Origin of the sequence: Paraburkholderia caledonica NBRC 102488, assembly GCF_000685095.1 — a bacterium.
In the GTDB taxonomy this organism is placed as follows: Bacteria; Pseudomonadota; Gammaproteobacteria; order Burkholderiales; family Burkholderiaceae; genus Paraburkholderia; species Paraburkholderia caledonica.
Map to the genome: position 1 here is coordinate 1 of NZ_BAYE01000033.1, position 57,671 is coordinate 57,671.

Below are 57,671 nucleotides of genomic sequence, written 5' to 3' on the forward strand. Positions count from 1 at the left end.
CAACAGTTCTTGATAAAACCTGAATCGTGATCCTGAGTCGAATACGGACGTGCGGATTGGGGCTGACTGCCGAAGTCCGCTCCGGCAAGTGCTGCCGACACCCGGTCGCCGACTGAACCGGCCGCTGCCTGCTGCGCGGCTGCCTGTTGTGCTGCGACCTGGGCCGGCGTCAGTATTCCCGCGATCTGGTTCGGCGGCGTTGGCGCTGTGTCCTTGACCTTCAGGCCCGGCTTGAAAATCGGCGATGCGAAGATAGCGTCTGTATCCGACTCAGCCTTAATTTGCCGCGACTGCTGATCGTTAATGAAGCCGTCGGCTGTGAGGGCCGGCGCAGCGTTCGTCGCATTCGGTGTTGCTCCCGTGGACGGCGCGCGCGCGGCGGCTGCCGCACGTGCCTCGGACGCAGCGGCCTTACGCGCCGATTGCATCTGGTCTTCAATTGTCTTGTCGAGATCCTGCGGATTGTTCGACTTGTCGACGACCTCGGCGGCCTTGGCTTTCTTCCGGAGCGCCGCTTCTTCGTCGACCTTCGCGCTCTCCTTGACCTGGTAGTAGAAGCCGAGCCCCGCAATCACAATAGCCGCGACCCCGCCCACCGCAAATAGCGCATTGCGAGGCGATTTACCCTCGAAGAGGCTTGCGCGCTGACTGTTCGGTTGGCCGTTCCGTTGGTTCATGGTCGTCCTCAGAATCCAAAGAGGCCCGGACGGCGACGCGTGATGGTCACTTCCTCGTTCGGTGCACGCAACACGATCTCGTTGGCAATCTCCTGCACAACGATGTACTGGCCACGGCGGATGAAGTTGGGGCTGACGTAGTCGCCATGGTCTTTCACGACGGGGACGGCAAAAGGCGCGTCGGCGGGCAAACGCAGCCATACCGCCTTGCCATCATCGAAGACGGTTTCAGGCTTGAAGGAAGCAGAGCCAGATACCTTGTAGTCAAAGTTCAGCTTGTCCGGCGAGACGCCGATTGGGCCGGAGTCCGTCTGCGTACCGGTGTCATCCCCTTGCCCGCCACGAGCGCCGCCGCTCGCCTGCTCCCGCGCCCGAACCTTAGCCATGACGGAGCCGGGATAGTTGAAACGCACCGTCTGATAAAACAGCCCACCCATCGGCGACGACACCAGCGTCATGTCGTATTCGCGCAGATTTGTCGTTAGATGCAACGTGTTGACGAGGCCCGGCTTAACCGGCTTGACGAAAACGTGGTTTTCGCCGTCCGTGTCGATAACCCACTGCACCGAATCGCCCATCGCAGGGTCGGTCGACAGGTGTTCTCCCCTCGCCAGCTCGATCGTCGTGTTCTTGAGCGGCGCAGTCATGACCCGGTAGATCTGGTCGCGGCTATAGGGAAACACGACCATCCGGGCATCGCCCGGCATGGTGATCGGGTCGGAACCGGCGTTATATGGATTCACCGGGCTCATCGGATCGCTCATTGCAGTGGCGATATCGAATGATGCGGCCGAACTGGGAGCGGCTTTCTTCGCGGCATACACAGACGGTGATACAGCTGCCGCGCATGCCAGAGCCACGCACCACGAAGCGAGCGAGCGGGAGACGATCATCATTGGGTCTTCTGGATCGAGAACAACGGATAGAACATTCCGAACGGGTTAGGCCCAAGAGCGTCTTCGGAGGTCGGCGGGATGATCTGGTAGCGGACCGTCAGGGCGTATTTCTGGACCACAGGTCGATCAGTGGGCGACTGCGTCGTACTGGTCGTGAACTCGACCACGCCCGTGGAGTCTTCAAGCAGCGCGACGTTGGTGACGCGCACTTCACGGACCAGCTTCGGGTTCAACGTAATGGCCTGAAAAGGCGCGTCGCTCTTGATCCAGTCGCCAAACTGATTGCGCGCGTTGCCGACCATCATGGCCTTGACGCCATTGATGTTCTTGGCCATCCGCGAAGTCTGGATGTTGTCGGTGAGAACCGGCTCAATCGTCCACCAGCGCTCCACGGATTCTCGCAGCGAAGTGCGTATTGCCTGGTCGTCCGGCTTATAGGCAGCCAACTGCGTGACAACCGCGTGGCCGTTGGCGTCGGACGAGACGCCGTATGCCTTGACGACGGAGGGGGGCGGATTGCGCGAATACACCGCTCCCGCTGCGATAACAGCGAGGATGAAGCAGAACGTCTTCCAATGATTTGCTTCAGTGCGCAGACGCGCGCCCATATCGAAGATGATCTTTTCAGGGTCGTCTTCTGAGTAACCGCCGGGCGCGGTTGAGAGAGCTATCTGCTTTTTGCTGCGGAATAAACGCATGACGGTCGATCCATTTGGGCCGACTCAATTGAATCAGCCTTGAGGAGAAGCGAGTCATGCAAAAGAGAGGCGATTTGCGACCGCTTTTCAGCGAGAGCATCGCCGCTTAGCCGGCTCAAGGTCCTAACCCGAAATGAAGCGCAAAAGCAGGTAGCTTTCGGTGTATTCGCCTTCCCAAAAACCGGTAGAGTCGTCCTACGCGCGTTTCACGCGTTCCACAGTAGCGACCGCAGCTTGCGGGGCTTCTTTGACCGCCCTCTTCCGAGTTTTCCTCTTTATCGTCCGGGACTTAGCTGCCCCTCGCAAGGCTGTGCGTACGGGAGCTCAAAAGAAAAGAGACCTGATCCGGCTCAAGGTCCTTTTACTGAAGTCGCAAGAAAAAAGCGGTTGCCGCGGAAACCACGTCCGATTATTACAGGATTCCAATCGATGTTTACGCTCGAAGAAACTCGTATCGATGACCGTGAAGCTGCAGCGAGACTTCATGAGAAACTACGCGAACAAAGAGCGCCGCTCCTCGCAATGGGTAAGTTCTATTTGTCGGTACTATCGCGAGGTCTCTGGCCGAGCCAACGAGCCATAGCAGCCGATCTTGATGTCTCGTTATCACAAATGTCTCGGATGGTTGCTGCAGCCAGACTGCCCGAAGCGGTGCTTCGTCTTTTTATTGGCCGGCCTCTCTCATTCCGGCACGCAGACACCCTTCGAAGGTTATCTGCACAGCTAGGGGAGACTGAGATGGTCCGTCGAAGCCGGTATGTCTCTGATGACTGTTCGTTGGAAGACGTTTTCTGCGTGCTGACCACGGGCCATCAAAAAGAGCAGAAGGGCGTGAGGTTGAGCCTCGTGCACGGACAAAAATATCTTCGTCTTGACGTGCCGGACTTCGACCAAGTGGCACCCCGCATAGCTCAACTGGAGCAGATCCTCAACCTTTTGCTCGCGACGCGTAATGGCAAGGGCTGGATCGGAGGCTTTGAAAGAACAAGGAAAAGCCGTGGTTGATTATTGGCTTCATCGTTGCGGGCACCGCGCACGCTAATCGGCCGCCATCTTGGCCCGAAGCCAAGCGGTGTACGCGGTTCTCTCCAATGCATTTTTGAACGTCCCGATGTCCTGCTGATACGTGTTGCCCTTTCCTCCTTGGGCCATGTATTCGGCAGCGAACTGCTGCTTTTCAGCCAAAGACAGAGCTTTGATCTTCTCCGACGTGCGTCGTGCTCTTTCGTCTGCCGATGTCTGATCGCCAGTGCCAGGTGCCGGTGCGAGAACCTCTTTCAGATGGTTTCGGAGAGGTTGAATATTCGAGCCCGGGGGTACGGCTAAAATCTTGGACTGGTTTACGCCGCAATTCCAAGACTCTGCCGGTATACCATGGGGCTGAGAGAGCCGAGCCAGACCTTGATCCGCGTTGCGTTGTACCACCGGATGTAAGATTCAAGGACCTCGACGAATTGATCAACGGTTGTAGCCCGCCAGTCACGAGGATAGAACATTTCCGTCTTGAGTCGCCCGAAGAAGCCTTCACAGGCTGCGTTATCGGGCGAGCATCCTTTGCGTGACATTGAGCGCACGAGCCTGGCATCGCGCATCGCGGAGGCACAGATGGGCATACCGCAATCCCGGCTTCGCGAGGCTCTTACCATTGATAAGGTGTTGCCCGCGGAGGTGAAACTGCTTTTCCCGGGTGACAGCCTGACTTTCGCGACCGCGAAAGAAATAATGAGGCTGATCGCGTTGCGAGGCCCAGAAAATGTTTGCGCGCTCGCCTCCGAGATCCGCCGTTCGGCGAGTAGGCCATTATCCCAAATGATACTGAACCGCCTTGCGGGTTTAGAGATGCCCGGCGCCGACGTTAGGGTCAGGAAAGCACCGAGAAGGAATTCAAAACGTCGCGTGATCGTTGAATTGCATCTTCTAAAGTCGGACGCTAAGAGCGTACCGGCGCTCGAGTTCATGATTGCGAGCTGAAGACAAGGCTTGGTGCTGAGCCAAGGCCAACCCTTTGACCTTTGTCGCCACGGTTAGAACGCCTCGAATATGTACTGGCGTACGCGGGGCCGTCACTTCATGGGAGCGCCGCGGCATGCCGCTTGAGCACCGCGTTGCAGTTGAAGCCGCGATGGGCATCGGGATCGCTGAAAAAGGATGCGAGGGGGATGCGGCGTGAACTGCGTGAAGCCGCTGCGCCACTCCCTCCCAAGTCCGAGGAATTTTTCCAGCAGAAACAGTCGGAGAGCCGACCTACCGACAGAAGCCGTCGGTGCCCAACTTCGTTAGGTCAATCTCCCGACGCCGCGATTTTGCGCGTAGCCATGACGTTTATGCTGTCCGCTCCAATACGTTCTTGAAGATTCCCATCTTGGGCTGGTAAGTGTTTCCCTTTCCTTCTTCGGCCATGTATTGGCCGACAAACTGTTGCTTCTCGGCCAGCGTCAACGATTTCATTTTCGCGGTCGTTTGACGTGAACGCTCTTCTCTTCTGCAGAGGTATCGTCATCGAGAGCCGTGGGACGGACTTGGTTTCCGAAATCGCCAGGAGATTGGGCTGACCGCTAATAAGCGCTTCCACGAGTAGGATCGTGCTATCTGTCACGACCAGACACCACGTCAACGGCGAATGGGGTTCGCATCAGCAAGCTAAAGGGCTGTTAACTCTCAGGCTATGCACCCCCGAAAATTGCGAATTCGAGCACTGCGGTGCACGCATAACAGCCGCAATTTTGCTCTTGCCGTGCAGCACGTACATGGAAAGTTAGGCAAGCGACGTATGACCTCTAAGTCGGCGTCAAACAAAGCGGTGAAACCAGCCGCAGGTTTTGCAGTATCAGCCGTCGTCGGAACGACTGTCCTACGCTGACAAGCCGTTCCCCTGAGAGCAGATCCACGCTCGGGTTAGCGCCCCTTGCCGTTCCGCGATCTATTGAATACATAGCCGGCGAATCCGTCCTTGAGATCCGGGTATTTCGCTATCATTGCATCCGACAAGTCCACACTGGGATCGAGGCCTAACCGCCGCAACGTCAGTTTTCCCGCCGGCGTCCCTTTATAGGTTCGTCGCCAGTCTTCCTGCTGCTTAATCGTCGCCCCTTCGTATGCTGCCCAACCGAGGCGGACTTCCTCGACCATTCGGTCTTGTGCGTGCACTTCTTGCGCAGCGATCCGCAAAGCCATACGTGTTTGGACCTGCTGCTTCTCTTGCAACTCGCGTTTCTCTGTCTGTGCAAGATTCTCTTGGATGTGCACCATCTGGCGTTCAGCGTCGGAAACAATCCACTGCTCTTTCAGAGCCTTCATGAAGAACCCGGCAGGGCTCTTCGAGATGTTGCCCAGCTTTAGGCTAAAACGCGTGCGCTCAATTGCCTGCTCCAGGCGTTCGTCGGTGTATTTGTCTCGATCTGCCGCGATCTGATTCAGCTGCGCGCTCGACAGTCCGAGTTCCTGCTTCAACGTCCTATATAGGGCTTGCGCCTGTTCATGCGTGTGCAAGACCCGCTCTGCCAACTCCTTGCGCTCAATGCGAAAGCGCAGGCGTCCGATCTTTCGGGAGCCGGGCTCATTGCGCGTCTCATAGGAAATGTTCAGGTCCGAAACTTCGTTGATTTGCTCCACGGCCGGCGCCAACCAGTCCCGCTTGAAATATTTGAACTCGTACGCCTTGGCGCCCATTGCTCCTTGCCACGAGCGAAGCTCCTCTAACTCGAGCCAATCGGTTATCCCATCATCCGCGTACGGCAACAGGTGATCGTACATCACTCGCGCGTAGCTGAGCGTGAACAGCGATGTTATACGCAGGCTTAGCCAGTGCGACTTCCCTGGCCCGCGTATTATCCCTATGAGGTCAGGCGGGACTCTGAACTGGAAGCGTCCGCCCTGATAAGAGATTCGACCGATTAACTGCACTGAGCCAAATGGCTTGCTTCCGTCGGCCTCTGGTGCAGTGGTGGCTTGTATCAACGCTCTTTGCGCTTCAGTGATAACTTGCTCAAGGTGCGCGTTGTTACGGCTTGAGTACCGCATGAGCCACTTAAAGTAGTCCAATTCAACGTCATACAGATCCCGGGGCTGCTCTTCCTGTGCGACGATGAAGTAGGCCGCGTCAATTAAGCGCCGAGCCGCCACCCCAAGATCGATGATGCGTATGAGAACGTTCTTTCGAGCAAATCCAACGTCTGAGCGGGCGGCGTCGAGCGGCAAGTCCTCAGCGCTTGCATCGTCGAATAAGGCCAGTGCTAGTTGCCTAGACGTGGCCACTTGCCCTGCAATCGCCATTCGGCCTCCCGGTCGTTGTTCTCTTGTTGCCACGGAACGGTACGGTACCGACACCAAGGTGCGGTGTCAACACAGATGACCTCACCTTGCGGCATCTGAAATCACAGTAAGCCTCACCTTAAATAAATCTGCGCTCAAAGTACCTCACCTTGCTGCGCTGGCGAACCTCACCTTCGCGCCCAAGCCGTCTCACCTTTCCCGCCAATTGACCTCACCTGTCGGCTCAATCCACAGCACCTTCGGCACAGAACACCTCACCTCAGAAAGATAAGCTGTTGAATCTTAAGCCTTTGGTGTACCTGTTGGTGGTCGGTTGGTTTTCTTTTTTTCTAAAAATACAAACAACCGAGTGTGGAGGACCAAGACGTCGGACAGAATCACGAGGTGGCGGCCGAGATCACTTGCTGTCAAGCCGGGACCCCGTTCGACGATTGAAAGGCGACAGAGGCCCCTTTAAGAACAGCGAGACGTCAATAGCGCCTGTCCGAGCAGCTCGGGAAAGGTGAGGTGATTTGTGCAGCGGGGTGAAAAGACGCGCGCTCGGGGCCGTTTTGGCGTCAGTAAGGTGAGGTTTTTTGTGGTAGCTGATGGACTGAAATGCAATGCACCGAGCGGCTATGGTCGGAATTTTCGCGCCTAAATGAGCTAAGTGTCTGAAACTTATGGCCTTGCGGGTGCCGATTGCGTCCGCCTCGGCAAGGCGTTGGTGTAGCTATTCTTCGGTGTCGCAGGTATTCTACGGTTCGGCGCTATTTGATTATCAAACCGTATAAACATCCGGTGAGCGTGCAGAAAACACCTCACCGTCAAATTTAAAAAAGGAAACGCTAATGAACCTCAGCGAGTTGCCTGGCATTGACCGAAGCGTCAAGCTCTCTCACCTTGGAGAGTTCGCTGAACGCCTGTCGGTCATGACGAATGAACTGCGCGATCAGATACTAGCGCCGCGTCCGCGAAAGACACCTCCCTCATTTACTATCGGCGAGCTGTCGGAGCTGTGCGGGATCGATCGCCAGAAGATTAACTATCTGGCGACGAAAGAAGGTGGCGATCTACCGCCCGGCGAAACGCCTGGGACCGGTCGAGCACGAATATTTTCGCTGAAGGACGTACGCAAATGGGTTCAGCAGGTATCTGACATCTACCAAACTCCTTTGGTTACCGGCACGCGCGAGCACCAGGGACGTGTTTTGATAACGGCCAACTTCAAGGGCGGTTCCTGTAAGACAACAACGACCATGTGTATCGGACAGGGCCTCAGTCTACGTGGTCGGAAAGTACTGGTGATCGACCTCGACCCGCAGGCGTCACTCTCAGAACTGTGTGGTCTATACGCGGAAAAAGATGTGACTTGGGAAGACACTGTGCTGCCATACATCTATGACCCAAATATCGAAGGCGGGCTGGGTGCCAAGGTGCAAAGCACGTATTGGGACGGACTCGACGTTATCCCGGCACATAACTATTTGCACGACGCGGAGTTCCATCTTCCCACGGCACAAAAGACTAGCCCGGGTTTCGAATTCTGGTCTGTTCTTCGGAAGGGTATCGAGCCTCTGCGATCCCACTACGACTACATCATCTTGGACACGGCACCCTCTCTTTCGTACATGACGCTCAATGGCTTAATGGCGGCGGATTCGATGGTGATGCCTTTGGTGCCAGAAAGCTTGGACTTTATTTCGTCAGTATCTTTTTGGTCGCTGTTTGCCGAGGTCGCCAACGGCTTTGTTGAGCATGAGGTCGACAAGACCTATGACTTCATTTCGGTGCTTCTATCGCGTGTGGATTATGGCACGACGTCCTCCGCGCCGGTGGTGCGTTCGTGGGCGCAACGTGCATACGGGGATTGGCTACACACTACGGAGGTTCCGGCTAGTTCGGTGATGAGTAACGGTGCGCTGGCGTTTTCCACCGTGTTCGACTTGTCGCGAGCCGATTCCGTTGCCAAGACCTTGGCGCGTGTTAAGTCACCGCTCATGGAGTACTGCAAATGGATCGACGACCAATACGTTGCGCAATGGAGGGCCGGGCAATGAGCAACTTACGTGACCGCATGATGAGCAAGACAGCAGAGGTCCGAGCAGCGAAAGACATTAAGATTGAGCAACAGGACAAGCCGTCTAGCCCGCGCACGGCGCCCGGAATGGCCGGCGCGTTAGCTGCCGCACAGCAGCGCATCGTCGAACTAGAGAAATCAGGTGCGTCTTCTGAACTCCCAGTTGGCGATATTGTGCCGAACCCTTGGCAGCCTAGACAGGTCTTCAACGAAGCAAAGCTTACGCAGCTTGCGGAATCAATACGAGAGGCAGGGCTTGTCCAGCCCATTGTGGTTCGACGTGCTACGAACGGCTACCAGATCGTGGCTGGCGAGCGACGTTGGCGAGCGCACAAGATGATCGGCAAGCAGTCGATCAAGGTTGTCATCATCGACCTCTCCGACGAAGAGATGGCGATGCTGGCTCTGGTCGAAAATGTCGCGCGGGAGGATCTGTCCGACTATGAAGTGGCGCGTTCCATTCGGCGGGCGGAAACCGAGTTTCCGAACCGGAAGCGTATGGCGGAGGCGCTGGGGATGTCTCGGTCCGAGTTGTATCGGTTCCTTGCTTTCGGCGAGTTGCCGGATTTCATCACCCAGGATCTAGACGTTCAGCCACGACTGATGGGGGCGCACGCAGCCGAAGGCGTCGTATCGGCACTGCGTAACAAAAACGGTCGTGCGTTCGAGATCGCGCGGACCCTTTGGAAGAAAGTTGTGAGCGGCGAGCTCGACCAGACCAAGCTTGCACGGTCGATCAAAGCACAGATAGACGGGGACGGTAGACCGTCCGTCGGAGTGACTGATAGAACCATCGAGAAGATTTTTTCAGGGAAGAATCAAGCGGGGTCCATTACCAAAGATGCGGTTGGGTTTACCGTCAAAATCAAGGCGGGCATGATGTCGACTGATAAGGAGCGGAAGATTCGGGCGCTTATCTCGGAACTTTTCTCGAATGCTCAAGGCGGTCTTGAGTGACTGCCGCTGCGTCCGCTGGAGGTACCGAGCGCGCGAAGGCTCCGTCCATCGCGCCGCGCGCGGCCCAATGCTTACAGACGTGTCCCCAGTGGGGACACGTCGGCCGTACGTGAGGCAGCTAACTAGCGACCAGAAAAAAAGCTTGCCCCGGCTGTCGCAATCGTTGGCACTTTTTGCAGGGCTATGGCAGTCGAGCCGTCGTGCGGCGCCGGATTTGCAGTGCATGCGACGCAGGCCGGCGTTGTCGCCAAAAAGGCGCTCGTGTCCCCAGTGGGGACACGGCCTCGCCGGCAATTGGCTGGAAGCTCTCGGTGGGATTGCGTCAGAGGCGGCTCGTTCCCGTCGGTGCACGCGCACATCCTCCTCACAGCTGCGGTGTCCGACGTATCGCAGGCAGGCCGCCTATTTCGTAACAGATGCGAAGTCCGCGCGCGCTCGATAAGATGAGCCGACTAGATGAGGGACAGAAAACCTCCAGATCGTTTTATCCCCGCAAACAGAAAGTGCGGACGACCTGTCGCCGACTGCAGTCTATCCCTATTCTCCGCACCAAGCTCGGCGTTCATCGAGAGCCGGGCCGACGCTACGTGCAAGCGTTGGCACCGCCAGCTGCGGCCGCGCGCCGTTTAGCGAAGGAAACTTACCCCCGGCGCCGGATCCGCCTTTCGATTCGCGCGCCCCTAGTTGCCGTGTATTGCCTATCCAGACCGGTCCGAAGTCACCGCAAGTTCGGCTCCTCCCTCTCCGCTTCCTTCCTCCGCCTCTGTCTATCGCGCTATTGGTCAGCCCGTTTGGCAGCGGAGTGCGGCGCGCAACGAGGTTTCATTCGCGCGGCTTTCCGGTCGCGGATCCGTGCCTTCACCGAAACAAGGTCCGCGCGTGCTGGCGGCGTTCGCGCCACGTTAAAGTTGAGTTGAACGGTCTTGGCCTTGAGGCAAAGCTCTCGCTATTACCGCCACCCACTGCGCCGGGAAGCGCGTCAGTGGTATGCGCACCCGTAATTGCCGCAGCATCGACACGGATAACGGTACGGGGCTTTGTTAAGGCGGCCGTCTCTGGCCGACGGCGAGCGTCACCAGCGCTTCTGCGCGTCAGTTCGGTCTTGGTCGGTTTTGCGGCGTGGGCAACAATTACGATGGTTCTGAGCAAGAACGGACGCCGATCTGGGTACTGCTCGACGACACCGCCCGTATAAGCGGCGATGTTCAAGTAGATACTTGCCAGCCGCAGTGCCTTCGCGCGAGCGGGGCACTGCGTTCGTCGCCCTTGGGGTGCAGCGGTCGGATGCCGTAACGTTCTGCCTGAGTGCAACGATAGCGCTGACTTCCTAAATGTTCAGTAACAGTCCCGCGCGGTGCAGTGCGGCCCACGCAACGGCCACTGCAACTGCTATACGCGTTGGCGCCGGAAAGGCTGGAGGCTGGAAACGACGTCGCGACGACCGACACATTGCGAGTAACCTGTGCTGGACGTGCAGGAGCGTTTGGGTGCGACGCTTGACTCTTCCTGACCCGCTAGGTGGGCGCGCCAGCTAACGGCCCAGTGTCACCCCCGCAGACGATCGAAATTCACATATCCCGGGAGCTAGTACCGCGGTGCCGATCTCCCCGGGCAGAACAGGAGGGTGGACTGTACCGGCCTGCAAGCTGGCGGCTTGGGCACAAAGCTTCGCAGCGAAGATATGACTGAGGTCTCCTCCGCAAAGCGATCCGCCTGGCTAGCGCCAGTCGGCGGGGCGTCGGGCACGTTAGCTGACGCCATAGCAGACAGCGACCAGTGGTGCCGTCGCGAGGCCCGCCGGGCAGTGGCGAACGACGGGCCGCCAACCTACCGCTCTCGCACGGCAGTGTTGCGAATGTCGCCCGGCCTCAAGCTTGCCGCCGCAGCGTCTACCAGACGTACTCATTCGACGCGACAGCGGAACATCGGAGACGCGGATTAGGCTGCCGTGCGCGTTCGCGAGTTTGTTACGCCCGCAGATTTGGCCGCACGGCGACTGCCGCGCTGTGAGGTCGCACACAGTCATCCCGACTGGCACCCACGACGCGTCGTCCCACTCACCGATGACGCATCGAAGGCTTCGGCGCGGGGGATCCGCCCGGAGCCGATAAAAATGCATCAAATCCCGTTGCTCGTTGCGTCCGGAGGTTGTCTGTCACATCGCTGCAGTCAGAAAGGGGAGCCGATGGCGCCCCAGCCACCACAATGATCGCGTGCTGGCGCCGAAGCTGACCCATGCCAAGAAGAAATGATGGCATGTTCGAGCGCCCGTCAAGCCGAGGGGCGACGGATGCGTCCGAAGTTATCTAGGACGACTAATGAATGCGTCATGAAGGGAATCGCAGTGGAATCGCCCGTGAAACAACGCGGCAGTGCTTGGGCTTTTTGCCAAGTCCTTGTTCGGGCAGAACTATTTACCTTCGCTCGTACAATGTTTCACGGCAAATTGATCGGTCTGGGAGCTGGTGACGTGCAATTTGAGCGCAGATACGGGGCGCTGCAGCGATTCCAGCTCATCGGCCGCTCCGTTTGTAATGTTTGATACGTTTTTAGTGTATCTTTTACGTAAAACGCGGCAACATTCGCGCTTGGGCACTGCGCGACCGCCTTATCAAACATTTGGCGCTGCAGCGCCGGTTCTTAGAGCTAACTAGCGCTGTACTCATTCGGCAACCGGACGGCGGCTTGGATGATGCCCAAGGTGCCCGGACGGTTCACAGCTTCAGCGAGAGACCAACTTGGGACTCAGCGCACAGAGAACCGGAGGAGGCTGCCGACAATAATAAAAACGTGTCGCTTACCGTGCCGGAGGAGCAGGGCAAATTTTTGGTGAAGCCTTTTACCAAACGCAACTAACGGTCAGTTCGCTTCGAGTCCCCGCAGCCAATCAACCGCATGCTTGCAACGGTGGGGACATGTGAGAGATGTTCTTCGATGAACCGGTATGGAGCCGAACACGTATTAAATCTGTCCCTATTGCGTCATTAAATCTGTCACCTCGCGTCAGCGCCCTAGAAGTGCAACTAACCGTCATTCGCGCCAAACCCCTTCCACTGGCTTCGCCATAAACCGTTCGTCAAAAGAGAGGGCGGTCTGCACCCCGCGGACGGCACCGAAACGCGGCGATTACCCGTTCGACCCACCCGAGGCATCCCTGCCGAGTCGCAGACGCATCCGATCCTGGATCGCGAGACGGTCCTGCCGTCGCATCGCCGGCGTCGTCGAACGGACCGGAGGAGCCCATAGCAGAAGTGGGAACGACACCAGACGCAGCGGAATGGCGCTTCGATCACGCTGCTGTTGATAATGAACGGACTCTGCCGTCGGCACTGCAGACATGCGTCCGAAGTTCTTGCCGATGGGCCGCACAGCGATGTTCCTCTGCAAGCTGATGCAGCACGCTATGGTAGCCGTGAGCCGCGCATTGCCGGCAATACCTGAAAGCCGCGTGGTACCGATCGCCCGACGTCCTGCCGAGCAACGATGTGCGCAACATGTTCACAGGTAGTCCCAGCAGTCGGCGAAGTTGATTGGGGTCGAGCGCGCTTCGCAGCGGGATCATCCCTTCACGGGGATCAGCGTCGGGACACATCGTGCGCATCAGCACATCGCCAGGCAGTGCGTTGGCGCAGGCGAATTTCCACAGAATCGAGACGAGGGATTCGCCTGGCAAGAGCCAATGAGGGTTGAACCCGCGGCCCGGCGTCCGCCCGTGCTGCCATTCGTCAAATGTCAGAATAGGGAAGCGCACTGCCTCGAGCACTTCGCAGCTAGGCTGTTGCGAGCACGCGTCCGGTTGCATGGCGGGACTGGATATAGCCGCAATGATGAACAGCGTGGGTCCACAAAGCTGGCTCGGGGCTGTAACCCGGCGCATCCTTGATCTCGCTTTCCTTGAGGACGATCTCGACGGCGCGGACGAACGACTCCATCGGCAAATCGAGGTTGCCGGGCAAGCTCGCTTTATGATGTGCAGCCTCGAACGTCTGCCATAACTGGCGGGCGTCACTCACCAGGCGATAGCCGGCGTCAAACGCCTCCGGTACGTAAAAGCGTGTGAAGCTCCAGGGTGTGCCCTCCGGGTAGGCCGTCTGATCGTAACCATTCAGGCACGTGGCGACATCCTGGGCATTCCGGATACCGTAAAACGCGAGTTCGTCGACCATGAGGCGCGCAACGATCTGCGTCTTGCCTGCAAGCTGCAATGCGGTCTTCTGCGCAAGCAGTTCCTCCTGGCCGACGAGAAACGTGAAGAGCTTGATCTGTTGGCGATCAAGGACGTCATGCACGTCTCGCAGCCACTCGTATTCGTTTTCGTTGAACCGCTGGGCTTCGTCACAGAACAGGATCACAGCGTTACTTCCTGAGCGCGCGGCCGCCTCGCGAATTCGCAATGACAGGCGCGAGCGTTTGGCCGAACTGGTGCCGGCGTTCGGTGCATGATCGCCCACCGCCTCCAGCAAGTTTGCGAAGAAGGGCCCTTCTGCATGCCATGGTTTGTGCTCGCACTGGGCATGGTAGGTGGTGATCTTCGGGTACTCGCGGGCGAGGAGCAGCCGCACGTACTCGATGGCGCGGGTTTTACCAACCCGCGGTGGCCCATAGATGAGCGCGCCCATGATGCGGTAGCGCAGGCAGCGCGTGGCGAGTTCATAGAACACCTCGATCGCTGGTGTGGCAAGACGATAGTTGCCGGTAACGAGAGGGTGCAGGGATGGATCGACCGGACGCGGAATCTTAAGCGACATGACTCACCTCGCAAGTTGAACATCAGAGTTAAAACACCTGGCCGGTGCCGATCGAGAGCTTGCGCGGTCGTACCGCCACGCGCGATGACAGCTCGACGATCGTGGCCATTTGAGCTTCCATCGTTGGCGCCGTGTCCGGTGTGGCGGAATCTGTCCCGGACGGGCGGGGCGGACCGACCGGCGTGCGTACGGTCGGCGCCGATGCGAGCAATTGCTTCGCGTGGGCCAGCTCTGTCGCCGCCTTGCGGGTCTTCTTTGCCTGCCTCATCTTCTCGTCGACGTAGGCTTCAATCGGATTGGGAGCGAGGTTGGCGTTGCGTCGCCGCCGGCCCGGTTGCCGGAGAATCTGTTGTCGCAGCTTGAGGTTGTGAGGCACAACCCGCCACGCGCCTTGCGCCTCGAGTACGCCGAGTTCCATGCCGTCGGCCAGGAACGCGCGCACGGAGCACAGATCGTCGGCGTTCATGTAGATCAGTAGATGCTGCCCGATCAGGTGAGTACTGGTCGCGAGCACACGGTTGGGGTAGCGCACGCCAAAAAGGTTGATGTGCGGACGCACCCCCTGATTGAGGTAGACACGCACGCGACACTGCCGTGCCGATTGCATCAGGCAGAGCGTCCTGCGCTTATCCTCTGCTAACCAGACCAGCATGGCTTGCCTGCCGCGCACGAAGTACTCCATAGCTTCCAGTGGCGTGGCGTTGTTGAGCCCGCGGTGCGGTGTGCCGTTGTAGCCTGAGATGGCGAACTCGACCAGTTCCACCAGTTCATCAAGTGACACATAGAGACGCAAATCTCCCTTGGGATCCGCGAGCGACCGGCGAAGGTCGCGAATGTGCGAACCGGTGTATCCCGGCAAACGTGAAGACAGTCGACTGGCGATCGTGCCGAAGAATCGCTCGATGTAGGGGCGTTCGTCGGGGCTGTGTTTCGGACCGGCGTCAGCCCAGGCAGCCGACGAATTCGCACAATGCCGTCAACGTCTCGTTAGCGAGATTCGCTTTTGCGTTGTCGAGCTTGATCCACTCCCAGGTCACATAGGCCAGTTCGGGCATCTGGCCTGAGGGGAAACCGTCGTGCGGTCCGTACGCCAGGCCTGGTATCGTGAACGTGCGCGGGCAATGGGGCGTGAGGGCGTTCTCGATGGTCTTGATGACGTCGTAGCGGCTGAATTCTTTGGCTAAAGCGATGTGGTATCCGATCACGGCACGCGTGCAAACGTCGATGATCACCAGCAGCCATACTCTTTCCATCTCGAATTCATGCGCGAAGCCGAGTGGATCGTGCACGACCACCTTGAGACGGACGTCCAGCCGGTGGCCATCGAACTCGACGACCTGATATGGCCGGACCGCCGCGGGTGGACCGGAGTCGTCAACACGCGGCAGGCCTTTGAGATGCGTGGCGCCCGCAGAACGGGCAGCCGAGCCGAAGCTTCGCAGCATCTCCGCCTTCACCCGTCGCGAAAGTGAGCGGATCGCATGGTCTGCCGTGTTCAGCGGGTAGTCGGCCGCCGTCAACCCGACCGACCGGCATTGACGCAGAAAATTGTCGTGCAGCGATTCCAGACCGCGCAGCCGCGTGCGCAGGTGCCCATCAGTATGGATCTGTTCAAGCCATACCTTGCGTTGCTTCACCTGAAGCAACAGCCAGCCTGTCAGCGTCGGATAGCGTTCGAGCAATTGCGCGAACGCACCGGCCGCCCCACGCCCTACCGCGCTCGCCCCGGACCCGCACATCTTGTACTCGTCCATACTCGGCGACGCGCACGTAGTGGATGAGTGCCCGGAAGCCGAAAGGGCGGCCGTCAGGATGAACTGTCTGGGCACGTTCAAGCCAGCGGTACAACTGGCGACGATTGAAGTGTGTCGATTTCTCAATGGCCCTGATGGGCTCACCAGCGATATAGCGCAATATGGCCTGCCGGCGCGCCTCGAACTTGCAGCGGGCTGGTTCGTCGAATCCGGTATAGGCGACAGTGGGCCATGCGTTCAGATCAATCGCCTGTAACTCCGGCTTGCGGCGGCTCATTATGTCGCCTCCGCAGCGGTGAAAGTAGTAAGTAGCGACAAAGGTTGCGTGTGAAGCTCCGGAGCGTTGACGCGGCCCATGTGCAGAAGGCCGAACGGGGAAGCGCGAACGATCACCGGGTCGCCGGTCAGGAACTCGCGCTCGATATCGAGCAGTCGCCGGGGTTCGTCCAGGAACTGCATGATGGCTGGTGGTAACGTCGCCGGCACGAGGCCCCGGTTCCCAACAAGGTAGGGCAGGATGCGCTGCCAGTTATCCGTCCACGCACGTGCCGCGGCGAGCTCAGCAGATGTGACAAACCGGATATCTGCGGTGCAAGTGTCAAGCTCCGCCCGTGACGCGTCTACGAATGCCCCAAGCAATCCGCTTAGTACAACCAACTCATCGCGATCAACGTAGCGCACCCAGAAATCGGCAAGGTGACGGTCTTCGTTGATCAGCACATAGGCCGGCCGCTCGCAGAAGGTGATCACCTTCGGGTTCGCTTCGAGCAGTAACCATTGCTCAAGCAACGCACGACGGTAGAACATGACGCGGCGCGCGAGCTTGGGGCTGAAGGCTTCGAACCGGTGTGCACCGCGTGGACGGGCAAGTGCGATCGGCCAGGTTACGTGAAGGGTATCGGCCATGAGCTCAGCCTCCTACAGTCGGGATTCGAAGTGTAGGAGGCGAGTTGGCAAATTTAATACGGACATATGCGAGTTGACACTTTCATGCCGATTCGAAGGGAAATAAAAATGTCAACTCGCGGACGTTCTGGCCCGCGGTTACTGGCGAGGGCCGGTGACAGATTTATTACGTCCTACGCCAGTCACTATGCGTCGGTTTGCCACCGCGACCGCGGCGGCGCAGTCCGGGGGGCGCGGGACGCATTGCCAACCGAAAATGCGCCGGAGCTCCTGGCGTCCCAGGTAAAAACCGGCGACGAAATATTGACGGATGCCGTCGCGTGTTACAAGGCGATCAAACGATATGTCATGCATCGCATCGGAAACAGACATCGCGCCTGCCTCGTCACAGCGGCCCGTCATCTAGTGTGGCGGCTCGATGCACGCACAACGACACCTTCCTGTCCGGTAGCACAGGCAGTGCTCCGGTGGCGGTCCAAATGGGAGGGCGTAACTGTACCTTCTCATCTGCAGGTCAAAGGCGAGCATGGATTCCTCGGCGTCCTTGTCTGGCTCTCGCTATTCGCGCCGGTTGGCTTGGCCAAGTGGAGCAGGGCGACCGACCTCTGGGTGATTCTGCACATTTTGGCTCAGGCGTGTCTTGACAGCTTTGCCTGCTATCTGAACGAGGCCGCAGACGCGGTATCCATGTCGGGACCAGTATGGATGCCGTTTCCCGTGTTGGACTTTCCGGAGTGTGAATGGGTGGTGCTAGGCGGAGATCCCGAGGGGAACCGGCTCCGGCTTGTGATTGCCCCGGCTCCCGTCAGTCTGACTACAAAAACAGGAGAACTACAGGTCGGTGAGAGACATTACCAGCAACATTCGACTATTCTGAACCAGGATTCAGCTCCGAACGAATGGCCGGCCGTGCCAGGGGGGCGCATGCGCGCAGCGAATTTCAACAGCGCCCGTAAATCGACTGACCCGTTGTCCGTGGATCGCAAAGGGAGCATCGGTGCGACGGCGATGGCCCTTGCGGTCTTCGCAGCATCGGATGAGGAATAGTGATCCTTGCCATGCAAGGCTGATTGCGACACCATCGCCACGGCGTACATAGCGGACTATGGATGCCACGCGAAGTGCGGCGCAACAGCTCCGGCATCAGGCGAGGAGGGCGATTAGGTCTGATGGGTGAGACTGCAGGGAAACGCTGACCAGCTTTTTAGGGCGACGCGTGGAAGAAGTCGTCATCGACTTAGCTGAGTCCATCGAATAGTTTCCGACGTGCGTGCAAGTCGCTACTCGGGGCTTTTTAACGCCCATCGACCCGGCAATGTCAAGATGAACCCAGATACGCCCTCATGAAGTCGGACCGCCTGCGCTGTTCACGCAAAAAGGCCGGTACTTCGATATGCCTGGACCGTAGCGTCGAAGACCGATACGTCGCCGCGTCCGCGAGCGACCAGTTGAGCGCCTTCAATAGCCGCGAAAATTGCAAGTGCGTGGCGCTTAATAGACTCGGGATCCCTTCCGTCTTCCCTGAAAGACAAAACCTTACAAAGCCAGTCGACGTTTACCTCGGTGAAGCGATCGACTTCTACCCGAACTTCGGCGGGAAGGTCATGGTGCTCTGCCGCCATGATGCCGCAAAGACACATTCGATTGTCTTCCACGAGTGCTGAACGGAAGACGCTCGCATAGCGCTTCAGCGTTTGCTGCTCGTTATCAAAGCTTTCCAGTAGGTCATGCAGCAATGTGACCGCTGCCTCGGTGTACTGGCGCGCTAAAGCCGCGCCTAGATCACCCTTTGTAGGATAGTGGTGATGGACGCCTGCGCTCTTTATTCCCACCTCTTTGGCGATATCCCGGAAACTCAGTGCGTTGTATCCACGCGCCTGAACCATGCGTCGAGCGGCGGCAAGGATGCGCTGTTTGGTGTCCGTTGTCATTTGAAAACTATAACACGCTACCTATCGATACGTAAGTGTTGACACCGCCATCACGCTTAGATAAAGTGCGTTCACTTACCTATCGATAGGTAATGACTCCTTTTGAGACCGACCATGAAAATTTTCGACATTCCCGGCTTTCCTAACCCGCTTCGCATTCGGATCGTGCTGGCGGAGAAAGGTCTCGCGTCCCAGGTTGAGTTCATCAAAGTCGATCTGCCGGCTGCGGAACACAAGCAAGTCGCCTTCCTCGGGATCAACCCCACCGGGACCGTGCCTGTTTTGCAGTTGGATGACGGAACGTACATTGCGGAGTGCACCGCCATTACTGAATATCTTGACAATCTCGACGGCAAGCCGGTGCTGACGGGCAAGTCGCCCAAAGAAAAGGCGTTGGTTCATATGATGCAGAAGCGCGCAGAGTCAGAACTGGTCGATGCGGTAGGGATCTACTTTCACCATGCGACACCCGGTCTTGGACCGGCGCTTCAAGCGTACAAGAGCCCTGAGTGGGAGGGCCGCCGAGAATGGGGTGAACGCTCCCGCGACAAGGCTGTTGCGGGGATGCGCTACTTTGACAAGGTCCTCGCGGCGCAACCGTACGTTGCGGGCGAATCCTTCTCAATGGCGGATATCACCGTTTGGGCGGGGCTTCTCTTCGCTGGCTTTGCAAACATTCCGATCCCCGAGGATTGCACCGCGCTACTCAATTGGCGGCAAAGGGTTGACGAGCGGTCTTCCGTCAAGAATCCCGCGTAAGGAGCGTTCGTCCCAAAACCATGCCAGCTTTGGGAGCGCAGTACGGAACATTTTTAATTTGTTGAATTCAGGAGTACTGAAGTGCAAAAAACGATGCATATCTCGACAGTCAAAGCGGGGATGCTAGCACTTGCTATAGCCGCCGCTTTCACGACTACGCCATCTAATGCAGCAGGGGAAGGACAGAACCTGCGCGCCGTCTACGCGCATCAGACAGCGCCGACGAGCTTTATTGATGCAAATGGTACGAAGCTCGCCTATCGTCGTTTCGGAAAACCCGGCGGTGTGCCGCTGGTCTTGTTCCAGCATTTTGTGGGCAACATGGACAATTGGGACCCGGCGGTCGTTGACGGTTTTGCTAAAAACCGAGAGGTGATTCTGTTCGACAACGCTGGCGTCGCCAGTTCGGAGGGGGAAGTTCCCAAGACCGTTGAGGGGATGGCAGGGCACGCCATCGACTTGCTCAATGCACTTAACATCAAAAGGGCTGATCTTCTCGGATTCTCTCTAGGAAGTCTGGTCGCACAGGAAGTTGCCGTTGAGCGCCCTGAAGTTGTTCGACATCTGGTATTGGTTGGGAGTGGACCCCGCGGCGGGGCTGGAATGGCCACGCTTACGCCAGAGTTCCAGGAAATGATCAAGAAGGACAGCGGAAACAACGATCAACTGCTGCTGGACGTGTTCTTCACGCAATCAGACGCGAGCCGCGCTGCGGGACATGAATTCCTCAATCGCCTTCATGCTCGCTCGAGAGATCGTGACCCGGACGTGAATGATAAGGTCGCACCGGCCCAGGTAGCGGCGTTCGCGGCATGGGGCGCGCCTCGCGCTGATGCGGATACATACCTGAAAAACATCAAGCAGCCCGTGCTCATCGTTGGCGGCAATCACGACATCGTTCACTATCCGGTAAATTCGTTTACCTTGGAGGAGAAGCTGCCGAACGCTCAGTTGATTCTGTACCCTGACTCGAGCCATGGGGCGCAGTATCAGTACCCGAAGCGCTTTGTGGCCGACGTCACGGCCTTTCTCAATCGCGAAGACTAAATCTTTATGCAACAGCCGATGCGGGCCTCTGTTCATCGTCTCATAGCTGGTAGCAACGGAGAAGCCTCGCCGCGATGAGAGAGGAGTTTGTCATCTCTCATGCGCGCGGGATCCGTGGTCGTAGGCGGTACGTAAATGCCCTCTGCTGCGACTCCGAAAGCCGGTTGGCTACGCAACGAGCCAGCGCAGCCGCACTTAACTTCAACTGTCGATCATTTTTGGGAGGAAACCAGATGCGCAGCGTGGGAACCATGGTCAGCTTTTGCCGTCCGGACGGTCAAGCCATTGAGGGCTATCTTGCTAATCCGGCGAAGTTGGAAGGCGCACCGGCAATCGTTGTGATCCAGGAGTGGTGGGGGCTGAACTCTCAGATCCGGGGCGTGGCGGACCGTCTGTCTCACGCGGGCTACATCGCGCTGGTGCCCGACCTGTATAGAGGAAAGTCTACAGTCGAGGAGGAAGAGGCTCACCACTACATGGGTAGTCTCGACTTTGCCGATGCGATCTCTCAGGACGTTCGCGGCGCGGTTCAATACCTGAGTACGTACACGCGAAATATCGGTGTAACCGGGTTTTGCATGGGTGGCGCATTGACGGTTCTTGCCCTCAGCGCTGTCCCCGAATTTACGGCTGGCGTTATTTGGTACGGATTCCCGCCACTGAATCGTTTGGACGCCTCTAGCATCAAAGCGCCGATTCAGGCGCACTGGGCCACTCAGGACGCATTCTTTCCTGCCGCGAGTGTCGATGTGCTCGAGGGGAAGTTTACCCGCGGTGGGGTCTCGGCGGAATTCCATCGCTATCTTGCACATCATGCCTTTGCCAATGAAACCGCCGTAGGCGATGGGCGCATACCAGGTACGCAATACGATCCGGTCTGGGCGCAACTCGCGTGGGACCGCACACTGACCTTTTTTGGCCGCACGCTTTGGAAGGAGCCAGTCGCGGTGAGACGTACGTCATGAGCAATTGCGGTATTTCATGGCGCGATGCGGCACAGCGGCGAAAGGGCGCAACGCCGAGGCCATCGCCGAATACCGGCTGGCTGTGCTGCACGCCGTGGACGACGTGGAGAACGCGTTCATGGTGCTGTCGCAATCACAACTGAGGGCGTCGGAACTCGAAGCACTGGCGGGGTGCCTCCAGCGTGCCCGTGATCTGTCGGAAAATGCATATGAATCGGGCGCGATCACGCTCACCGACGTGCTCGACGCGGATCATTCCCCGCTCCATCGGTGCAGTTTGTGTCGCAAAGCTAGCGACGCGTTCTCGGGCCAGCACTCGGGCTGGTATACCAGAAGATCTGGTGACGCGCTTTGACTTGACACACGAAGCGCACGACCGATGGGCCGAGCATTCGCAACAGCGCTTTACCGCGGCGCAGGCCAATCGCCTCTTCGACAAAGAGGTCGTTGCGTTGCAGATTCCTTCGCGTTCGGGTGCGACGGAACGATCACCGCTGGCAACGCGCTAGGACTCATAGCAGTGGCGCGGCAATGATCGTGGCCTCACGGTCGTTCGCCGACGAACGCTGGCTGGATGCGCTGGTGCGTATTGCTGCCTTCGTCGTGGCCGCTGTAGCGCCTGAGATGTTCGGCATCGGACGGTACCGGCCGTCAGGCAGGCTGTCGAACGCGCGGGCTGGTCGTTGCACGAATTGGACAGGGTCGAAATCAACGGGGCCCTCGCGGCCGAGCCTCTTGCAGTGATGAAAGAGCTCGACTTGCCCGCAGATATCGTCAACGTCGATGGCGGTGCGATCGCGCACGGTCACCCTGTCGGTGCAACAGGCGCCGTATTGGTTACGAGGCTCGCGCACTCGATGCGCCGCGATGCATTGCGGCGTGGTCTCGTCACGTTATGCATAGGCGGCGGTCAAGGCATTGCGCTCGCGCTTGAGGCCGTTTGACGACGTGCTTCATTCGTTGCGCCGTTCTGCCGGCAGCGACCATCGAGACGTGGTGATCGTCTACCGGTTCGAGAGGCGCGACTGCCGTGACCGAACTTACGGCGCGTTTTTTCACCCGGCCCGGGGTCGCCGACCGCCTCAATATGAGCATCGCCCTCCAATTCCGTCTCCGCTGCGCCGCAATCATTGCTGGAAGCGCCGCTGACCGACGACCGGCCGCATGAACAAGATCGAGCTGGGGCAAGCGAAGCTCACAACGGTGATTGACTTCGAGGATGTCTGCGATGACGCGAGGACGGGCGCCAGCATACTTGTCAGCGATGAGCAGACGTGCACGGTGATAGATGTGGGAGCTGTGAGCTCGCCCCAAGACGCTAACAGCTCTGGCAACGCGTAGATTTGTGTCGGGCCATCAACCGGCATCGTCTTATCCCGGTTGCTCAGGAGTTGCAGGTCGACGTCCGTTTCTTTTTTATCAGTTCGTTCGCCTTCCTCAGGATGTCGTGCCGCAACTGCCGGATGCCGCGTCGAAGCGATTCGACGTGCTGTTCCAGTTCCGCACCCTCATGGTCTGGTGCTGGCTTCTTTTGGCGATTCGTGGGTGCTGCGACTTCACGACTGAGTAGCTGGTTATCTGTCGCGCGAATATCATATGCCTGAGCCGAAAGTGAGTAGCACGGACTGCGCTCAAGCAATGCACCTGTTTGGTAAGTGGCTCGTCGCAACCGTCGTAGGCGGTGACCGCAATACGGAGCAAAGTGATGCCTACCATTCTGGGTTTGATGGAAAAGGCTCCGAGACTATCGCCATTGCCAGTTCCGGGCGGTGGCCGTCAGCCACGCAGTTCAGGGGCGGTCCTGGCTCCCATTCTGACCTTGAGACACGTATTCGCCAGGGCAAACGCCCGCGTGAACAATCGCGCCGAAAGCAGTGAGCAACGCACGCGTGAGCGCATGCCGCTTCCGGTCTGGCTCTGGCTTGAATCAGCAGCACCTAACGCTCAAGCGCCACATTCTACGGACCTCGCTTACCGCAGGCGGCTCGCCGCACGTTCAGCAAGTGGCGCCGATGCGGTGACTACCACCCGCCTCTCCGCCTGGTCACGTCGCCACCTACGCAAGGTGACAGCGCCCTCAAGAGCAGCCTTTCGCCTATTCGGTTTGGCGGGCATTCTTCCAGTATGCCGAAGCTACATCCTCGCCCGCCTTCAGAAACCGATCAATCGCTGACTTGTGCATGCCTCCGTTTGGGTCTTGGGTGTAGGAATGCATCAGTGTATTGAACAACTCGTTCCCCGCACGGATGCTGTCGTTGACGCCGTCCACGTATTCCGAAACGGTCAGTTGACTATCGCCGGATGAGTCAAACGCTTTGAAAAGCTTGTCGGCGGCGTCTATCGCGAGACCAGCGCGTTTCATTTGCGTTTCAAACTCGCTTTTGGAAAGCTGTCTATCACCGCTTGAGTCGCCTTGCACGAACATCTGAGGGGCCCAGGCGACAGCCAGAGGTGTCGCAGTCAAAGAATCCGGCTTTTTCGTCCCATCGCTAAGAGTGACGACAACTGATTGACGTGTGCTCTTGTCGGCAAGTTCAGCCGCATCGGGCGACTCCATCGGAGCGCGTGGGCTTCGCTTGGCCTCCGAGTTCGTCTGCAAGAGGATTGTTAGTGAGCTTCTGACGGAATCGATTGACATACCTAAAGTCCCTATAAGCGTTTATCCGGAATGGCCGAGACGTTCATCGACCGCGCGCAATACACCATTGCTTAAAGAGCAAGTGTCGTAGTGCCTGAACAGCCGTCTGCCGAGCGCGGACGACACCTACAATTTGGATTACGGTAAAACTCCAAAAAGATTTAGCCTTTTCGGTCCTTGATCTATTGTTTTTCTCGGCCATACCTTTAGCTTCAAGGTTTGGCAAAATCGACAGTGTCGCGTCTCGAATAGAAAATCGCTAAACCGATAAAATGAAGAGTGGAGGGGAACTGATGCCACCGTTGCTGCGGCCGCCAAACCCCCGCCGCGACAGCTGTTTCAGACGCAAGCCAGCAGGCGATGACGCTCTGCTGACTGGCATCGCGTTGGTGCTGCAGTTCGGTATCCGGTGGGAAATGCTCGCGCAGGAAACTGGCTGCGGCTCCGGCGTGGGCCGCCGCAGCCGGTTGCGCGGCTGGCAGAGAAGACGTCGTTGAATCTTCCTGAATTTTTGCTGGAGGATCAGATCAAAAAGCAGGGCAACTCTCACCCAGAGGGCTTGACTCGCCTCAAAGCATCACCTCCTCACCAAAAGAGCAAAGCATCAGGCTCGTGCTGACCGCCATTCCTCTCTTGCTAGAAACCCCGCACAAAGCGAAGAATCTCGAGGTTATGCTTTTCCCTGTTGTCGGCATGTTCATCCTGCTGGTCATCTACGTCGCTGCTGCTCGTGCCATTTTTTTTAGGGGAAGCGCTGATCGATGAGGTTTGTTGCGTCGCTGGTTGGCTGGATGTGGTTGCCATGCAAGCGGAAAGTAGCAATGACGACAGAAGCATCGTACCTACCGCGATTATTTTGCGTGTGATCATTTTTCAGGTTGTCAGGGAAATGATATCTCTGCTCGCACTGCGTGAGCCTCTTGCGCAAGAGGGCGGGCGCGGCGAGCGTCACTCCGCCGCGCTGATGCTTTCTCGACCGGTCAGAGCACGCCAGTGGCTCGTGCCGCGTCGAGAATTACCGCGGCTACCGCGGCAGGTTGAGACATCAGTGCTATATGGCTCGCGCCAGCAATCGACGTAATCTTCGCGCCGATCTGTTTTGCCTCGGCCTGCTGGAGCGCTGATGGAATGATCTGGTCCTGGTCGCCATAAACCCACCACGACGGTTTGGACTTCCAGGCGGCCTGAGACACCTTATCGGTAAGGCAGCGCGCATTGAGCGGTCCCTGAGCGGTGGCGAGCACACTGGATGTGTCTTTCGGAAGATCCGGTGCGAAACTGCTCAGGTAGGTGTCAGTGTTCAGCGTAAGGAATCCAGCTTCGTCGGGTACCAGACCTGCCTGCCAGGCGGGCTTCGGGAATGGGCTCGTCAGATCGGAGATCGACTGGTTGTCTCCGGGCGCGAATGCTGACACATAAACGAGACCTGCAACCTTGTTAATGCTGCCGGCTTGCGTAATGACGGCGCCTCCGTAGGAATGTCCGACCAGAAGGACGGGCCCCTGCTGGGCATCGATGGCACGGGTGACGGTTGCGGCATCGTCGGCTAACGATGTTCGAGGAAGCTGAACAGTGACTACTTTCAGACCACGCGCCTGCAATACGCGCGTGACTGATGACCAGCTAGACCCGTCGGCCCACGCCCCGTGTACCAGTACGACCGTGCCGGTGGTGCTCGCTGAAGAGCTGCCGCATGCCGCAACGGATGCAAGGGTGACGAGACCGAGCGATACGACAAGAGCGGCAAAGAGCCGCGGAATGTAAGACTTCATGATGGGAACGTTAGGACGCGAAGTGAGATTTGAATATCGCGCCCGTCTAGCGACAGAAAGTATCAGGGCGAGCGCGACGCCAACGCGAACGTTAACCGGCCTCAGGGTCGCTGCCTATTGCATGTCGTCCGGTTTCAATGACATTGCGTCCGAAAGATAAGAGAGAAGATTTCCATGGTCGATACGACTGTATGCACCGGCCTGTTGCAATGTCGGCCGGCGAGGCGTGGGGTGCGGAAAAGTTGGCCGATGTCTGGAGGCGGCCCCGCACAAAAGCACGCATCTGGCAGCATCGTGTGCCGCTATACGAAGCATTGACAAATGTGTAATAGCACATCAGAATAAGAGACATGAAATCCCTCACTGGTCCCGATCTGTGTCACTGTCTGGCTGCGCGTCGCGCTGCGAGGTATATGTCGCGTATTTACGATAGCCACCTGTCAGGCGTGGGCATCTCGATCTCGCAATTTTCGATACTTGCGCTCGTTGAAGAGCATCCAGGAATCGCGGTTGCCGATCTGGCGGACCTGATGGTCATGGAGCGGACGACGTTAGTACGTGCACTCAGACCCCTGAGGGACGCAAGGTGGTTGACGAGCGATGCGGAAGGTCCGAAAGGGGCACTGACGTTCACGCTGTCCGCTGCGGGCAAGGCGAAGCTGGCGGAAGCTGAGCCGTGCTGGCGCGCAGCGCAGGCGGAGTTCGAAGCCGGCGTCGGTCGCAAAGAAGCGACTGCACTGCGAGCAGGTCTGTTGACCGTCGTTTTTGCGACCTGAAAATTTTTTGGATGTAGATGTGCAATTGCACATATTGAATTGCCTCATTTCGATAGACATTCTCTTTCAAGGATCTTGCATGTCAGCCTTTCCTTCCGTCCCACATACGAGCACGGTCAGCGCCGAAGACCGTGCCAGCGCCGTCGATTTCGTCAATCGCGTCAACTGGTTCTTCGAGACATGGGACGTCGAAGCCATGATCGAGGCGTTCCTGCCCGACGCCGTGGCGTACCACTTTCACGGAACGATTAGTGGACACACCGAAATCCGACGCTTCTTCGAGCATGATTATCCGTATCTGATACCTGGCGTGGGCCGTCATGCCACAAACCATATCGTCGATGAGGACGAAGACGGCGTGGTTGTGCGATATCAAAATCTGCTGATCCGCTATGCCTCGCCCGAGGATGCGTCGAAACTGGGTGCGGGTCAGGTGATGCACAGCGATGCCGGACTGCCCGCGATCTGGCTGTATTCGCCGATGCGTGACCGTCTGCGCAAGACGGCGACGGGGTGGAGGATCTATGAGCGTTATATCGGTGGTTCGACCACCAGTCGTGTCCTCACGCCAGCCGACACGTCGGCAGTTTCGGTGGCGCCGTATCTCCCGAAACTTCAAGGAGTGTAATCGTGCGATATCGTCTCTTCGGCAAGCATACGGGCCTGCGCGTGTCTGAGCTGGTTCTTGGTACAGCCAATTTCGGCGGCAGGTGGGGGTACGGATCAGATCTCGACGCCGCGCGCGAGATCGTCGACCGATATGCGGACGCGGGTGGTAACTTTCTGGATTGCGCCGACGTGTATCAGTTCGGCGAATCCGAGGAGTTTCTCGGTAAGCTCCTCTCGGGCCGTCGCGATAACTTCGTGATTGCCACCAAGTACACTCAGGCTGCGGCGCCCAACGCGGGCGCTTTGGCGACGGGCAATAGCCGCCTCGCGATGCGCCTGTCTGTTGAGGCGAGCCTCAAGCGTCTCAAGACCGATCGCATCGACCTCTACTGGGTGCACTTTGACGATGGCATCACGCCAACGGACGAGATCATGCGAGGCCTCGACGACCTGGTGCGCAGCGGCAAGGTGCTCTATATCGGACTGTCTGACTTCCCTGCGTGGCGCGTCGCGCGGGCGGCAACCATCGCCGAATTGCGTGGCTGGGCGCGAGTCGCCGGCTTGCAGTTCGAGCACAGCCTGGTCGAGCGTACAGCCGAGCACGAACTGATGCCGGCAGGCAAGGCCCTTGGACTGGGGATGGTGGCATGGTCGCCGCTCGGTGGTGGACTGCTTTCGGGCAAGTACCGTCGGGGCGAGAAAGGCCGCCTTGAAGCACTGGGCGGTGCGGTATTCCAGCAGGAAAATTCCGGCCAGCGTACGGCGATCGTCGATGCCACCCTTGCGGTTGCGACCGAGCTTGGGGTCACGCCATCCGAGGTGGCAGTAGCGTGGGTCTTGCTAAAGGGTTCGCTGCCGATCATTGGACCTCGGACGAGCGAACAGTTATCGGCATACCTTGGCGCTGCAAAGCTCACGCTTGCGCAGCATCACGTCGAGCGGCTGGATGATGCCAGTGCATTGGCTCCGATCTTTCCGCAGTCGATGATTGACGCGCCTGCGTACCGGCAAGCTGCGGCCGGCGGCCAGTACGAGCGCATCGTCATGCCCGAAACTCCGGCTCCCTGACAATGTCCGCCGACGTTACCCTGTATGGCGCGAAGACGGGTAACTGTCTTCGTGTGGCGATTGCGCTGCAGGAACTCGCGATCGCCCACCAGGTCGTGAAGCTCGACCTTCGGGCGGGCGAGCAGCGCACACCAGATTTTCTTTCACTGAATCCGAGTGGAAAAGTGCCGGTGCTGCGAGTTCGCTCGTCGGCGGCGCCTCCGCTTGTCCTCGCGCAGTCCAATGCGATTCTTCTTTACCTTGCGCGACGAGCGGGAGGCAGGTTGTTACCGCCCGAAACGGATGCATCGGCGCCGCTTGCACTCGAGCGATTCTTCTTTTTCGTGACTGACGTGATTGCGCCCAGCCACGCGGCCTTCTTTCTGAAGAACAAAGGGTGCAAGGAGGGACAAGGGTTGATGGAACGGCGCAGCCTTGAGATGCTCCTTGCAAGCGAGAGGTTTCTGCAAAACGCACCGTTCATGGCAGGGCAGTCATTCACGCTCGCAGACATCGCTGCTGTCAGCATAGTGGCCGCGCAGTCGCCGTCGATCGACTGGGCGCGGTATCCGCAACTTCAGCGATGGTTCGCTGCCGTGATGGCGAGGTCCAGCGTAGAGCGTGGCATGATCGCTTTCGACTGAAGCTCAGCGTGACGGCATGCCCTGATCCGGATCTGCACCATGACGTATGGCACCGGGCGAATATCCGAAATGTGCCTTGAAGGCCCGCGAGAACGAGGAGTCCGACTGGTAACCGGCGACAGACGCTGCCTCGCTGATTCGCACACGACCGTTGCGCAGTAGGTCGGCGGCAAGGCTCAGGCGCCACCGTGCGAGATACCTGAGCGGCGGCTCGCCGACAATCTCCGTGAAACGGTCCGCAAAGTGCGACCGGGACATGGTCGCAATCTTCGCAAGCGCACCCAGTTTCCATTCACGCGCGGGATCCTCATGCATGGCCGCCAGTGCACGCCCAAGTCGTGCGTCGCCAAGGCCTCTGAGCCACCCGCTATGTGTGGGACTCTTCGCCACCCACTCGCGCAAGCTCCGTATCACCAGCAGATCGATCAGGCGCGAGATCATGAGCGCAGCGCCTGGCGACGGCTCGCTCGCTTCCAGCCGCACGAACCGCAGGATCGCGTGTTGCCATTCCGGTGTACCCGATGCGTCGGCCCGGAGATGAATGACATCCGGGAGACCCGCGATCAATGAGCCGGCGGATGCGGATTCGAATACGAACGAGCCCGTCAGGACGCGAAAGGGCTTTTCGGCGAAGCTGCGACATTCATCGGGTCGCGAGGGTGATCCGGGCAGAGAGTCACGCGCATGGATTGCGGAGAGAACATGCGCACATCCCTTAGGTAGCAAAACAAGATCACCGGCGACTAACGTGGTCGTATCGATAGCGATCGCGTCGAGCCGGAAGGCGCCGTCCTGAATAAAGTGAAAGCGGGCGCGTCCAGCATCAAAGGGCTTGCGTTGCGCCTCGACCGTCTCGTATATCTCGATTGATTCGCCTCGTAGCCGTATCAGATCCAGAACGTCGGAAAGCACATCTTGCCGGGACAGCCTGTGTGCACGCGATTCGCGCTCATGAATGGATCGCCTCATCGCGTCGTCGCCGATCATGTCTTGCGCCTCAAAAAAAAGCGCACTTCAGGGAACGTGCGCCGCGACAAAAGAAGGACCGGTATGGAGGAGCGCTCCTTCATGCCGCAAAAAGAACAAACGCAATCACCTGCCATGGCACGCGAAAGCGATTCCACGCGCACAGTAGTTAAAAGCGTGCACAGCATAGCGGATCCAGTTGTTCGCATAAATCCGTCGATGATGAATACACATGCTGCCAGGCGCGAACAATCGGGCGAAGCGTTGCTGGTTCTGAGATGCATCGGTTGAGGGCCGGTAGAGCTACTGGTTAGCGCCTTGAAAAGTCTTGACGTATTAGATTTCACATGTAATCTAACGCCAGTTAGAAGTTGTGCGAAAGCTAAATAGCCGCGTTGCCCAGTCCGCGCAATCAGTTGGTGCGCCGATTGGTCGAGACGCCGTTTCGCGACGAGGCGAACGACAACACTTTTCGAGGTGATCGAAGTTGGATACGAAAACAAGGCTGGAAGACGGCAGAACAGTTCGTCGTGCGCGATATGGCACTGTGGGCCGACGCGCCAGAACCTGGGCTGCCGCAGCCGCTGTGATCATGGCAAGCGGGGGCGCGTGTTTTCTCTACTCGCATGATGGCGGTGATAGCGTCGCCAATGCCCGACCCGTGCCGCCCCATGAGGTAACGATCAGCCGGCCGCTGGTACGCGATCTTGACACCCGACTTGGATTTCTTGGCCAGTTCTCGGCCGTCGATCAGGTAGAACTGCGCGCACAGGTAGGCGGTACGCTCACAGGTGTTCACTTCAGGGACGGCGACATCGTTCACAAGGGCGATCTGCTGTTCACCATCGATCCCGTGCCGTATGAGATTCGGCTCGCGCAGGCGACTGCCTTGCGACGGACCGCTGAGGCGCGCCTCGTTCTGGCAAAGCAGGAGTTGGCGCGCGCACGGGAGCTTGAGCGCAATGATGCTGGCACGACGCAGAACGTCGAGCAGCGCACGTCCGAACTGAATGCTGCGCAAGCCGCACTCGACGACGCTGCGGCGCAGATCCGCGACGCCCGCTTCGATCTGGATCGCTGCCGCATCACGGCGCCGTTTACGGGCCGCATTGGCAGGCATCTTGTTTCCACCGGTAACCTTATTGCAGGCAGCCGTGGTGCAACGAGTCCGACGACATTGCTCGCGACGCTCGTCTCGCTCGATCCGGTCTACCTCGACTTCGATATGAGCGAGGCGGACTTCCAGTCGTTTTCGCAGTATCGCGGCGACGCCAAAGGGCCGATTGCAAATCGCGTCGAACTGGCGGCGGGCAATTCGACGACCTACACACGGCAAGGCACGCTTGATTTCATCGACAACGTACTGGACCGTTCCAGCGGCACGATCCACGCCCGAGCGACGGTGTCCAATGCCGACCTGCGCTTTACACCTGGCGAGTTCTCGCGCGTGCGTCTCGCGGTGGCGCATCCCGCACCGACGCTGCTCGTGCCGGACGCATCCGTTTTACCCGACCAGTCCGAGTACCTCGTGATGACGGTTAGCACCGACGGAACGGTTGTGGCAAAGCATGTCGAGGTCGGCGAGATACGCGGGGGATTGCGCGTGATCCGCTCGGGCCTGTCTCGGGACGATCGCGTGATCGTCGACGGTTTGCCCTTTGCGGCGCCCGGAACGAAAGTGGCGACGCGCGATGGTGCGATCCGCTATGAGCCTAAACAGAACTAGCGGACAGTGAAGCCATGCGTATTGCCCATTTCTTTATCGACAGGCCGCGCTTCGCGACGGTGGTCAGTGCCTTTCTGACGCTAATTGGCCTGGGCGCGATGTTCGTGCTTCCCGTCGCACAGTACCCGGAGATCGTTCCACCGACTGTGCAGGTGACGACATCCTATCCGGGTGCGTCGGCCGAAACGATTGCGCGAACAGTGGCCACGCCGCTGGAGCAGCAGATCAACGGCGTCGAGAACATGCTCTACATGAGCAGCCAGTCCACGGGAGACGGCCGGTTGACGGTCACGGTTACGTTTCGTATCGGCACCGACCTGAACGTCGCGCAGATGCTCACACAGAATCGGGTTCAGGATGCACTACCGCGCCTGCCGGAAGACGTCCGGCGCCTTGGCGTTCAGGTGAGGAAGTCCACACCTAGCATTTTGCTGGCTGTTCACCTGTACTCACCTGACAGAACGCGCGACACACTTTATCTCTCGAACTACGCGACGTTGCACGTGAAGGACACGCTAGCGCGTCTGCAAGGCGTCGGCGACGTGCAGTTCCAGGGTGCCCGTGAGTACGCAATGCGTATCTGGATCGACCCCGACAAGGTCGCAGCCAACAATCTGAACGCGAGTGAAGTGCTCACAGCACTACGCGCACAGAACCTGCAGGTATCGGCTGGTGTCCTGAACCAGCCGCCCACGGCGGGCAGCGACGCGTACCAGATAAACGTAGAAGCGCTCGGCCGGCTGTCCACGCCACAGCAATTTTCCGACGTCGTCGTCAAGTCCGACGCACAGGGTCGCGTGACGCGGATACGCGATATTGGCCGGGTCGAAGTCGGCGCCGCAGACTACGGCTCAACCGCCTTCATGGACCGTGACAACGCTTCGACGTTGCTCATCTACGCGGAGCCCGGTGCGAACTCGCTTGCAGTCGAGCAGCAGGTTTTGTCCGCGATGCGCGGGCTAAAGAATGAGTTCCCCGCAGGAATGGACTACAAGATCATCTACGACCCGACCATCTTTATCGGCAAATCGGTCGACGAGGTGATTGTCACCATATTCGTCGCAATCCTGCTGGTTGTTGGCGTCGTCTTTCTTTTCCTGCAGAACTGGAGGGCCACGATTATCCCCGTCGTTGCAATTCCGGTCTCCCTGCTTGGGTCGTTCATCGTACTCGCCACGTTCGGAATATCGCTAAACAACCTGTCTTTGTTTGGCCTCGTGCTGGCGGTCGGCATTGTCGTTGATGATGCAATCGTTGTAGTCGAGAACGTCGAGCGCAACATGCGCTCTGGCATGTCGCCGGTCGAGGCGGCCCACCGGACGATGGACGAGGTGGGCGGGGCACTGCTGTCGATTGCGTTAACGCTATGTGCGGTCTTCATCCCGTCCGCCTTCCTTAGCGGGATTTCGGGGCTGTTCTTTCGCCAGTTTGCGGTGACGATCGCAGCATCGACTGTCATATCCTGCTTTGTGTCGCTTACTCTGAGTCCCGCCCTCTGCGCGGTGCTCTTCAAGTCGCATGAGCCGCATATCGCGTCGCGCGGGGGCCTCGCGCAGCGTCTGCTACATGCGGGCTTTGATCGCTTTAACAGGGGCTTTGACAGACTGTCGTTCGGGTACGGAAACGTCACACGTCGTATCGTTCGTGGACTCACCGTCGTTCTCGCAATATACGTTGTGCTGATTGGCATTACGGGTCTTGAGTTCTCGCGTACGCCAACCGGCTTTATTCCGGAGCAGGATCAGGGCTATCTGATTACCGTGGTTCAACTTCCGCCGGGCGCGGCACTCGACCGTACAGAGAAAGTGGTCCGAAATGCCATTGACATTATCCTGACGACGCGCGGAATTGAACACGTTGCCCCGTTCGTTGGGCTTGACGCAACAACGTTGACCGTGGCGTCGAACTCGGGAACGATTTTTTCGGGGTTGCCGTCGCTGTACAACCACGAGATTCCGGGAGTGACGGCGAACACGGTACTGGCCGACCTGCGCAAACGCCTTTCCGTCATCAAGGACGCTTATGTGCTGACCATTCCGCCGCCCCCTGTGCAGGGTCTTGGCAATTCGGGCGGGTTCAAGATGATGCTGGAGGACCGCGCGGGACTTGGGTCGGAGGCGCTTGTGCATGCGGCGAATGCCCTTGTTGCTGCGGCCAACAGGGATCCCAGTTTTGCCGGAGTCTTCACCCTGTTCAATGCGGGGTCGCCATCGGTTTTCGCGAATATTGATCGTGTAAAGGCCGAAAAGGTCGGGCTCACACCCACGGATGTGTTTTCCGCACTGCAGGTCTATCTGGGTTCACAGTACGTGAACGACTTCAACTACCTTGGCAGAACTTATCAGGTCATTGTTCAGGCTGACGGGCAATTCCGGCATACGCCTCAGGACATCACCCGTCTAAAAGCGCGAAACCAGTTCGGTGAGATGGTGCCGATCGGCACAGTGGCGCAAATGGAGAACCGTACGATTCCCTATCGTGTGCCTCGCTACAACTTGTATCCTGCCGCGGAAGTTCAGGGCGTCGCAGCGCCCGGCATCGCCACCGGTACAGCACTCCATCGCATGGAAGAGCTTGCCCATCAGGTGCTGCCGCAGGGTATCAGCTTCGAATGGACGGACCTGGCTTACCAGCAGCAGCAACACGGCACGCCGACGCTCCTGGTATTCGGAGCAGCTGCGCTGTTCGTGTTTCTCGTTCTCGTCGCGCAGTATGAGAGCTGGAAGCTACCGCTTGCGATCGTCCTGATCGTACCGATGTGTATTCTCGCGTCGGTCACTGGCCTGATCGCTCGCGGCATGCCCATCGATATCCTGGCGCAGATCGGCTTCGTCGTTCTCGTCGGACTGGCTGCGAAGAATGCCATCCTGATAGTCGAATTTGCGCGTCAGAAGGAGGACGAGGGGACCGCACCGGTTGACGCCGCGGTGCACGCTGCACGCACACGCCTGCGTCCTATCCTGATGACGTCTTTTGCCTTCATCCTCGGAGTGGCGCCGCTCGCGGTCGCCACAGGAGCAGGCGCTGAAATGCGCCAGTCGCTGGGAACGGCGGTGCTGTTCGGCATGCTGGGTGTGACTTGCTTCGGACTTCTGTTCACTCCTGCCTTCTATGTTTTCATCCGCAAATTTGGCCGTAAGGAGCGCACATGATCTTCACTACTGCCGTTGCTCGCAGACTAATGTGTGTTTCAGGTTCGCATAGTGAAGCTGGGAATCTTCGACACGAGCCGCATGACGGCGCCCCATATCTGCCCGAGATCAGCGGAGCGAAAACGGCGTGCCGGCGGCAGGCGGCTGAAGACAGACGTCACACGGTCATGCGCCGGCCTTCAACGAGCCTGCTCCGTGTTATATGCGTGGGCGTAGCAATCGCGATGGGCCTGGGGGCTTGTGCGGTGGGGCCGGATTATGCGGCGCCCACTACGCAGCTTGTGCCGTTCCATAACCGGGTTGAGACAAGCACCCAGCAAGCGGCCAGGCCCTCTCCGCACCTCGACACCTGGTGGACCGGATTTGATGATCCAATGCTCGTAACCGTCGTTCAGCGTGCTCTTGCGCAGAACCTGGACCTTGCGGCGGCGTTTGCCCGCGTTCAGCAGGCGCGGGCGGTCGCAGCGGGGGCGGGCGCGCAGCTTCTGCCAACGCTCGATTTCGACGCGACGGGCACCGCCGAGCATCAGAGCCTGTTAAGTCCGGTCGGCACCATCGCGAAAACGTTTCCTGGCTACAGTCGCGACCAGCGCGAATACAACGTTGGGGCTACCGCGAGCTGGGAAATCGATCTGGCCGGCGGACTGCGCCGCAGCGCCGCTGCGGCGCGTGACGAAGTACAGGCGGCCGAGGCTGAGCAACTCGGCACGCGGATTACGGTGGCCGCCGACGCCGCCGATGCGTACCTGCAGGTCAGAGGGTTCCAGACGCGGCTTGCGGTGGCGCAGGATCAGATTGACACCGACGGACGCCTTCTTGAGCTTGTCCGGGTGCGGCGTCGCGCGGGCGCGGCGGACGAGAGGGAGATTGCCCAGGCCGAGGCGCTGCTAAAACAGGCAAGGTCCACTGTACCTATCCTGCGCACGTCGCTTGAGGCGCAACTAAACCGCCTGGATGTGCTGATGGGTGCCCAACCGGGTACGTACGCGCATGAACTGTCCGTCTCCTCCACCATCCCCGCGATCCCGAAGATTGACGATAACGACCAGCCACTGGACGTCTTGAGGCGTAGACCTGACATCATCGCGGCGGAGCGGCGAGTGGCCGCTTCAAGTGAGCGGATCGGCGCGGCAATCTCGGGCTATTACCCGAAGATCTCCCTGTCTGGCGCGCTTGGCTTCGACAGCGTGAGCACCAATCACCTCTTCACCGCAGCAGCGTTTCAGCCGGTCGGTACGGGAGCGCTTCGGTGGCGTCTGTTTGACTTCGGGAAGGTGGATGCGGAGGTCAAGCAGGCGCGAGGCGCGAACGCAGAGGCGCTTGCACTGTATCGCCAGGCGGTGCTCAAGGCCGCTGAGGATGTTGAGAACGCGTTCACAGCGCTTTCCCAGACAGAGGCTCGACGGCAGGAGTTGCAGGGTGAAGTGGCATCACTGACGCGCGCCCGCGACTTGTCCGAACGCGCCTACAGAGCAGGGGCCATAACCCTCACAGATGTGCTGGACGCGGACCGTCAACTCCTCGTCGCGCGTGACGATCTGGACAGCTCACGCGCGGACGCGGCGCGCGCCGCGGTCGGGGCATTTCGTGCGCTGGGCGGCGGCTGGGACATCTCCCCCGACGCCCGGGTGGCAACCAATAGTTCGCCAGCGGCCGTTCCGGTCAGATGAGAGGTTTGGCCGTTGCGTTGTGTCCTCCGTGACCAGGGTGGTTGTCTGATTACGGCGTCGAGTCGCCGAAAAGAGCGGTTTCTGCAACGGCCTGCGTGTACATCGGTTGAAACAGTTCGCGGTTGCTACGTGCTTATGGCGGTTCTCGACGGCACACGGCAGGAAATGAGACGATATGGACCGGTTTCAGTCAATGCAGGTGTTTGCCAAGGTGGTTGAGCTGAACAGCTTTTCCCGTGCGGCGGACGCGCTTCGTCTTCCGCGTTCGACGGTGTCAGTTATCGTCCGCAAGCTGGAAGCACACCTTCGGGCCCGTCTGATGCAGCGAACGACGCGACGCTTAAACCTTACGCCGGAGGGGGCGGAATACTACCGGCATTGCATACGGATTCTGGCTGAGATCAGTGAGTCGGAAGAGATGCTGGCTAGCGCTCAGCACGGACCGCGAGGTCGGCTTTCCGTGCAGATGTCGATGGCGCTTGGAAGAATTGTCGTCTTGCCAGCCATCGACGACTTTCACAAGCGGTTCCCTGATCTCGAGCTGATGATCGGACTGGATGATGAACCCGTTCACCCGAGCCATGAGAACCTCGACTGTACAATCCGTATGGGGGAACCTGAAGACCCAGGCGTCATCCAGCGCCGACTGTGTGATCTGGAGATAGTGACTGCTGGCAGCCCCGACTATCTTCTCCGTTACGGCGAACCTCAACGCATGGAGGATCTCCAGCAACATCTTGCAGTGCAATGCCTCTCACACGCTACCGGAAAAGTCGCGAACTTCATGTTTGACATCAACGATGATGCGGTCGAGGTCGGCGTGCCGGCTGTGCTTTCAATCAGCGACGCGGAGGCCTGTGCGATATGCAGTGCTCGTGGCATGGGGTTGATTCAGGCTCCGCGGTTCATACTTGCGCCGTACCTGAACTCAGGCACACTCGTCGAAGTGCTGTCTCAGTGGCAGCCAAGGCCGATGCGGGTTGCAGCCGTATTTCCACACCGCCGGCAGGTTGCACTTAAAGCACGAGTCTTTGTGGAGTGGGCGGCGGAGCTATTCGAAAAAAGTCCCTTATTTCTGGATAACCCTGATTTTGGGGATCCGTCTTCAAGTGGCTATCGCGTCGACACAGACGCGCCCTTGATTAACTGAGGGCGAGCGGCTAGCGGAGAACGGGGTGCCCCGCGCTGGGTGGTGGATCCGTAGGGCGCGACACTTCATATCACTCCCTACGCAATGAGTGCGTCTCCGACTTGTAGCAGCGAGCCAGATGTTATATCAAATCTAAATTCACGAAAGATCATCGAGGTCATGAGAAAATCCAGACAGGAGGCGGCCGAGACCCGCCAGCGCATCATCGAGGCGGCGTCCAGCCGGTTTCGGGAAAACGGCATAGACGGGACTGCCGTCGCCGATCTTATGTCACAGGCGGGCCTGACGCACGGCGGATTCTACAAACATTTCACTTCGAAGGAACATGTAGTACTGGAGTCGCTACAACTCGCCGCCGGTTCGCTGCGCGAATCGATGGAAGCGTCGCTGTCGCGTTCGACCGACGTTCGGGGTCTGAATGTCGCGATCAACGACTATCTTTCTCTGGAGCATCGGGACGATCCTGGCAGCGGCTGTCCCTTCGTCGCACTCGCAAGCGAGTTGGCACGCTCCAGCGACGAAGTGCGCGACGCGGCCACGGAGGGCATCGTGAACCTTATTAACCTGATCGCAAGCCGTCTCACCGAACTGCCACCCGCGGCGGCGAGGAAGAAGGCGCTTGTCATGCTATCAACCATGATGGGCGCACTTACCATGGCGCGTATGGTGAACGACGAGCAACTGTCGTCATCTATCCTCCGAGAGGCCAAAAAAGCGCTGCTGGCATGAGCATTTCGTGGCACCAGGCATGTTTATGACAGGCGGCGGGCAACTTCATCGACAACGACGACTTGGATCGGCGGCAACTTGCGGCTATATCGCGCGTTCGGACTGAACCGGGGCGGGTCAGGGCGACGGCACTGGCAAGATGATTTCCGACGCGATTTTCCATTGACCATCCAGATTCAGCCATTGAATGATCATGATAAATGGACGCGGAGATGGATCCTGGCCGCCGTAGTTGACGGCGATTTTCATCGGCGCATACGTCTGTGCGACTGTTGAAGAAATGCCCACGACTTTTAGCTTTGGCCAGTCGGGAAACAGGGTGAGGGTGCCCGCAGCGTATATGTCCTGAAGCTTGTGAGCCACTGATTCAGATCCCCAAAAACCCGCCCAGCTTCCTTCCGCCGGATCGACGCTTTTGGCGACCAGCAGCGCTGATGGCGAGTCCCAGAACATCTTCTCTATGGCCGTAGCGTCGTGCCGGTTTGCCGCCAACGTCAATTGCCTGAAGCGGTTCTTCACATCTTCAAGCGATCCATCGGGTAATGGGTGCGCAGAGCTAAGATTCAGAGGAGCCGCATCCGTTTCCGCGCCCTGCGTCGCACCTGCAGACATTAACGTACCAACGAGCGCGGCGGCGACGACGTAATTTTTTTTCATAAATAAGCTTGGAATTGCGATCTTTCAGGGAGAACGTTCAACAGGCGGGGCCATGAGTTGACCTGCGCGAACGCCTTGGAGCAGCGCCACTGATCAGTACGTCGGATCGAGGACGATGACGCCTTGGACCTCGCGGCGTTCGAGCATGGCATGCGCATCGGCCGCGCGGCTGAGCGGGAACGTAGCGGCGACCCAGGGTCGAATCAGTCCTTGTCCAATGCCGTCTTTCAGGAAGCGCAGACCACGCTGGATAAGATCTGGGCGCTGAAAAAATGAGGGCAGATAGACTCCGGTCAGCGTTTGCGCTTTTGCCATCAACCGACGCGGCGCGACAGGTTCGCCGGGGCCGCGCGTCGAACCGATTACAACACATCGGCCGAGCATGCCAAGGCAGGCGAAGTTCTCTTCGAAGACGTCGCCTCCGATTGTTTCGAGGATGACGTCGACGCCTTTCCCGTCAGTGAGGCTCAAGACCGATTCCGGCCAGTGCGGCGAGTCATACGCAATCGCATGGTCGGCGCCACGGCTCAGGACGAAGGCTCGGCGGCTGTCTGAACTCGCAGTCCCGATTACCGTTGCGGCACCGAGTACTTTCGCAATCTGGACGGCGAGGTTGCCGACGCCGCCGGCTGCGCCATGAACCAGCACGCTTTCGCCCGGGCGCAGCACGGTGCAAACCTGAAGAGCGAGAAATGCAGTCACGCCCTGACAAGCCACGCTCGCCATGACGACATCATCGGTATCGTCTTCGAGTTCAACGAGCATGTCAGCGCGAGCCACTGCACGTTGCGCGTAAGCGCCCTTCGACATCAGGGCCATCACCTTGCGTCCAACCAGGTGAGCGTGCGCCTCCGTGCCGGTATTGAGCACACGGCCGACCACTTGGAGCCCGCCGACTTGAGGTAGCGTCACGCCGCCGACCTGCGTCTCCGCCCGGTTATAGACACCCAAGCGCTCCCGGATATCCGGAAAATTAACACCGATAGCAGTGGTTTCGATCAGCACTTCGCCCGCTCGCGGCTCGGGGTCGGGCAATCCGACGTATTCGAGGACTTCGGGGCCCCCGAATGTTCGATACTGAATGGCTTTCATTGAGAATTTCCTCTTTGATTGGGATCATGCCTCGCCTGGGCGAGAGCGGATCTGGTCCGACTTCGCGCAGATGGCAATGCCGAGTTGCCCTGACAGGGCGATGACGACCAGTGCCGTAGATAACAGCGGCAACTGAGTAAGACGAATGCCCGCGGCAAGGGCGAGCCCGCCCAGCGCAGCGCCAGCAGCGCTACCGAGATAGTGCGCGGAGCTCTGTAATGCGACGACGATGCTTGCTTTATCCGGATGCAAAGTCAGCAATCTGTGTTGTTGGGGCGCCTGCGAGGACCACGCCGCGGCGCCCCAGAGACCAAACAGGGCAAGAGCCGCTGCGGGATACGGCAGCGCTGGTCCCAAGGTCCCGAAAACTGCGACCATCAGAATCTGTACGAGGGACATCACCCATTCCGGGCGGCTGGTGGCGTCGATCAGCGCACCACAGAAGTAGATGCCGAGAACCCCGCCTACACTCCAGGCCCACAGATAGGGCAACGGATCAGTGATGCCGCCGCTCGCGCGCAGCAGCGGTGCCACGAAGGTGTACAGCCCGATTGATGCCGCAGATGTGACGAATGAAACAGCAATGATTGCAGCGACACGTAGATCGACCAGTACTGCAACGCGTTGGCGAAGCGAAGGTGGTGTCGAAGCGGCGATTTCCGGCATCCGCGATACGACGCCCGTCAATGCGATTCCACCTAGCGCCACTATCAGCCACATCGCGCTTCTCCAGCCGAAACCGTGAGCGACAATGAGACCGCACGGTACGCCGACGGCGGTGCCTAGCGCGAGGCCGCCAACAACGAGACCGAGTGCGCGGCCTCGTCGTTCCTGAGAAACCATGCTTGCAGCAGCACTGAAGGCGCTGGGACCATATAGGCCTGCGCCGACTCCTGCCACCGCGCGCGACAGGAGCAGAACGGGGAAGCTAGTTGCGAGCGCGCTAAGCGTGTTCGCGAGCGTGAAAAGGACCAGCGCTGCGCCCAGCACGCGCCGCACGGGTTTGCCTGCCGTCAGCGCGCCAAACACCGGCGCTGCAACGGCATAACACGCAGTGAAGATTGTGACTGTTTGACCTGCCACGGAGGCAGAGACCGCGAAGGTATTGGCGATGCCGGGCAGCAAGCCCGCCATGATGTACGCGTCGATGCCAAGCGCAAACGTGCCGAGGCATAAGGGAAGAATCCTGATCAACCTGGCTCCTCGGAAATCGTTAGCTTCCATCGCTATCAATGGATGCCGCGAGATGCGGCGTATGCACCGGCGCCGGCATCACGATAAGATGTCAAGCGTCATGAAAAATAGCACTGGTACCGGAAGCCGGGAACCCGGAAAGCATTCACATCGCTTGTGAGAATTTGCACCAATGTTCGACTGGAATGACATGAGACATTTCATCGCCCTGGCGGAGGCTGGCACTCTGTCGGGTGCGGCGCGCAAGCTGCAGGTGGATCACGCGACGGTTGCGCGGCGTATCGCAGCGCTGGAGCACGCTCTGGGAGAAACGTTGGTGGACCGTCTCGCGAGACGTTGGCGGCTAACCGATGCGGGCCTTGACGTTGCGCGCGTCGCCGAAGGCATGCAGGCGCAGGCTCATGCATTGGAAAGGGCAGTACGAAGCCGTAAGACGGGAGCGCGGGCGAGAGTCACGGTCAGTGCACCGCCTGCTTTCGCGAGCGTCTTCCTCGCGCCGCGTTTTGCCGAACTTGCTTCACGGCATCCCGAAATTGAACTGACGCTCCTGGGCACTCAGCCGATGATCTCGCTGAGTCGTCAGGAGGCGGATATTGCCGTTCGCCTGACTCAACCTACCGAACCAAGCTATGTTTCCCGGAGGATCGGAAGCGTGACGTATGGGCTGTATGCAGCGCAAGGCTACATCAGCCGGCCATCCGGCGAATGGCAGTTCATTGCTTATCACGCGGCACTCGATCACGTACCGGAGCAAGTATGGCTACTTGACTTCGCGGATGGCCGCCGGATCGGGTTCAGGAGTAACGATCTGGTGAGCCAGCTTGCCGCGGCGCGTGAAGGTCTGGGGATTGCCGCATTGCCTGATTTTTTTGCGGCGGACGATAAACGCGTGATCGCGCTGCCTGTGGACGCAGACAAACTGTCGCGTGACATTTATCTTATCGCCCACGTGGACATGCGACGGCAGGCGGCCGTGCGCCTTGTAATTGATTTCATTGCGGAAAAATTCGTCAATGACTTTGACAATGGCGAGCAGTAAAACGAATAGTTCGCTGCCACCCGCAATAAAGACTCCTTGCGAAAAGCAGCAGGTCATTCGGCCGCAAGTCAGACGGCGAGGTAGCGGCTATCCGGGAATCTCTGACGGATAGCAGACGCGGTATCTATCCGCCTCATGCCGAAGCACAATGAGCAAGCGCATTGAATTGACCAGCCGCGAAGCCAGCCTATCCCGGTCAATGAGAGTAGAGAGAGGTAGCGTCTGGATGATCGAAGGCCGATGTTAAACGATGAAATCGACCACCCCACCGTCGACTCTGAGCGCAGCACCGGTCGTCGCTGATGCCTGCTTCGAGGCGACATAGACCACCATGTTCGCGACCTCTTCTACTGTTGCGGGTCGCTGGATGATGGAGGTTGGTCGATGGGTTTTCACGAAGTCAATACTGACTTGCTCAAAGGACCTGTCGGCCGTGATTTGGTCCTTAAGCATTTCGCCCGCTCCCTCAGTAAAAGTCGGCCCGGGCAGGACGGAATTCACTGTCACGCCTGTGCCTGCCATACGCTTCGCGAGGCCACGAGCGAGCGCCACGTCCGCCGTTTTGCTAATGCCATAGTGAATCATTTCGACCGGGACGTTGAATGCGGATTCCGAACCTAGGAAGACGAAACGACCCCACGCCTTTTCTGCCATCCTTGGCAAATATGCACGGGCGAGTCGCATACCCGCCATGACGTTTGTCTGCCAGTGACGATCCCAGATCTCGTCATCGGTATCAAAAAAATCCTGAGGTTGAAAAATCCCCAGGTTGCTTACGACGATGTCTGGTTCGACCTCGGCTTCGATCAGGCCATGACAACCATCGGCGGTGGCGAGATCGAAGGCATGACCCCGCGCGCGGCCCCCAAGGCGCGCAATGGCCGCATCGACCTTCTGTCTGGTGCGACCGTTTACGACAACGTCGGCCCCGGCGTTATGAAGCGCGCGGGCGATAGCAAAACCAATGCCTTCTGTTGAACCCGTGACGAGGGCGATTTTGCCCGTGAGATCTACATTCACTTCGTTTCTCCTATGGGTAATATTTGGTGCTGCAATTCTGGCGTTAGATGCAGGCCGTTGCGCCGACCGAGCGTTCAGATTCCGATACCGGCTTCGAATTGGTTGCGGTGCTTGGAAACGAATGCCTGAACGGTCATGGGTGGTTTCCCTGTAAGTCTCGCAATAACATCGTCTTCGCCGGAAAAAATTCCGTCCTTGTAGTCAAGGGCGATGGCACAGAAGTGTTGAACTAGAAATTCCGGCAGGCCCGCATTCTCCAGGCGCTCGCGATATTGTGGGATGGTCGATGGCTGATAGATAATCTTGTGACCCAGGACCTCGCTTACCGCTGCGGCGATTCCGGACTGATCCAGCTCGACTGGTCCATGGAGGTTGTAGGTTTTTCCGGCGTGTCCATCCGGGGCAGCGAGTATTGTCGCGATCAGGCGCGCCTGGTCCTCCGCTGCAATCGGCGCATGGCGACCCGTTCCATACGGCAGGTCGATGATGCCTTGTTCGATAATCGCTGCGCGTGAGTGTGGATATAACAGCCATTGCGAGAAGAAGGTGGGACGAAGATGTGTGGTGGGAACACCCGACCGGTCAAAGATGCGCTCGGCAATCCAGTGATCGCGTGCCGCGTGGCTTTTTGAATCCTCTCGCGCAGAGATCTGCGACATATTGACGATGAGCTTCAGGTTTGCCCGCCTGGCCGCGTCGGCAAAATAGGCCGTTGCTGGAATGATCCCTGGACGAACCGGATAGCAGAAGTACGCTGCACTGACGTCGGCCAGCGCCCGGATTGCATCGTCATGGACCAGGAGATCGCCGACAACCACCTGGGCGCCCATGATCCGCAACGCTTCTGCGCGACTATCGTCCCTATGGACCAGGGCTCGAACAGCAAGCTTTTGGTCAAGAAGACACTGGACCGTGTAGCGGCCTGTTTCACCGGTGGCTCCAGATACCAGTACGAGATCTGTGCTCATGACTTTCCTACTCTCTCAGGTTGTATGGATGGGCGAAATGACAGGGATTCCTTGTGGAACGCCCGTCCACTTTGTTGATATGTGTAATTGCACATAAAAGAGCGAATCATTGCTGTCAGAGATTCAATTTAAGGACCCCGTGCCGGGACCGACTGTCCGATGGCGCTGGACGTTTTGCTCAAACGATATTCACGAATGCTTGTCGTGCCGAGCTTCTTTTGCACAATGAACAAATGCCGGACAGGACTGCGGCTTCGAAGGGTTGCGAGGACGACAAGGTGCTGGCTGCGGGAGATGTGCATGTCGAGTACTTTATATGTGCAATTGCACATACGTCAATGTTAATCAACCATTCCTGTGGCGACGAGGGATGAAATGCAGCCGCCTACGACGCCAGGACTCCTCAGGTTTGTTCGAGGTGAAAAGCCGTGATGCCCCGCAGTTGCGGGGATGAGTTCGACGCGCGCCTCTCCGTGTCGCTCGAAGCAGCGTGTTCCGTTGCCACACAAGCCGGAAGGTCACGGTGGGCGAGCCGCGCGCTAGTGGATGAAAGGCTTTTTTAGGTAGCAGCGACGCGGCCCCGTCTCCGGTTTCACTTGCGAAACGCTATCACTTCCTCTTCATCGGAGGGCCGAGCATTTCTTCAGGGCGATGCGTGGAAAAATGCCGTAGACTTCGGTGAATTCTCGAACAGGTTCTGAAATGTGACCGCCAACCCAGACACCCTCTCATGAAATCCGACCGCTTGCTGCTGATCATCTACATCCTGTCAGCGGCATACGGAATGTTCCGGATCATCCCAAGCTACCTGTCTGGTCACCATTCGCTCTCGGCGATTCATATGAGACGTCCACATATCGGTCGTCGACAAAGGGGGATCCAGGTGTCAAAGCAATCTTCGTTACTTTTATCAAAGCCGTACCTCCCGCATCGATCTGGACCACTGTATGGAACTTACCAGTATCAACGACATAGTTGCGTTCGTCGCTGTTGTTGAGAGCGGCAATTTCACATCTGCAGCGAAAAAACTAGGCCTTACGCGCTCCGCTGTAGGCAAACGCATACTCAACCTGGAACACCGCCTCGCGGCACGCTTGTTTCACCGAACAACGCGCAGTCTAAGGCTGACTGATGATGGCCAGGTACTGTACGCGCGCAGTTCGCAGATCCTTGTTGACCTCGAGGAGACTGAGAGCGCCATGGCTCACCGCAGCGGCGAACCGCGCGGACGGTTGACGGTGAGCGTACCGGTCACGCTGGGACGTCGTCACGTGTTGCCGGTACTGGAGCGCCTTCTCGAGAAGTGGCCTGAGCTGAGTGCCACTGTCAGTTTCTCGGATCGGTTCGTGGACTTGATCGAAGACGGTTTTGACATTGCTGTTCGTACGGGTAACCCGCGGGACGATACCCGACTGATGGCAAGGAGCGTGGCGCGGCAACGCGTTTTGGCATGCGCCTCACCCGGCTACGTCACGCGTAAAGGCGCGCCCCAACGGCCAGAAGAACTCGACGGGCACGACTGCCTGTTCTTCCTGAGCGAAGGGCGCCCGCGCCCTTGGTCCTTTAATGTCGACGGACACTCCCAGCAGTTCACGGGAGGTGCGCGCCTGTTAATGGACGATGGGGAGGCCCTGCAGGCTGCCGCGCTGTCTGGTTTTGGCATCGCCTATTTGCCCACTTACCTGACCAGCGAAGATCTGCGTGCGGGCCGCCTGGTCCCGTTGCTGGAGTCGTATGCGTTTGACGGTGAGCCCATTCGGGTCGTTTACCCAAGCAAGCGATATCTGTCGCCCAAGGTCCGTTCTTTTATAGACTTGCTGGTCGACTCCTGGGGTGATGAACCGCCGTGGGAGCGTGGAGACTGATACACGAACACGTGACTTCATCCCGGCGTCGGAAAACAGAAACAGTGGCGGCGCACTCCGATCGAGGTCCCTGGGCAGCTCTGTTTGTCGGCTAGACAGCGCAGCGAGCGACGTCTCCGCTCAGGGAACTGACGTTTCGCGATCATGCGTTTCGTGCGCCACGCGGGGCTCACGGTCGCAGAAGGGCAACTACGCGTTCAAAGTGAAATGCCCACCGATACCGGTAAGCATTTCGTCATTCCACTAGCTCGCGCTTTGTGCAGCCGCAAGCTGCGTTTTTAGGAACCGCACTGAGCTTTCCAATGCCTGGCGGCCTTCGGGCAACATCGTCGCGTAGAAATGCCAGGCGTGGAACATGCCTGGCCAGACTTCCAGGTCAACCCGCACACGATTGTCACCAAGATGGGTGGCCAGGCGCATTGCATCGCTGAGCATCAGTTCGTTCTCGCCGATCTGTACCTGGATCGGCGGCAATCCTGTGACATCCGCGAACACCGGTGAAGCCAGCGGATGGTTGGGCAACGCCTGACCGAGAAACGCCCGCGCCAGCATATCGAGGCCGGCCTTGGTATTGAGCGGGTCGAGGCCTTCGCGATTGGTCATCGAGATCCCGGTGTGCTCGAGATTGGCCCACGGCGAGATGGCCGTCCCTCCTGCTGGTAGCGGCAAGCCCGCATTTCTGGCAGCAACCATGATTGAAACGACCATCGCGCCACCGGCGGATTCCCCGGCAAATACGATTCGGTGGGCGGGGATGCCTTGATCGAGTAGCCCCTTGTATGCGCTCAGCGTGTCGTCGATCGGCACCGGGAAAACGTGTTCTGGAGCAAGACGGTAATCGGGCATGTAGACCTTTGCGCCGAGCAGTTTGGCGTAGTTGCCGCCGATGCCATGGTAACCGCCCGGCTCGCCGACAATATACGCGCCTCCGTGAATGTAGAACAGAACAGCATCAGTGGTCAGGCTATCCGGAGTGATCAGCGTGGCCGGCACGCCAGCCAGTTCGCACGTTTCGAAACGGACGCCGTCCGGCGCAGGTTGTTTCGCCAGCATCGCGGTATAAGCCGAGCGAATCTCGGTCATCGAGATATCGCTATTTTCGCCCTTCAATATGGGGCCGAGATTCTCCAGACTCCTGGCCCAGTCTTTCACGCCGCGCGCAACTTGTTCGTTCATGATTTCGTCCTTCAATGGTTAGCAATGCCCAGAGACCTGGGTAAACATTTCGCGTAAGGAATGTTATTGGATGTATTGGGGAATTTGTTTCGCAACACTGCGGATGACTTTTGCAGTTTCGCGCTGGACCGCAAGTAGGAGAACGCTCCGAGCTTCACAACCGAAACGCCGGGCGGCTTGTCCCATTCCGCGCTAAGCCGCCGGCGTCACTGCCGCGTCGCCGCTTATTTGCCAGACGCAGACACTTTTGTTAGCTTGTAGGCATCGGCGCGTTGCGTACATTTCTGACAGTTGATGCCAGGCTCGCCCGGAGCAGCGACGACTGCGTCCGCTGGCAGCGGTTGAATAGTTGCACCTGCCGTCGCCTCGCCATTCAAGGCCGAGCGAAGAGAAAGTTCCGGAAGCAGGCGAGGATTGAACACCTCGGTCACGAATGAATCAGGGACCTTGCCGGGAGGGAATGCGTTGCAGCCGTTCTCGAGCTTATCGCCCGTGCACAGCTTGACCTGTTCGGCGGGAACCCAGGGCAGGGGGTATTCGATGTTGTGGATTTCGAGCTTTCTCTTGCCCAGAAGCACTTCCATCATCAGCTTGAAAGTGAACGCCGCGGTTGCGGGAGGAGAGCCGGAGGACACGCCTTGCAGCCCCTTGCTACGCATGTCTCCGCTGCCAAGAGCCAGCCGAAAGCCGTTGGAATTCTCTCCGGTAACGGGAACGAGCTTCTTGCCTGACGCCTGCAGTGCCTTGATCGCACCGTCTTCGCCTGCTTCGGCCCAGATGCCGTCGACGTCCGGGTGTGCCGCGAGCGCCTTCGCGGTTTCCTGCTGGGTCGTACGGTCGTCCCAATAGCCGTAGTACTCGGCGACGACGTGAATGCCCGGATATTTTTTGAAGACGCTCATCGCACCGTCGTAGTGGCGCTTGTCAACCGAATTGCCCGGAACACCGCGGCTCATGAAGATGTTGCCTTTTCCATGCAGCGCATTCGCCAGCTGCTGCGCGGTGTTCTCGCCAAAGCCAGCAGTGATGTAGCTCACGTTATAGGCACACGGTTCGGTCACAGTCGCGTCGTACATGAAGAACAGCGTTCCCTTCTCGCAACCTCGCTTGATGACGCGGTTGAGCGCCGTCGGCGAAATGGGGAAGCTGATCACTCCATCTGCGTTGGCTGCGATCATGCTCTCATAGGCGGAAATCTGCGCCTGAACGTCCGTTCCAGAAATCACCTCCCTCAGTTCCACTAACTTGTCGTAGGGAGGCGTCTTCGCCACCGCCTTCACGACGTTGGCGGCTTCTGATTGCCATGCGTTTCCGCTATAACTGAGGCTCAGATAGATCAGGTATTTGTCCTTGGTCGGCTTCGCTTGCGCGTTAGCAGTTCCGATCCCGCAGTATCCGGCTGCGGCTATAGCGGCGGCGAACGTGCCCACGCGAGCCCATTGGGCAACAGACTTCAGGGTTTCCATGATGCGTCTCCTTGGCAGAACGCCAATTTTTGAAATCACTTCTGGTTTGCAGAAATCAGACGTTCCGTCCCGGGCCGGTTCGTTAGATTCACGTATTGATTCTTGAAATACAGTTCGTTGTACTACGCGATGTAGATCGATATGTCGTGTCGATCGATGCGGGTCCCGCTCAGCTAAGCACGTCGTCTAGCCGTCGACCGGATCCAGTCCAATGCGCCATCGTGCTGGAGCAGAATGGCGGCGAGAATCAGTCCGCCTGAAATCATGGTTCTCCAACCCTGAGCCAATCCGAGCGATGTAATGACCATGTCGAATATCGTCAGAAGGATGGCCCCACCGATTGTCCCGACGAAGGTCCCTCTGCCGCCAAGAATCGATGAGCCCCCAATGACAACCGCCGCAACTGACGGGAGAAGGTACGATTCGCCCATCCGCAGGGTCGCGCCGTTCGAATAGCCGACAAGCATCATCCCCGCAAAACCGGCGAACGCGGACGAAAGCGCATAAGTGCAGACGGTAATAACGTTAGTCCGCATGCCAGCAATCTTCGCAGCTGCGGCGTTACTGCCCATTGCGTAGAGCCGCTGACCGAACGAGGTGCGAGATTGCACGAATACCGCGGTCGCGCAAAAGAGAACCACGAACAGGTTGACCATAGGCACACCGCCGACACGGCCTGTCATCAGCCGGGAGAGCGAATTCGGAGCGGAACCGCTCAAGGTGCCACCGGTCGCTCCAAGGCAGATGCTGTAGACGATGATGCCCGATGCCAGGGTCATGATGAACGGTGGGATTCTGAGTAGCGTCACGCCCAATCCGTTCAGGACTCCAATCGAGGCGCACACAACCAGAACGGCCGGAATCTGCCACCAAAACCCAGCCGGGGAGAGCGTGCTCATCCATGCCGCCGCCAGGATCCCGCCGACTGTAACGACCGAGGGAATGGAAAGATCAAGTCCTCCAATAAGAACGGTCAAGCCCTGGCCGTACGATATGACGATCAGGAACGAGGCAAGCGTCAGAATCGTTTGCAGCTGATGGACGCTGCCAAACTCCGGATTGATGAACTTCGAAAAGAACAACGCGAGGACACAGACCACATAGACGCCGATGGTGCCGACTGTGTCGCGTTGAAGCCGCACCGCTCCACGCTTGTCTTCGCCCCGGACGAACCGGGTGCCGGCCTTGACCGGCTCATCTCTCAGATTAAGCATGTTGGCGATTCCTCCGTGCAAGGTAGGTAATGACGTTAACCAGAATGACGGCGACAATCATGACGAACCCTTGAAACAGTCCAATATAGAAGGACTGAACGCCAGAAGAGAACAGTACTTTTTGTAGCAGCATCAGGGTCGCGGCTCCAATCATGCTGCCGTACAGACCGCCTTGACCGCCCGTGAAGGCTGTCCCACCGAGGGCGACAGAAGCGAAGACAAGCAGCAACAGAGTCGACCCAGCGTTCGGGTCCCCCGAGGCAGTCTGCGCGGACAACATGAAGCCGGCGAGACCATACAGAGACCCCGCCATAACGAAGGCGATGCACTTCGTCCGTTTGACGTTGATGCCCGAGAGCGCGGCGGCCGTCTGGTCCTTGCCTACTGCGTAAAGTGCCACGCCTGTATTAGTCCGCCGAAAGACGGCCCATAGCAGGGCGACCGCGATGGCAACCAGCCCGGACACAGGGACTACGCCCCATAGACTGTTAGTCAGCGTGTCGCTAATCCACTCGGAAACGCTGCCTCCAGGGGCATCGAGTATCACCAATGCCAGGCCTTTGGTGAGAATCATCATCGCGAGCGTGACTGCAATAGACTGAAGTCCTCCGTATGCCACGAAGAATCCGTTGCAGAGTCCGACTACTGCTCCGATGGCGATTGCAATTACCGCGCTCGTCAGAGCGCCGCTTGCTCCGTCCATTGGGTGAGTAGCCAGCACTACGTTCACCAGCGAGAGAACGCCCGCTACCGAAAGGTCAAAGCCACCCAGCAGAATTACAAACGTCGCTCCTGCCGCGGCGATGGCAAGCGGAATTGAGTTGTTCACCAGGTCCGCAAAAGCGGATGCCGAGAGCGCGCCAGCTTCCACTCGGGAGTAGACCACGTAGAGCATCACGTAGAGGATGACGACGGTGGTCAACCCGTCCGTCAGCAGTCCGCGAGCCGACGGGGTCCGGGTTCTGGTAGCGGTGTTCATGCTGCTCTCCCGGTGTTGCTACGATCGAGATGTCCCGTGGCAGCTGCAACGATACGGCGCTCTTCTATTTCCTCGCCTTCCAGTTGCGCGACAATGCGGCCGTCATAAACCACCAGACATTGGTCACACAACTGGACGATCTCCGACAGTTCCGACGAGTAAAGGAGGACGGCACCGCCGGCGGCGGCATACCGCTGAATAGCTTCGTAGATAGCCTGCTTCGTGCCGACATCGACTCCACGAGTTGGATCAAACAGCAATAGGGCTCGGGCGCCGGTGCTAAGTACTCGTGCGAGTAGCGCCTTTTGCTGGTTTCCGCCCGACAGCTCGCCGATCTGAAAGTTAAAGTAGCGGTCGGCGAGGTCTACTTCCCGCGCCACGCTCTTCATTAACTTCAGTCCTCGTGCGCGTCGTATTACACCGAGCGTGGAGACCTTGCCTAATGCCCCCAAGGTGACGTTTTTCTGAACGGATAGCGTCGGAAAGATGCCGTGCGTTTTGCGCTCCTCCGGCAACAGGCAGACTTCAATGCCGGCTTTTAGCGCTTGCGACGGCGACTTTATTCGAACCGTTTCTCCGTCGATCCTGATAGTCCCACTCTCAATTGCAGTCAAACCGAATAGCGCGTGAAAGAGGTCGCCTTGCCCCTGACCGTCAAGACCCGCGACGCCAACGATGCCTCCCACGGCCACCTCGAACGATGCTGCCTTGATTGCACCGGCATGAAGGTCGGTCACTTTGAGGCGCGACTTGGTTACCCGATTGATTCGTGACCTGTCCCGCGAGAATGTCGCGAGGCTGGAACCGACCATCATTTCAAAGATGGCCGCATCGTCCGTCTGCCGAAGATCGGTAGTCGCGATGCTGCGGCCGCTCCTGAGCACGGTGCCGCGCGCACACAGCTCACGGATCTCGTTCAGCCGGTGAGAGATGTACAGGACGGACGTGCCGCGCGCCGTCTCGGCGCGAATAAGCGCGAATAACCAATCGGTGGACGACAGCACGGCAGTAGGTTCGTCGAGGATGAGCAGCTTCGGTCCCTTGCTCATCGCCCGGACGATTTCGAGTCGCTGGCGGTCGGCAAGCGAAAGCTGCGATACCTGCGCACGAGGATGAAGCTGCAGCCCGTATCGATCAAGCGTAGCCGCAGCGCAATCTTCGTTGTCTCGACGCGAAATCAGCCGCGACCGTCCTTTTTCAAGCCGAGGGAGCGCGAGATTTTCCGCGACCGTCAGGTTGGGCAGAAGGCTCAACTCCTGGAACGCGGTAGCAACGCCCTGAGCCCGAGCGTGCAGAATCGACTGCGGCTTGTATGGCAAGCCAACGAGCGCGGCGGTCCCTGAATCCGGCGTCACCACCCCGCTCAGTATTTTGACGAGCGTCGACTTGCCTGCTCCATTCTCGCCAAGAATGGCGTGTACCTCGCCCGGCAGAATAGTAAGGTCGACGCCTCCGAGTGCGACGGTCGGCCCGTATGACTTCTGCAGACCCGTCACGCTCAGCGTAGGAACCACCGATGCGGCATCCGTCACTGCTGTCTCCTTAATTTATAAAGCCGAAACCGATGCGCCAGGCTGCTGTCCAGCCGCCATCCGCTTTCCGCGAATACATCGAGCCGCGATCACTTCCGAAACGCAGGCAGATTCAGATGCATTGAGTTGAGGAAATCGCCTGCGCAGCGACGTCGCCGATGTGGACGTCCGTGTCTCCGGTTGCGAACCGACGAAAAAGGGGCAACGGAGCGTCCCGTGCACACATAACCCGTCACCGGCGCTCCGCCAGACGCTCCTATCGGCTGGCTTTTCCGAAACCAGCCTCATGCAGGAAGCTGCGAACGGTGTCGCAGAATTCCAGCGGATTCTCGGTCATCGGATAATGACCCGTGCCGGCCAGCACTGCGATCTTGCTGCCGGGAATGCGCGAAGCCGCTTCCTCGACCTTTTCCTGATAGACAAGCCAGTCAGCGTCGCCGCGAAGCAGCATGACGGGCGCCTTGATCTTGCCTACCTCCGAGCGCTTATCGAAGTTCGCGTAACCAGTCAGATCGCCGCGCATGACTTCCGGCGTCGTGCGTGAAATCTGCCACACGACTTCTCTCGCCCGGTCAGGCGGAGTGCGATAGCCGGTCATCGAGCGCGACCACGCGCCGATGATTTCGGTGCCGTTCATGAGGAGCATATCGAGGAAGAACTCAGAGACAGTCGGCGTGTAATCGGCGCCCTCGGCCGAGATGATCGCGGAGTACGCCTCGGGACGACGTGACCCAAGTTCCAGCACCAGATTGCCGCCCATCGAACAGCCCATGATCGCGGGCTTTTCCAGGCCGAGAATGTCCATCAGGTGTTCGTTGAATTCCGCATGACGCGTCAGGCTATGAAACGGACCGTCTGCGGGCAACTCCGTCTTCGAGTGGCCGGGAGCATCGACTGCGATGACCCGGAACTCGTCGGATAGTCCGTCGAGTACATGCCGGTACATAAGCGTGTCTTGCGAGGCCGCGTGGAAGCACACAATCGGATGCCCTTCGCCTGCTTCCTCGTAGTAGACGCGGATGCCATCGACCATGACATAGTGGCCGGTCGTTTCCTTGCCTGACGGTCGCGGACCCGGCGAAAACGGGATTTTTTCGATTTGACCCGACTTGCCGACACGCTTCATCGCATCGAACGCACGCGCCATTACGTCGACGTATTGCCACGCCGCGACGGTATTGCCTTCGAGCGTCAGCCTGCCCATTCCAGGCGAAAGCGCCTCAAACCAGTCGATCTTGCCGTCGACGACGCGCTGCCATTCTTCGTCTGGTCCCGCGACGACGATGTCTGCGCCCAAGGGGGTGCCATCCGGGAAAACAGCAACGACTTTGCCGGCCAGTACGGCGAGGGTAGAGTAGCCGCTGTCATGTTTGAACTGGATGCGACCGTCGAAGTATCGCGCTGCGCGCGTCCAGTCCTCGTCGCCGTTAAGTTCGGTAGCGAAATCGTTCCACCACTTGGTGTCAGAAAGCTTTGACATGATGCATCTCCTGATTTTAGGGTGTCCTGTGAGAGACAGTTTTCTTCACGACAGGGAAGGGTCTCCGGAGCGCCTGCCACAACCTGCGCTGATATCGATGACCGACGACCGCCTCCCGATCGCTGCTTTAAAGAATCGAGGGTTTATCTAATGAACTGCTTGACGTAATCCGCGCCCAGGCCGATCTCTTCATAGTAGCTGCGCGCCGCTTCGATCTTCGTGAAAACGTCTTCATAGCCGACAGCCACGCCTTGCGGATCAACGTAGGTATAGCCTCCCGTCACGTGAAACCAGGTGATCATCTCTTCGACGTCTTCGGGAACGAAAAGCGTGTGCGTTTCACCTGCCGGTTCGTGCGCGTAGGAGTTCAGTTCTGCGACCCAGTCATGCTCCAGGTAATACCAACGCCCCTTGAGCACCATCGCATGGACAGGACCGGTGTGCCGGTGACGCGACAGCACGCCCGACTGCCGGACGCGAAGGAGATTCACGTAGTAGCCCTGGCTCGCGCAAAGAAGCAGCGGCTTGAACGACACCGTGCTTGTCATTGGCACCCACAGTTTGTCGTCCTCGAGCCATTTATCGAGAACTCCGAGATGCACAATGTCCGGGGACATGAATGCTGGTTGCGGAAGTTGATAGGGAACCGCAGCTTCATCGCCGCGCTTTTCCGATACGGTGGACATGCTCTGCTCCTTTAACTCTTCATACGTTGAAGTTGCTACGCTCACGCCGGTCCGCGCGTCGCGAGCGCCGGGGACTTTTTGATGGAGCGTCGTGCGCTTCGGGGGTTATTGACCGCATTGACTGCGTTGCTACTGGACATTGCAGACGGTCTTCGACACCAGAGCGCGATCGTGCTTGCGAAACCAGCCGGTCGTCTCACGGGTAAAAAACGCCGTCAGGAAAAACGCGATCACCATCAGTCCTGCGATGAAATACAGCGCATTGTTGTAGCCGCCCGCGTGCCCGAAGCCACCACCTGCACCGATCAATGCGCCGATCACGAACGGACCGAAGCCACCCAGGTAGATACCAACGTTAATAATCGAACCCGCGATCCCCGTGGTGCCTGGCTTGGTCGAATCGAACGCAATCGCATAAACGAGAGTGTATGGAGCGTTCAGTGCAAACCCTGCAAAGAGCTGGATCGCGACGAGGGTCCCCAGGCTCATGTACGAATACTTGAACAGCAGCATGCCGACCGCCAGCCAGATGAAGACGATCATCAGGCACAGCTTTCTGCCAAGACGATCCGAAATCCACCCCCAAACAATCTGGCCGACGCCCCCGGTTATGGTGAACAGCACGCTGTATGCGGCGGCTTCGGCGAAGTTGTAGTGCGCGACGAACGCAAGGTACTGGGGTAGCCAGAAACTGATGCCGAAATAGCCCACGATGGCAAGCAGCGAGACCAGTGCAATGACCGAGATATTCGGATTTTTCATTGCGACGCCAAACGATCCCTTGGGTGCACCGGCGCCGTGCTCGAGGTCGGGGGACAAGGGTGGTGTTTCACCAGCCGCAGTGACGTGGGCGTGGAACCTGTCGTAGCGTTTTTCGCTGCAATACCACCAGTACAAGGCGAACACGATGACCATCGGGATCGGAAAGAGCAGGAACGCGATGCGCCAGTTTTCCGGGCCGTAGATGCTCAACAGCGCGCTAATTGCAAAGCCGCCGATCAGCGTGCCCCACGGATAGCCCGTGTGATGAATACCGAGTGCAAGACCGCGGCGCTCCTTGGACCACCATTCGGCGAGTGAGGTCACTTCGATAGATTCGCCCGCTCCACCAAAGGCGTGAGAAAGCACCTGCAGCGCGACCAGCACGCCAATCGACGCAGTCAGGAGATTCAAGCCGGTCAGACAGGTGAACAGTGTGTAGCCGATAACGATCGGCAGATGGCGATACTTCCTCCGCCAGCCATGGCCGCCCTTATCGGCCCAGATCATGGTCGGGATGGCGATCAACGCTGTCGACATCGTGATGATCGTCGCGTACAGACCTATGGTTGCTGCGCTTGTGCCAAACTCCTTGGTGATGGATGGCAAGACGACAAACAGCATCTGACGCGAGTTGGCATCCATCGCGTACACCAGCCACAACAACAACAGCGCCATCCATGATTCGGGAGCCACCATCCGTCTTTTCGGTGGCGCGGCGAGTCGGCCCGACCCGACGCCTTTATCTACTGTCTCCATTGCATCCTCCATATCTTCGACCTTGGCGCCGCATGTCGCCCGGTTACAAAAGCAGGTGCCTTGCTATTGATGAAGCGCTTCATAAAAGCGACGTATGTCCGCGCCTTGACGGAGGTGTCATACGTCTCTCTTTGAAGCGCTTCAAGTTTGGTCGCTGAACTAGGAATCTGCAAAGGGGGTTTTCCCTAGCGATGACTGCCCGATGACTTCTCTTTGGTAGGTGTATACGCCGGGGTTGACTCGGTCAACCGGCAGTGTCAGTCTGAAAGCGCTTCAAAAGACGGTGACGTTGACGGTCGGCGCCTTTAAAAATATTTGCGCATGGGAGCGCCAGAGCTTGAATGTGAAGCGATTCAATCCGGTCGGCGCAACGTGGCCGTTGGCCGCCGGGCCGGCTAATAGCGCTGACGGCTTCCGTCCGAGGAAAGTCGTCGGAGCAGGGCGGGGTACCTCCCCGCCTTACCTAACAGTTCATCTGAAGGAGCGCGACATGTCGGAAATTACGAGGTCTCAAGGGAAGAACATGGAAGTGAACGGCACGACCCTATGGGTCGAGGACACCGGCGAAACGGACCTTCCAGTCGTACTGTGCCTGCACTCGTGCTTTCTGGACGGAACAATGTTCGACGGCCTTGTTCAGGCGGCTGCGGGCAAATTCCGGGTTGTCCGTCCGGATTTCAGAGGGCAGGGCAAAAGTGCCCTCGACGCTGTCGATATCATCACCATGGACAAGTGCGCCGATGACATGGAGGCATTGATCGACAGGATGGGCCTTAAATCGATCAACGTCATGGCGCAGTCCATGGGCGGAGACGTGGCCTTTCGACTCATTGCTCGCCGGCAGGAGCTCTTCCGGTCCCTGGTCGTCGCGGGCTCCTCGGCTTGCGGCGAGCCCCCGGAGCAGGGCGCACGATTCGCGCAATGGGTCGTCGATGCGGGCGAAAAGGGATTTACAGGCGAAATTCTCGACATGACCATGGAAGTGATGTTCGGCAAGACTACCCGCCACGATCCGGAAAAGCAGGAAATGGTGGCCTACTGGCGAGACCGCATCGCGGCGTTGCCAAAATCGCTGCGTCCGGCGATGAAGGGCGTCATGCATCGTGAGAGTTCGGTACACCTGTTGCCGTCCATCAGGATTCCGGTGCTGATCATCAATGGCGAAGAAGACATGCCGAGGCCACCTGCATGGTCCGACGAAATGAAGCGCGAGCTGCCGAGCGCCAAGCTGATGCGG

General features: G+C 58.6%; 46 protein-coding genes and 5 pseudogenes (1 of these 51 running past the window's edge). 24 read left to right on the forward strand and 27 right to left on the reverse strand.

Annotated elements, in window-relative coordinates:
- The 3 genes and pseudogenes from BCA01S_RS31685 to BCA01S_RS31695 all read right to left on the reverse strand — a co-directional run.
- A pseudogene (locus BCA01S_RS31685) lies at window positions 1-677 on the reverse strand (TraB/TrbI/VirB10 family type IV secretion system protein); the annotation flags it as partial.
- Between the two features lie 8 nt (window positions 678-685).
- A complete protein-coding gene (locus BCA01S_RS31690; protein WP_027780335.1) occupies window positions 686-1,570 on the reverse strand; it encodes a TrbG/VirB9 family P-type conjugative transfer protein in 885 nt (294 codons plus the stop codon).
- On the reverse strand, window positions 1,570-2,271 hold the full coding sequence (locus BCA01S_RS31695) for a VirB8 family type IV secretion system protein (protein ID WP_027780336.1): 702 nt from the start codon (window positions 2,269-2,271) through the stop codon (window positions 1,570-1,572). Before BCA01S_RS31695 ends, BCA01S_RS31690 begins: the two co-directional genes overlap by 1 nt.
- Before the next feature lie 429 nt (window positions 2,272-2,700).
- Between BCA01S_RS31695 and BCA01S_RS31700 the strand changes: the two genes are divergently transcribed.
- Window positions 2,701-3,276, forward strand: a complete 576-nt coding sequence (locus BCA01S_RS31700) for a hypothetical protein (RefSeq protein WP_027780337.1) — start codon at window positions 2,701-2,703, stop codon at window positions 3,274-3,276.
- A 335-nt stretch (window positions 3,277-3,611) separates the two neighbouring features.
- Here the strand turns inward: BCA01S_RS31700 and BCA01S_RS37570 are convergent.
- Window positions 3,612-3,857, reverse strand: a pseudogene (locus BCA01S_RS37570) (IS3 family transposase); the annotation flags it as partial.
- Here BCA01S_RS37570 and BCA01S_RS31715 point away from each other — a divergent pair.
- Window positions 3,775-4,242: a hypothetical protein gene (locus BCA01S_RS31715; RefSeq protein WP_169740551.1), complete on the forward strand. Its 468-nt coding sequence runs from the start codon at window positions 3,775-3,777 to the stop codon at window positions 4,240-4,242. The pseudogene BCA01S_RS37570 and the gene BCA01S_RS31715 sit on opposite strands and share 83 nt — an antisense overlap.
- Window positions 4,243-4,593: 351 nt before the next feature.
- Here the strand turns inward: BCA01S_RS31715 and BCA01S_RS39305 are convergent, their stop codons facing one another.
- Both BCA01S_RS39305 and BCA01S_RS31725 read right to left on the reverse strand, forming a co-directional pair.
- Entirely contained in the window at window positions 4,594-4,719 is a 126-nt protein-coding gene (locus tag BCA01S_RS39305) for a hypothetical protein (protein ID WP_255218491.1), read from the reverse strand.
- A gap of 447 nt (window positions 4,720-5,166) precedes the next feature.
- Entirely contained in the window at window positions 5,167-6,543 is a 1,377-nt protein-coding gene (locus tag BCA01S_RS31725) for a replication initiation protein (protein WP_027780339.1), read from the reverse strand.
- Between the two features lie 830 nt (window positions 6,544-7,373).
- Here BCA01S_RS31725 and BCA01S_RS31730 point away from each other — a divergent pair.
- From BCA01S_RS31730 to BCA01S_RS38230, 3 genes are all read left to right on the forward strand, one after another.
- Entirely contained in the window at window positions 7,374-8,582 is a 1,209-nt protein-coding gene (locus BCA01S_RS31730; RefSeq protein ID WP_027780340.1) for an AAA family ATPase, read from the forward strand.
- Window positions 8,579-9,559: a ParB/RepB/Spo0J family partition protein gene (locus BCA01S_RS31735; RefSeq protein WP_027780341.1), complete on the forward strand. Its 981-nt coding sequence runs from the start codon at window positions 8,579-8,581 to the stop codon at window positions 9,557-9,559. Before BCA01S_RS31730 ends, BCA01S_RS31735 begins: the two co-directional genes overlap by 4 nt.
- A 2,329-nt stretch (window positions 9,560-11,888) precedes the next feature.
- On the forward strand, window positions 11,889-12,101 hold the full coding sequence (locus BCA01S_RS38230) for a hypothetical protein (protein WP_027780342.1): 213 nt from the start codon (window positions 11,889-11,891) through the stop codon (window positions 12,099-12,101).
- A gap of 1,228 nt (window positions 12,102-13,329) precedes the next feature.
- On the opposite strand, the gene BCA01S_RS31745 is transcribed toward BCA01S_RS38230, so the two are convergent.
- The 3 genes and pseudogenes from BCA01S_RS31745 to BCA01S_RS31755 all read right to left on the reverse strand — a co-directional run bounded on the left by BCA01S_RS31745 (window position 13,330) and on the right by BCA01S_RS31755 (window position 16,967).
- A complete protein-coding gene (locus BCA01S_RS31745; RefSeq protein WP_027780343.1) occupies window positions 13,330-14,307 on the reverse strand; it encodes an AAA family ATPase in 978 nt (325 codons plus the stop codon).
- Between the two features lie 28 nt (window positions 14,308-14,335).
- Window positions 14,336-16,338 (reverse strand): annotated as a pseudogene (locus BCA01S_RS35785) (TnsB C-terminal domain-containing protein).
- The gene (locus BCA01S_RS31755) at window positions 16,338-16,967 is read right to left on the reverse strand and encodes a hypothetical protein (RefSeq protein WP_027780344.1); all 630 of its coding nucleotides are present in this window, start codon (window positions 16,965-16,967) and stop codon (window positions 16,338-16,340) included. Before BCA01S_RS31755 ends, BCA01S_RS35785 begins: the two are co-directional and overlap by 1 nt.
- 243 nt (window positions 16,968-17,210) lie before the next feature.
- Here BCA01S_RS31755 and BCA01S_RS31760 point away from each other — a divergent pair, with 243 nt between their 5' ends.
- The gene (locus BCA01S_RS31760; protein WP_156955132.1) at window positions 17,211-18,014 is read left to right on the forward strand and encodes a hypothetical protein; all 804 of its coding nucleotides are present in this window, start codon (window positions 17,211-17,213) and stop codon (window positions 18,012-18,014) included.
- A gap of 320 nt (window positions 18,015-18,334) precedes the next feature.
- Here the strand turns inward: BCA01S_RS31760 and BCA01S_RS31765 are convergent, their stop codons facing one another.
- A complete protein-coding gene (locus tag BCA01S_RS31765; RefSeq protein WP_027780346.1) occupies window positions 18,335-18,898 on the reverse strand; it encodes a TetR/AcrR family transcriptional regulator in 564 nt (187 codons plus the stop codon).
- 114 nt (window positions 18,899-19,012) lie between these two features.
- On the opposite strand from BCA01S_RS31765, the gene BCA01S_RS31770 reads away from it, so the two are divergent.
- The 4 genes and pseudogenes from BCA01S_RS31770 to BCA01S_RS37575 all read left to right on the forward strand — a co-directional run.
- Window positions 19,013-19,657, forward strand: a complete 645-nt coding sequence (locus BCA01S_RS31770) for a glutathione S-transferase (protein ID WP_027780347.1) — start codon at window positions 19,013-19,015, stop codon at window positions 19,655-19,657.
- An 81-nt stretch (window positions 19,658-19,738) separates the two neighbouring features.
- The gene (locus tag BCA01S_RS31775) at window positions 19,739-20,704 is read left to right on the forward strand and encodes an alpha/beta fold hydrolase (RefSeq protein ID WP_084167045.1); all 966 of its coding nucleotides are present in this window, start codon (window positions 19,739-19,741) and stop codon (window positions 20,702-20,704) included.
- Window positions 20,705-20,937: 233 nt separating this feature from the next.
- A complete protein-coding gene (locus BCA01S_RS31780; RefSeq protein ID WP_027780349.1) occupies window positions 20,938-21,669 on the forward strand; it encodes a dienelactone hydrolase family protein in 732 nt (243 codons plus the stop codon).
- A 295-nt stretch (window positions 21,670-21,964) separates the two neighbouring features.
- Window positions 21,965-22,613, forward strand: a pseudogene (locus tag BCA01S_RS37575) (acetyl-CoA C-acyltransferase); the annotation flags it as partial.
- Window positions 22,614-22,866: 253 nt separating this feature from the next.
- Here BCA01S_RS37575 and BCA01S_RS38765 read toward each other — a convergent pair.
- A pseudogene (locus BCA01S_RS38765) lies at window positions 22,867-23,245 on the reverse strand (IS3 family transposase); the annotation flags it as partial.
- Between the two features lie 519 nt (window positions 23,246-23,764).
- On the reverse strand, window positions 23,765-24,307 hold the full coding sequence (locus tag BCA01S_RS38240) for an EF-hand domain-containing protein (RefSeq protein ID WP_156955135.1): 543 nt from the start codon (window positions 24,305-24,307) through the stop codon (window positions 23,765-23,767).
- A 612-nt stretch (window positions 24,308-24,919) separates the two neighbouring features.
- Between BCA01S_RS38240 and BCA01S_RS38245 the strand changes: the two genes are divergently transcribed.
- The gene (locus tag BCA01S_RS38245; RefSeq protein WP_156955137.1) at window positions 24,920-25,072 is read left to right on the forward strand and encodes a hypothetical protein; all 153 of its coding nucleotides are present in this window, start codon (window positions 24,920-24,922) and stop codon (window positions 25,070-25,072) included.
- Window positions 25,073-25,287: 215 nt separating this feature from the next.
- On the opposite strand, the gene BCA01S_RS31815 is transcribed toward BCA01S_RS38245, so the two are convergent.
- The gene (locus tag BCA01S_RS31815; protein ID WP_027780353.1) at window positions 25,288-26,079 is read right to left on the reverse strand and encodes an alpha/beta fold hydrolase; all 792 of its coding nucleotides are present in this window, start codon (window positions 26,077-26,079) and stop codon (window positions 25,288-25,290) included.
- Between the two features lie 350 nt (window positions 26,080-26,429).
- Between BCA01S_RS31815 and BCA01S_RS31820 the strand changes: the two genes are divergently transcribed.
- The 4 genes from BCA01S_RS31820 (at window position 26,430) to BCA01S_RS31835 (ending at window position 29,155) form a co-directional block, all read left to right on the forward strand.
- Entirely contained in the window at window positions 26,430-26,855 is a 426-nt protein-coding gene (locus BCA01S_RS31820; RefSeq protein ID WP_027780354.1) for a MarR family winged helix-turn-helix transcriptional regulator, read from the forward strand.
- A 79-nt stretch (window positions 26,856-26,934) separates the two neighbouring features.
- A complete protein-coding gene (locus tag BCA01S_RS31825; RefSeq protein WP_027780355.1) occupies window positions 26,935-27,483 on the forward strand; it encodes a nuclear transport factor 2 family protein in 549 nt (182 codons plus the stop codon).
- A 2-nt stretch (window positions 27,484-27,485) separates the two neighbouring features.
- Window positions 27,486-28,532, forward strand: a complete 1,047-nt coding sequence (locus tag BCA01S_RS31830) for an aldo/keto reductase (RefSeq protein ID WP_027780356.1) — start codon at window positions 27,486-27,488, stop codon at window positions 28,530-28,532.
- A gap of 2 nt (window positions 28,533-28,534) precedes the next feature.
- Window positions 28,535-29,155 carry a glutathione S-transferase family protein gene (locus BCA01S_RS31835; protein WP_027780357.1) on the forward strand — a complete coding sequence of 207 codons (621 nt, stop codon included), beginning with the start codon at window positions 28,535-28,537 and terminating at the stop codon, window positions 29,153-29,155.
- A gap of 3 nt (window positions 29,156-29,158) precedes the next feature.
- On the opposite strand, the gene BCA01S_RS35815 is transcribed toward BCA01S_RS31835, so the two are convergent.
- Complete coding sequence (locus tag BCA01S_RS35815) at window positions 29,159-30,142, reverse strand: AraC family transcriptional regulator (RefSeq protein ID WP_052369560.1); 984 nt, start codon at window positions 30,140-30,142, stop codon at window positions 29,159-29,161.
- On the opposite strand from BCA01S_RS35815, the gene BCA01S_RS38650 reads away from it, so the two are divergent.
- The 6 genes from BCA01S_RS38650 to BCA01S_RS31865 all read left to right on the forward strand — a co-directional run bounded on the left by BCA01S_RS38650 (window position 30,107) and on the right by BCA01S_RS31865 (window position 38,548).
- Window positions 30,107-30,412 carry a hypothetical protein gene (locus BCA01S_RS38650; RefSeq protein ID WP_169740554.1) on the forward strand — a complete coding sequence of 102 codons (306 nt, stop codon included), beginning with the start codon at window positions 30,107-30,109 and terminating at the stop codon, window positions 30,410-30,412. The two genes, BCA01S_RS35815 and BCA01S_RS38650, sit on opposite strands and share 36 nt — an antisense overlap.
- A 301-nt stretch (window positions 30,413-30,713) precedes the next feature.
- The gene (locus BCA01S_RS31845; protein ID WP_244146091.1) at window positions 30,714-31,847 is read left to right on the forward strand and encodes an efflux RND transporter periplasmic adaptor subunit; all 1,134 of its coding nucleotides are present in this window, start codon (window positions 30,714-30,716) and stop codon (window positions 31,845-31,847) included.
- Between the two features lie 14 nt (window positions 31,848-31,861).
- Window positions 31,862-34,999, forward strand: coding sequence for an efflux RND transporter permease subunit (locus BCA01S_RS31850; RefSeq protein WP_027780359.1), 3,138 nt, complete (start codon window positions 31,862-31,864; stop codon window positions 34,997-34,999).
- A 224-nt stretch (window positions 35,000-35,223) separates the two neighbouring features.
- The gene (locus BCA01S_RS31855; RefSeq protein ID WP_439709139.1) at window positions 35,224-36,669 is read left to right on the forward strand and encodes an efflux transporter outer membrane subunit; all 1,446 of its coding nucleotides are present in this window, start codon (window positions 35,224-35,226) and stop codon (window positions 36,667-36,669) included.
- 175 nt (window positions 36,670-36,844) lie between these two features.
- Window positions 36,845-37,819 carry a LysR family transcriptional regulator gene (locus BCA01S_RS35820; protein ID WP_042320112.1) on the forward strand — a complete coding sequence of 325 codons (975 nt, stop codon included), beginning with the start codon at window positions 36,845-36,847 and terminating at the stop codon, window positions 37,817-37,819.
- A gap of 159 nt (window positions 37,820-37,978) precedes the next feature.
- A complete protein-coding gene (locus BCA01S_RS31865; protein WP_027780361.1) occupies window positions 37,979-38,548 on the forward strand; it encodes a TetR/AcrR family transcriptional regulator in 570 nt (189 codons plus the stop codon).
- Window positions 38,549-38,665: 117 nt separating this feature from the next.
- Here the strand turns inward: BCA01S_RS31865 and BCA01S_RS31870 are convergent, their stop codons facing one another.
- From BCA01S_RS31870 to BCA01S_RS31880, 3 genes are all read right to left on the reverse strand, one after another.
- Complete coding sequence (locus BCA01S_RS31870) at window positions 38,666-39,205, reverse strand: hypothetical protein (protein WP_027780362.1); 540 nt, start codon at window positions 39,203-39,205, stop codon at window positions 38,666-38,668.
- Window positions 39,206-39,298: 93 nt separating this feature from the next.
- Complete coding sequence (locus BCA01S_RS31875; RefSeq protein WP_027780363.1) at window positions 39,299-40,297, reverse strand: quinone oxidoreductase family protein; 999 nt, start codon at window positions 40,295-40,297, stop codon at window positions 39,299-39,301.
- A 24-nt stretch (window positions 40,298-40,321) separates the two neighbouring features.
- The gene (locus BCA01S_RS31880; protein ID WP_027780364.1) at window positions 40,322-41,491 is read right to left on the reverse strand and encodes an MFS transporter; all 1,170 of its coding nucleotides are present in this window, start codon (window positions 41,489-41,491) and stop codon (window positions 40,322-40,324) included.
- Window positions 41,492-41,663: 172 nt separating this feature from the next.
- On the opposite strand from BCA01S_RS31880, the gene BCA01S_RS31885 reads away from it, so the two are divergent.
- A complete protein-coding gene (locus BCA01S_RS31885; protein WP_027780365.1) occupies window positions 41,664-42,530 on the forward strand; it encodes a LysR family transcriptional regulator in 867 nt (288 codons plus the stop codon).
- Window positions 42,531-42,773: 243 nt separating this feature from the next.
- Here BCA01S_RS31885 and BCA01S_RS31890 read toward each other — a convergent pair whose 3' ends face one another.
- Entirely contained in the window at window positions 42,774-43,550 is a 777-nt protein-coding gene (locus BCA01S_RS31890; RefSeq protein ID WP_027780366.1) for an SDR family NAD(P)-dependent oxidoreductase, read from the reverse strand.
- A 74-nt stretch (window positions 43,551-43,624) separates the two neighbouring features.
- Complete coding sequence (locus BCA01S_RS31895) at window positions 43,625-44,518, reverse strand: NAD(P)H-binding protein (protein WP_027780367.1); 894 nt, start codon at window positions 44,516-44,518, stop codon at window positions 43,625-43,627.
- A gap of 947 nt (window positions 44,519-45,465) precedes the next feature.
- Here BCA01S_RS31895 and BCA01S_RS31900 point away from each other — a divergent pair.
- Window positions 45,466-46,383, forward strand: a complete 918-nt coding sequence (locus tag BCA01S_RS31900) for a LysR family transcriptional regulator (protein ID WP_027780368.1) — start codon at window positions 45,466-45,468, stop codon at window positions 46,381-46,383.
- Window positions 46,384-46,626: 243 nt separating this feature from the next.
- Here BCA01S_RS31900 and BCA01S_RS31905 read toward each other — a convergent pair whose 3' ends face one another.
- From BCA01S_RS31905 to BCA01S_RS31940, 8 genes are all read right to left on the reverse strand, one after another.
- Window positions 46,627-47,559: an alpha/beta hydrolase gene (locus BCA01S_RS31905; protein ID WP_027780369.1), complete on the reverse strand. Its 933-nt coding sequence runs from the start codon at window positions 47,557-47,559 to the stop codon at window positions 46,627-46,629.
- Window positions 47,560-47,783: 224 nt separating this feature from the next.
- Window positions 47,784-49,025, reverse strand: coding sequence for a sugar ABC transporter substrate-binding protein (locus tag BCA01S_RS31910; RefSeq protein WP_084167049.1), 1,242 nt, complete (start codon window positions 49,023-49,025; stop codon window positions 47,784-47,786).
- Window positions 49,026-49,198: 173 nt separating this feature from the next.
- Window positions 49,199-50,239 carry an ABC transporter permease gene (locus BCA01S_RS35825; RefSeq protein WP_052369561.1) on the reverse strand — a complete coding sequence of 347 codons (1,041 nt, stop codon included), beginning with the start codon at window positions 50,237-50,239 and terminating at the stop codon, window positions 49,199-49,201.
- Window positions 50,232-51,218, reverse strand: a complete 987-nt coding sequence (locus BCA01S_RS35830; RefSeq protein WP_042320115.1) for an ABC transporter permease — start codon at window positions 51,216-51,218, stop codon at window positions 50,232-50,234. Before BCA01S_RS35830 ends, BCA01S_RS35825 begins: the two co-directional genes overlap by 8 nt.
- Window positions 51,215-52,750 (reverse strand): sugar ABC transporter ATP-binding protein, encoded by a 1,536-nt coding sequence (locus BCA01S_RS31925; RefSeq protein WP_027780371.1) that lies wholly within the window; start codon window positions 52,748-52,750, stop codon window positions 51,215-51,217. The genes BCA01S_RS35830 and BCA01S_RS31925 overlap by 4 nt, the downstream gene beginning before the upstream one ends.
- A 256-nt stretch (window positions 52,751-53,006) precedes the next feature.
- Window positions 53,007-54,230: an alpha/beta fold hydrolase gene (locus BCA01S_RS31930; RefSeq protein WP_027780372.1), complete on the reverse strand. Its 1,224-nt coding sequence runs from the start codon at window positions 54,228-54,230 to the stop codon at window positions 53,007-53,009.
- A 143-nt stretch (window positions 54,231-54,373) separates the two neighbouring features.
- Window positions 54,374-54,916: a 2,4'-dihydroxyacetophenone dioxygenase family protein gene (locus BCA01S_RS31935; protein ID WP_027780373.1), complete on the reverse strand. Its 543-nt coding sequence runs from the start codon at window positions 54,914-54,916 to the stop codon at window positions 54,374-54,376.
- Between the two features lie 129 nt (window positions 54,917-55,045).
- The gene (locus tag BCA01S_RS31940; RefSeq protein ID WP_244146090.1) at window positions 55,046-56,446 is read right to left on the reverse strand and encodes an MFS transporter; all 1,401 of its coding nucleotides are present in this window, start codon (window positions 56,444-56,446) and stop codon (window positions 55,046-55,048) included.
- A gap of 478 nt (window positions 56,447-56,924) precedes the next feature.
- On the opposite strand from BCA01S_RS31940, the gene BCA01S_RS31945 reads away from it, so the two are divergent.
- On the forward strand, window positions 56,925-57,671 hold the 5' portion of the coding sequence (locus BCA01S_RS31945; RefSeq protein WP_027780375.1) for an alpha/beta fold hydrolase. The gene runs 90 nt beyond the window's last position; only the first 747 of its 837 coding nucleotides appear in the window; the start codon lies at window positions 56,925-56,927; its stop codon lies off the right edge, out of view.

Bases quoted from the DNA above. Each gene is read 5' to 3' on its own strand.
- BCA01S_RS31770 (WP_027780347.1), top strand. From the start codon at position 19,013: ATGAAAATTTTCGACATTCCCGGCTTTCCTAACCCGCTTCGCATTCGG.
- BCA01S_RS31870 (WP_027780362.1), bottom strand. From the start codon at position 39,205: ATGAAAAAAAATTACGTCGTCGCCGCCGCGCTCGTTGGTACGTTAATG.
- BCA01S_RS31850 (WP_027780359.1), top strand. From the start codon at position 31,862: ATGCGTATTGCCCATTTCTTTATCGACAGGCCGCGCTTCGCGACGGTG.
- BCA01S_RS31735 (WP_027780341.1), top strand. From the start codon at position 8,579: ATGAGCAACTTACGTGACCGCATGATGAGCAAGACAGCAGAGGTCCGA.
- BCA01S_RS31900 (WP_027780368.1), top strand. From the start codon at position 45,466: ATGGAACTTACCAGTATCAACGACATAGTTGCGTTCGTCGCTGTTGTT.
- BCA01S_RS31700 (WP_027780337.1), top strand. From the start codon at position 2,701: ATGTTTACGCTCGAAGAAACTCGTATCGATGACCGTGAAGCTGCAGCG.
- BCA01S_RS31930 (WP_027780372.1), bottom strand. From the start codon at position 54,230: ATGTCAAAGCTTTCTGACACCAAGTGGTGGAACGATTTCGCTACCGAA.
- BCA01S_RS31825 (WP_027780355.1), top strand. From the start codon at position 26,935: ATGTCAGCCTTTCCTTCCGTCCCACATACGAGCACGGTCAGCGCCGAA.
- BCA01S_RS31725 (WP_027780339.1), bottom strand. From the start codon at position 6,543: ATGGCGATTGCAGGGCAAGTGGCCACGTCTAGGCAACTAGCACTGGCC.
- BCA01S_RS31695 (WP_027780336.1), bottom strand. From the start codon at position 2,271: ATGCGTTTATTCCGCAGCAAAAAGCAGATAGCTCTCTCAACCGCGCCC.
- BCA01S_RS31855 (WP_439709139.1), top strand. From the start codon at position 35,224: ATGGGCCTGGGGGCTTGTGCGGTGGGGCCGGATTATGCGGCGCCCACT.
- BCA01S_RS35825 (WP_052369561.1), bottom strand. From the start codon at position 50,239: ATGCTTAATCTGAGAGATGAGCCGGTCAAGGCCGGCACCCGGTTCGTC.
- BCA01S_RS31780 (WP_027780349.1), top strand. From the start codon at position 20,938: ATGCGCAGCGTGGGAACCATGGTCAGCTTTTGCCGTCCGGACGGTCAA.
- BCA01S_RS35815 (WP_052369560.1), bottom strand. From the start codon at position 30,142: ATGATCGGCGACGACGCGATGAGGCGATCCATTCATGAGCGCGAATCG.
- BCA01S_RS31910 (WP_084167049.1), bottom strand. From the start codon at position 49,025: ATGGAAACCCTGAAGTCTGTTGCCCAATGGGCTCGCGTGGGCACGTTC.
- BCA01S_RS39305 (WP_255218491.1), bottom strand. From the start codon at position 4,719: ATGAAATCGTTGACGCTGGCCGAGAAGCAACAGTTTGTCGGCCAATAC.
- BCA01S_RS31835 (WP_027780357.1), top strand. From the start codon at position 28,535: ATGTCCGCCGACGTTACCCTGTATGGCGCGAAGACGGGTAACTGTCTT.
- BCA01S_RS31820 (WP_027780354.1), top strand. From the start codon at position 26,430: ATGAAATCCCTCACTGGTCCCGATCTGTGTCACTGTCTGGCTGCGCGT.
- BCA01S_RS31940 (WP_244146090.1), bottom strand. From the start codon at position 56,446: ATGGAGGATGCAATGGAGACAGTAGATAAAGGCGTCGGGTCGGGCCGA.
- BCA01S_RS31905 (WP_027780369.1), bottom strand. From the start codon at position 47,559: ATGAACGAACAAGTTGCGCGCGGCGTGAAAGACTGGGCCAGGAGTCTG.
- BCA01S_RS38240 (WP_156955135.1), bottom strand. From the start codon at position 24,307: ATGTCAATCGATTCCGTCAGAAGCTCACTAACAATCCTCTTGCAGACG.
- BCA01S_RS31845 (WP_244146091.1), top strand. From the start codon at position 30,714: ATGGCAAGCGGGGGCGCGTGTTTTCTCTACTCGCATGATGGCGGTGAT.
- BCA01S_RS31885 (WP_027780365.1), top strand. From the start codon at position 41,664: ATGTTCGACTGGAATGACATGAGACATTTCATCGCCCTGGCGGAGGCT.
- BCA01S_RS31745 (WP_027780343.1), bottom strand. From the start codon at position 14,307: ATGTCGCTTAAGATTCCGCGTCCGGTCGATCCATCCCTGCACCCTCTC.
- BCA01S_RS38230 (WP_027780342.1), top strand. From the start codon at position 11,889: ATGAAGGGAATCGCAGTGGAATCGCCCGTGAAACAACGCGGCAGTGCT.
- BCA01S_RS31730 (WP_027780340.1), top strand. From the start codon at position 7,374: ATGAACCTCAGCGAGTTGCCTGGCATTGACCGAAGCGTCAAGCTCTCT.
- BCA01S_RS31755 (WP_027780344.1), bottom strand. From the start codon at position 16,967: ATGGCCGATACCCTTCACGTAACCTGGCCGATCGCACTTGCCCGTCCA.
- BCA01S_RS31875 (WP_027780363.1), bottom strand. From the start codon at position 40,297: ATGAAAGCCATTCAGTATCGAACATTCGGGGGCCCCGAAGTCCTCGAA.
- BCA01S_RS31815 (WP_027780353.1), bottom strand. From the start codon at position 26,079: ATGAAGTCTTACATTCCGCGGCTCTTTGCCGCTCTTGTCGTATCGCTC.
- BCA01S_RS31895 (WP_027780367.1), bottom strand. From the start codon at position 44,518: ATGAGCACAGATCTCGTACTGGTATCTGGAGCCACCGGTGAAACAGGC.
- BCA01S_RS31690 (WP_027780335.1), bottom strand. From the start codon at position 1,570: ATGATCGTCTCCCGCTCGCTCGCTTCGTGGTGCGTGGCTCTGGCATGC.
- BCA01S_RS31935 (WP_027780373.1), bottom strand. From the start codon at position 54,916: ATGTCCACCGTATCGGAAAAGCGCGGCGATGAAGCTGCGGTTCCCTAT.
- BCA01S_RS31865 (WP_027780361.1), top strand. From the start codon at position 37,979: ATGAGAAAATCCAGACAGGAGGCGGCCGAGACCCGCCAGCGCATCATC.
- BCA01S_RS31765 (WP_027780346.1), bottom strand. From the start codon at position 18,898: ATGACAACGGACACCAAACAGCGCATCCTTGCCGCCGCTCGACGCATG.
- BCA01S_RS35830 (WP_042320115.1), bottom strand. From the start codon at position 51,218: ATGAACACCGCTACCAGAACCCGGACCCCGTCGGCTCGCGGACTGCTG.
- BCA01S_RS38650 (WP_169740554.1), top strand. From the start codon at position 30,107: ATGAATGGATCGCCTCATCGCGTCGTCGCCGATCATGTCTTGCGCCTC.
- BCA01S_RS35820 (WP_042320112.1), top strand. From the start codon at position 36,845: ATGGACCGGTTTCAGTCAATGCAGGTGTTTGCCAAGGTGGTTGAGCTG.